Genomic DNA, 42,314 nt, shown 5'->3' on the forward strand with positions numbered 1-42,314 from the left:
GCGCACCTACCAGCTGACGTCGAAGGCGATCCAGACCGCCGACCAGATGATGGAAGTCGCGAACGGGGTCAAGCGATGAGCACGATCGGCTCGTCGATCCCGACGTACTCGCTGCCCGCCGACATCCGCGCGGCCGGCACCGACGCCGTCAAGGACTACAAGGCCGCCGTCGGGTTCGAGCAGATGCTCGCCGGGCAGCTGATGAAGAGCATGGTGAGCGAGAGCTCGCTCGGTGAGGGCCCGTACGCCTCGACCATGCAGGACACGCTGACCACGGCGCTGACCAGCGGTCAGGGTCTGGGCCTCGCACGCCAGATCTACAAGGAGATGCAGTCGTGAGCACGGTTCTCGAGGCCGAGCTGCTCGTCCACCTGGACCAGCAGATCCACTCCGCCCGCCAGCTGCTCAAGCTCGTGCTCGCGCAGGGCTCGGCCATCCGCGAGCGCGACACCGACGCGGTGCTTGCCCGCCTGGCCGACATCCAGGCCGAGATGGTGCGCCGCGGCGTGCTCGAGCAGGAGCGCACCAGCCTGCTGCAGCGCGCCGGTTCGGCGCTCGGCATGCCGGCCACCAACGTCACGCTCGAGCGCCTGTGCAGCCTGATCACCCCGGCGGCCGCGACCGCCGCGATGGAACGCTCCGCCGAGCTGCGCGGCCTGCTCGCCGAGATTGCCCGCGAGCACGGCATCAACCGTGCCCTCATGCGCCAGGAGCTGACGTTTCTGTCGCACCTGACCCGGCTCATCGGCCAGGAGGCCGAGCCGGGCTACAGCCCGCCCAACGGTGCGCGCCCCGCCGCCTCCCCGGCGCCGACCGCCTACCGCGCCCTCGACCTGCAGGCCTGACCCCACCTGAACGCTGATGCCCGTCTCCTCCTTCTTCGGCATGCAGACCTCCCTGAAGGGCCTGTTGGCCCATCAGCGCATGCTCGACACCACCGGCCACAACATCGCGAACGCCTCCACTCAGGGCTACTCGCGCCAGGAAGCGATGCTGCAGGCCTCGCCGGCGCTGCGCCTGACCTTGAGCAACGGCATCAACACCACGGGCGCGCAGCTCGGCTCGGGTGTCGACGTCACCGGCTTCCGGCGCGTGCGCGACCAGTTCCTGGACTCCCAGTACCGCGCGCAGAACACCAACCTCAACGAGTGGTCGGCGAAGGCCGAGGCGCTCGACAGCGCCGAGCTCTCCCTGGCCGAGCCGGGTGAGAACGGCATCAACGCGCAGCTCGCCAAGGTCTGGAACGCCTGGTCGGACTTCTCCAAGCACCCGACGACGCCGTCCGCCAAGCAGGCGCTCGTGCAGACCTCGCAGGGCCTGACCGACTCGATCCACTCCGTGCGCTCCCAGATGGTGGCCGCGCAGGAGATGGCTCAGGGCCAGTACCAGGACATCGTCGGAGAGGGTGGCCAGGTCGACAAGATCGCGACGGAGATCGCCGACCTCAACAAGACGATCGCGCAGTTCATGTCGATCGGGGAGCCCCCCAACGACCTGATGGACCGCCGCGACGTGCTCGTCGACCAGCTCTCCAACTACGGCCAGGTGTCAGTCGAGGCGCTCGAGGGCGGCTCCATGAACGTCTCGTTCGTGGACCGCACCAACGGCACCGCCTACCCGATCGTGACCGATCAGACCGCGACCTGGGACGGCCCGCCGATCGGCGACTGGAACCCCGGCGGCGAGATGGGCGGCCTGCTGGCCGTCGGCAAGTCGCCGGGCGGCACGATCGACGGCTACCTGGCCCAGATCGACACGATCACGCAGTCGCTCGCGAGCGCGGTCAACGGCATCTACGGCGGCGAGTTCTTCACCGTCGGCACGCCGGCCGGCGCCACGATCAAGGTCGCCGACGCGATCGTCGCCGACCCGAACTCCGTCATCGCGGGCTCGGGCACCGGCGCGTCCTCGAACGACATCGCGCTGCAGATCTCCCAGCTGCGTGGCAACGCGTCGATCGACGGCGCCTACAAGTCCTTCGTCGCCAAGGTCGGCGGCGACCTGAGCGAGGCCCAGCGCCTGCAGGGCAACGCGCAGATCCTCACCGACTCCGTCGAGAACCGCCGCCAGAGCGTGCAGGGCGTCTCGATGGACGAGGAGATGTCGAACCTGGTCCGCTTCCAGCGCGCCTATCAGGCCTCGGCGCGCGCCATGTCCACGATGGACGAGATGCTCGACGTCCTGATCAATCGCACCGGAAAGGTTGGCCTCTGATGCGCATCACGACCTCGATGATCCAGCGCAACGTCCTCAGTGATCTGAACCTGCTGTCGGAGAAGATGGCGAGAACGCAGTCCAAGGCCTCCTCCGGCAAGGAGATCACGCGCCCGTCGGACGACCCGTTCAACACGGCCCGCGCGATGGGCCTGCGCCAGACGATGGCGGCCAACGACCAGTACAAGGCCAACATCTCCGACGCCCAGGGCTGGCAGGACGCGACCGAGTCCGCGCTCGACGAGCTCGACACGTTCGTCGACCGGGCCAACGTCCTCGTGCTGCAGGGCTCCACCGACACGGCCGACGCCGAGTCCCGCAAGGCGCTCGCGCAGGAGATCGACCAGATCATCCAGGGCGTCAAGCAGTCCGCCAACACGACCTTCGGCGACAGCTACCTGATGGCCGGCACGGCCACCAACACGCCGCCGTACAAGCTCGGCGACGACGACACCTACCAGGGTGACGACGCCGGCCTGGACCCCAGCCTCCCGGGCGTCGTGCGCGAGATCGGGCCGGGCGTGACGATGTCCATCAACGTCGTCGGCCGCGAGCTCCTCGGCGACGGCGGCAACGACGGCAAGCTGCTGAGCGTCCTGCGCAACATCTCGACGCACCTGAAGAACAACGACAGCGCCGCGTTGCAGGGCACCGACACGACCGCGCTGAAGGCGAACCTGGACTCGATCCTCAACGTGCGCGCGCGCAACGGCGCGATGACGAACCGCCTCGACTCCGCGGCGATCCGCATCGATCAGATCCAGGGCGCCGTCAACGAGCAGCTGACCAACACCGAGGCCGCCGACTTCGCCAAGACGATGATCGAGTTCTCGCAGCAGTCCGCCGCCTACCAGGCCTCGCTGCGCGCCGGCGCGAACATCGTGCAGTCCTCGCTAATGGACTTCCTCCGTTAGGCCGATAGGTCCTTAGATCCGTTCCCTCCCTCCAGGAACCCCCTCTTACACATGTCCGCCATCACCTTTGAGTCCTCCCGCTTCGGCACCGTCGAGATCGCGGCTGAGGACGTCATCGAGTTCCCGACCGGGCTGATCGGCCTGTCGGGTTCCCGCTACGCGCTGATCGCCCCGTCCGAAGACGGCGCCTTCGCCTGGTTGCACTCGATCGACGACGCGGCGCTCGCGCTGCCCGTCGCCAACCCGTGGCACTTCTTCGGCGACTTCGAGGTCGAGCTGTCCGACAAGGCGTCCGAGCCGATCACGGCCGACCCGTCCGACGTCGCCGTCTGGGTGACCGTCCGCGCCGGCACCGAGTTGAGCGACTTCTACGCCAACCTGCGCGCGCCGATCCTCATCGCCGAGGGCAAGGGCCACCAGATCATCAACGAGGCCGCCGACGCTCCCGTCCGCGCCCCGCTGTTCCCGGCAGTAGCCGTCGCCGCGTAGCCACCGTTTATCTACAACCCCCCAGCTGGATCCAAGGAGGAACCATGCTGCTCATCACCCGCCGTGTCGGCGAGAAGATCATGGTCGGCGACGATGTCGTCGTGCACGTGATGGAGATCGTCGGAAACACCGTGCGCGTGGGCATCCAGGCGCCACGCAGCACGCCGGTCTACCGCGAGGAGATCTGGCACGCCGTCCGCGAGGAGAACCGCGCCGCGGCCGACGCCGCGCCGGTCGAGCTCCCCTCGCCCACAAAGGCATAGCCCGCAGCGCGCAACGGGTACGGTCTTGGCATGGACTTTGCCAAGACCGCCCGCAATCTCGCGATTGCCGACATCGTCCTCGCCTTCGCGCGTGACCGCGTGGCGACGATGATCCCGGGCGTCGAGCCGCGCAAGAAGCGGCGTCCGGGCGCCAAGACCCTGTTGCTCGGCGGCGGCGCGGCCGCCGCCGTGGCGGCCCTGTTCTTCAAGCGCGAAGCCGTCAAGGGCCTGATGCCCGGCGGCAGCGACTCCACCCCCGCGCCGGAGCAGCCCGGCGGCTACACGCCGCCGCCCGTGTCGAACTACGACGCGCCCGGTCCGGTGGCGAACACCGCGACCGCCGTGCCCGTCCCGCCCGCCCACGAGTCGCCGGCGATCGACGAGGCCGCCGAGGAGGCCGCCGCCGCGGCCGAGGCCGCCAACATCGGCGGCACCGTCTCCGACTATGCCGGCCCGGAGCTCGGCGAGGTCGCCGACGAGGCCGAGCGTCCGGTCGCCGAGTCCGGCGAGGGCGAGGCCGAGGGCCAGGAGCAGACCGAGGACGAGCTGCGCTCCGCGGCCGAGTCCACCGAGGGCGTGAGCCCGGAGCAGCACCAGATCGAGGACGCCATCGAGGCGGCCTCCAACCCGCCCGAGGAGGTCGAGCCGGTCAAGCCCGCCGACGACTCGGAGTGGAACACGTGGTCCGGGAGGTCCGTGAACCCGTAGACGCCCTGTGCGTCGCCTCGGTTTCGCGGTCAAGGTTCTCGGTGAAGGCGGGCTGCCGAGCCACGACGCGCGGCGCTGGCAGTCCGGCCCTCACCTCAAGCAGTCGCTCGAGTACCTCGCCGAGGTGCTCGAGTACCTGGGGCGCCACGAGATCCGGATGTACCGGATGACGTCCGACCTGGCGCCCTACGCGACGCATCCCGACCTGCCGCAGTTCCACTCGCAGGTCGAGGAGAGCGCGGAGGAGCTCGCACGGGTCGGCGCGCGCGCCCGCGAGCTGGACATCCGGCTCTCCTCGCATCCGGGCCAGTACATCGTCCTGAACTCCGAGAACGAGAAGGTCGTCGCGGGCGCGATCCGCGACCTCGAGGTGCAGGCCGCGCTGCTGGACGCGATGGGCTGCGGGCCCGAAGCGGTCGTCGTGCTGCACGTCGGCAGCGCGCAGGGCGACGGGCTCGGCCGTTTCGAGGCCGGCTTCGCGCGGCTCTCCGAGCGCGCGCAGGCGCGGCTCGTGATCGAGAACGACGACCGCACGTTCGGCCTCAACGACGTGCTGGAGCTGCATCGCCGCACCGGCGCGCGCGTCGTCTGGGACATCCTGCACCACCACTGCAACGACCCGGACGGCATCCCGGACCGCGAGGCGCTCGAGCTCGCGCTCGCGACCTGGCCGGCCGGCGTGACGCCCAAGATCCACTACTCGACGCCGAAGACGTCGATGGAGGAGCGCAAGAAGAAGGTCGGGCGCAGGACGGTGACCGAGTGGGTGCTGCCGCAGCTGCGCGCGCACGCGGACATGATCGACCCGATCGCGTTCGCCCACTTCCTGACCGAGACGGCGGCCGGCCTCGAGTTCGACGTGATGCTCGAGGCCAAGGGCAAGGACCTCGCGCTTTTACGTCTGCGTGAGCAAATCGAGCGGGAGATGCAAAAGCAGCACCGAACTTAACCCGAGCTCTTGCCCGGATCGGCCACAATACGACTCATTCCATGAGCACGCTCGTGGGCATGCAGCTCAGTGGCCGGTACCGGCTCGACGCCCAGATCGGCGCGGGAGGGATGTCGACGGTCTATCGGGCGTTCGACATCAACCTCGAGCGGCGGGTCGCGATCAAGCTCCTGCACCGGGAGATGGCCAGCGACTCCGACCAGCTGGAGCGCTTCCGCCGCGAGGCGCGCGCCGTCGCGCAGCTCTCGCACCCGCACATCGTCGGCGTGATCGACACCGGCGAGGACGAGAACCGGCCCTACATCGTCTTCGAGTACGTCGAGGGCGAGACGCTCAAGGATCGCATCCGGCGGCTCGGCCGCCTGCCCGTGGACGAGTCGCTGGCGTACGCGATCGAGATCGCCCGCGCGCTCGGGTCCGCGCACGCGCACGACATCGTGCACCGCGACGTCAAGCCACAGAACGTGCTGCTCGACGCCGAGGGCTCGGCCAAGGTCACCGACTTCGGGATCGCCCGCTCGTTGCGCGACGACGGCCTCACGGCCGACGGACGCGTGCTCGGCACGACCGACTACGTCTCACCCGAGCAGGCGCTCGGCCACGACGTGGACGGCCAGTCCGACATCTACTCGCTCGGCGTCGTGCTGTTCGAGATGCTCACCGGCGACGTCCCGTTCCACGGCGAGAACCAGATCGCCGTCGCCATGAAGCACGTTCGCGAGGACCTGCCGGACATCCAGGCGCTGCGGCCGGAGGTCTCGGCCACGACGGCCGCGGTCCTGGACCGCATGACCGACAAGGACCTCGCGCACCGCTACCCCGACGTCCCCGCGCTGGTCGCCGACCTCGAGGAGGCGCTGGCGATCGAGGCCGCCCGCTCGGGCACCTCGACGGGCGAGGCCACCGCCGTCATCCGCACGCTGCCCGCCCGCACGCAGCGCCGGCTGCCGTTCCGCATGCGCCACTCGATCCCGCTGCTGGCGGTGATCGCGATGGTCGGCGTGGGCGTGGCGCTGATCGCGATCCTGGCCAAGGAGGGCGTCGAGCGCACCGACTCGGGCACGGGCCCGGGGCGCGTCTCGACCCCGACGCCGCAGGGCGAGCGGATCGTGTCCGTCAAGAGCGGGTCCCCGCGGGACTACGACCCGCTCGGCGACGACGAGGAGCACGCCGAGGAGCGCACCCGCGTCGTGGACCGCGACCCCGGCACGGCCTGGTCGACCGAGAGCTACCAGGCCGGGATCCAAGGCGCGGGCAAGGCGGGCGTCGGCATCTACATCGACGCCCGGCCCAAGGTCGAGGCGGTCTCGCTCCAGCTCGAGACGCCCGACCCGGGCTTCAAGGTGACGATCTACGCCGCGCCGCCCGGCTCCGTGCCCGACACGGTGCCCGACGGCTGGAAGAAGGTCGGGGGCGGCACCGTGAACGCCAAGGACAAGACCTTCAAGCTCGACACCGACGGCACCGCCTACCGCTACTACCTCGTCTGGATCACCGAGCTCGCCGAGGGCGCGTCCGACGCCCAGATCTCCGAGATCCGGCTGTCCCAGAAGGTCCCGGCCTAAGGGAAGTGAGGGGACATCCCCTCCACCCCACCCCGATCATCCGACTTCACTAGAAGGCGACGGAGCGCTCGGCCTCGAAGCGCTCCACGGCCAGCGCGATCAGGCGGTCGCACAGCTGCGGGAACGGCAGCCCGGACGCCTCCCACAGCTTCGGGTACACGCTCGTCTTGGTGAAGCCGGGCATCGTGTTGAGCTCGTTGACCAGCACCCGCTCGCCGTCCTCGACGAAGAAGTCCACGCGGGCCAGCCCGGCGCAGCCGACGCGCACGAACGTCTCCACGGCCAGCCGGCGGACCTCCTCGAGCACGGGCTCGGGCAGCCGCGCGGGGACGACGAGCTCCATGCCGCCGTCGGTGTACTTGGCCTCGTAGTCGTACCAGTCGGCGCCGCTGGTGAGCACGATCTCGCCCGGGACCGACGCCTCGGGCGAGGCGCCGAAGCCGAGCACGGAGCACTCCACCTCCAGCCCGGGCGAGAAGCCCTCGACGATCACGAGGCTGTCGTGGGCGAAGGCGCCGTCGAGCGCGGGGCCGAGCTCGTCGGCGGTGCGCACCTTCGCGATGCCGACGGAGGAACCCAGCCGCGCCGGCTTGACGAACACGGGCAGCCCGAGCGCCGCCAGCTCCTCCAGGACGGCTTCCGGCTCGGCGCGCCAGCGCGGCTCGCGCAGGCCGGCGTACGGGACCTGCGGCACGACGCCCGCCAGCACGTCCTTGAAGACGACCTTGTCCATGCACAGCGAGCTCGCCAGCACCCCCGCGCCGACGTAGGGCACGTCCAGGAGCTCGAGCAGGCCCTGCAACGTGCCGTCCTCCCCGAAGGGGCCGTGAAGGACGGGAAAGACGACGTCGGCGCCGAGCAGCCCGCCGCCGGGCTTGAGCGACAGTGTCTGGCCCTCGTGGATCCAGTCTCCGTCGCGCTCGATCGTGACCGGTACGACCTCGTGACCGGCGGCGGCGATGCCGCCGCGCACGGCCGCGGCGGAGCTCAGGGAAACGTCATGCTCGGAGGACCGGCCGCCGGCGAGGACAGCCACCCTCATGGTGTTGGGGTCGCCGTGGGCGCGGCGTTGGGGTCAGGCACGATGGCAATGGTGACCGTGCCACCGGTCGAACGCCGGGTCCCGGCCTCCGGCGACTGCCCGATCACGCGGCCGACCAGTGTGGGATCGCCCGGCCGCTCGGTCGTCTTGACCCGGTAGCCGGCGTCCTCGAGCGTCTGCGTCGCCTCTTCGATCGTCGGGTTGCCGGTCGTCACGTCGGGGATCTGCGGGCGCTCCTTGGCCACGACCAGCGTCACCGTCGTCCCCGGCGGGACGTTCTCGTTCGCCGCCGGGTTCTGCTCGAGCACGGTGCCGGGCGGCTCCGAGCTCTCGCGCTCCTCGACGTCGGTCCCCAGCCCGACGCCCTGCAACACGGTGTTGGCGCCCTCGGCGGTGTTGCCGACCACGCCCGGGACGATCACGAGCTGCTGCCCACGGCTGACCGTGAGCGTGATCGTGCGCCCCTTGGTCGCCTGGCGGCCCGCGGGCGGCGAGGTGCTGATCACGTCGCCCTCGGCGACACCGTCGGAGTACTCGCGCTCGACCTTGGTCTTGAAGCCCGCGTCGCGCAGCGTCTGCTGCGCGTCGGCCTGCGACTGACCGGCCACGTCCGGCACCGCCGTGGTGCCCGGGCCCGCGGACACGCGCACCTCCACGACCGTGCCCTCGCGCACCTCGTCGCCGGCCTCCGGGTTCTGGGAGATCACCTCGTTGCGGGGGACGTCGTCGTCGACCACGTCCTCGAAGTCGGGCTCGAGCCCGCGCCGCTGCAGGATGTCGGCGACCTCCTCGGCGTCGCGGCCGACGAGGTTGGGCACCGTCACGCGGTTGCCCGCCAGCAACAGGTACGCGCCGACGGCCAGCGCGGCGATCAGGACGAGCGCGCCGAGCGCCCACAGCCAGCCGCGGGAGCGCTCAAGCTCCTCCTCGACGGGCGCCGGCGGGACGTGGTCGACGACCACCTGCCGCGTCGGGGCGCGGCGCGCCTGCTCGAGCGCGGCGACGAACTCCTCCGCGCTCTGGAAGCGCCGGTTCGGGTCCTTCTCCAGCGCGCGCATCACGACGGCCTCGAGCGCCGGCGGGATGCCCGGGCGCAGCTGGCCCGGCGGGACCGGCAGCTCGTTGACGTGTTTGAGCGCGACCGACACCGGCGCCTCGCCGTCGAACGGCACCCGGCCGGTGAGCAGCTCGTAGAGCACGATCCCGGTCGAGTAGAGGTCCGAGCGCCGGTCGACGGGCATGCCGTTGGCCTGCTCGGGCGAGAGGTACTGGACCGTGCCGACGATCGAGCCGGTCTGCGTCATCTCCGAGTTGCCGGCGCGCGCGATCCCGAAGTCGGCGACCTTCGCCTGGCCCTCGGGGTCGAGGATGACGTTCTGGGGCTTGACGTCGCGGTGGACGATCCCGCGCCGGTGCGCGTAGCCGAGCGCCCGCAGCAGCTGCTCGGTCAGCCCGACCGCGATGTGCGGCGGCAGCGGGCCGCGCTGCTGGACGACCTCCTTGAGCGTCTGCCCGTCCACCAACTCCATCGCGATGTAGGGCGTCCCGTCCCACTCGGAGCGGTCGAAGATGCCGACGATGTTCGGGTGCGTGAGCGAGGCGGCGGCCTGCGCCTCGCGCCGGAAGCGCTCCTGGAACTCCGGGTCCTCGGCGAAGCGCGACCCGAGCAGCTTGAGCGCGACCCGCCGCCCGAGCACCTCGTCCTGCGCGCACCAGACCTCGGCCATGCCGCCGGCGCCCAGGCGCTTGAGCACCCGGTAGCGGCCGTCGACGATGGTGTCAGGGGCGACGTGCACGGCTCACTGACCCAGGGCTTGGAGGACCTGCTTGGCGATCGGGGCCGCGACCGTGCCGCCCTGGCCCCGCTCGCGCTCGATGATCACGGCCACGGCGACGTCCTCGGTGAAGCCGATGAACCACAGGTCGTTGATGCCCTGCTCGATGTTGATCTCGGCCGTGCCGGTCTTGCCCGCGACGGTGACGCCTTCCAGCGCCGCGGCCGTGCCGGAGCCCTCGCGCACCACGGAGCGCATCATCGTCGCGACCTTCTCGGCGCTGTCGCGGGACATCACACGCTCGGCCTGCTCGGGCATCGGCTCGTCGACCGTGCGCCCGTCCGGGTCGATGACGCGCTGCACGAGCCGCGGCTCCATCCGCACGCCGCCGTTGCCGATCGTCTGCGCGACGGTCGCCATCTGCAGCGGCGTGACCAGCAGCAGGCCCTGCCCGATCGCGGTGCGCCCGACGTCCACCCGGTCCGAGCGCATCGGCAGGATCTCGTTGCGCTCGGTGTCCCGCGGACCGCTGGAGAACATCTGCGTGTCCGGGTAGTCCATCGGCGGCTTCTCCCCGAAGCCGAAGCGATCCATGTACTCCTGCATGCGCTCGCGCCCGAGCTTGACGCCGACGTCCGCCCACACCGTGTTGACGGAGTTGGTGAGGGCCTCGGTGAGCGTGATGTCGCCATAGCTCTGCTGCTGGAAGTTGTTCAGCGGCGTCCCCGAGATCACCTTCCCGTTGCGACCGTTCACCCGCGACTCGGGCTGGTAGCGGCCGGAGTCGATCGCCGCCGTGGCCGTGACGGTCTTGAACGTCGAGCCGGGCGGATACAGGCCCTGGGTGGCGCGGTTGAACGTGCTCTCGGCCTCCTGCGGCTTGTCCGGGTCGAACGACGGCGTGCCCGCCATGACCTTCACGGACCCGTCGCGGACGCCGAGCGCGACGACCGCGCCCTTGTGCCCCTGCAGCAGGTCGTAGGCCAGCTCCTGCGCGCGCGGGACGAGCGTGGTCTGCAGGTCGTCGCCGATCTGCGGCTCGGTGATCAGCGAGTCCACGAGGCTCGTGAGCTCCTCCTTGCGGCCGACGAGCGCGTCGTTGTAGTACGCCTCCAGGCCCTGGCGGCCGAAGCGCACGTTGTCGAAGCCGATCGGCAGCGCGAACAGGCGTCCCGTGGGGTAGCGGCGACCGTAGCGGTCGCCTGACAGGCGCGTGCTGCCGGCCAGCACGTCCCCGTTGGCCGCGCGGATCACGCCGCGCTTGATGCGCTGCTCCTCGATCCGCACGCGCGCGTTCTTCGGGTTCTCGCGCAGCTGCTGCTCACCGAACACCGCCCAGCGGGACGTGAAGCCGATCAGCACCGCGAACAGCAACAGGAAGACCATGAAGAGGCGGTAGATCGGGACGTTCATGCGGGCCTGCGCGCTCGGTTGGAGATCAGCAGCAGCAGCGCCAGCAGGATGAAGTTCGCGACGATCGAGGATCCGCCGTAGCTCACGAAGGGAAGGGTGACGCCCGTGAGCGGGATCACGCGCGTGACGCCGCCCACGATCACGAACACCTGCAGCGCCATGACGGCCGTCAGGCCAGTCGCCAGCAGCTTGGAGAAGCTGTCGGTCGCGAGCGTGGCGATCTTGAAGCCGCGCTCGGCGATCAGCAGGTAGGTGGCGATCACGCCCGCGCCGCCGAGCAGGCCGAGGTCGTTGACGATGACGGCGAAGATCATGTCCGTCTCCGGCGCCGGGATCAGCGGCCCGCCGTCGGGCACGCGCAGGACGGCGGCGCCGAGGCCGCGGCCGAAGAGCCCGCCGTCCGCCATCGCGAACATGCCGTTGGCGATCTGGTACGAGCCGCCCGGCTGGTCATACAGGCCGGGCGCGAACGGGTTCAGCCAGACGTCGATGCGGTCCTGCACGTGGCCGACCGTCGAGGAGAAGAACCATGCGCCGGCCGCGAACATCAGCAGCCCGATGACCACGAAGCTGAGCCGGTTGGTGGCCACGTACAGCAGCGCCAGGAACGCGCCGAAGTACATCAGCGACGAGCCGAGATCGCGGATGAACACGAGCATGAACATCGCCGCGCCCCAGACCACGAGCAGCGGGCCGAGGTGCTTGAGCGGTGGGATCGTCACGCCCAGGATGCGTCGCGAGCCCTGCACCAGCACGCGCCGCGTGTCCTGCAGGTAGGCGGCGAGGAAGATGACGATCGCGATCTTGCCCAGCTCGGAGGGCTGGAACGAGATCGGGCCGATGCGCACGCCCAGGTACGCCCCGTTGACCTGCTCGCCGATGCCCGGCACGCGCGGGAGCAGCAACAGCAGCAGGCCGGCGAACGCGATCGTGTAGCGGTAGCGCTCCAGCAACCGGAAGTCGCGCAACAGGAAGATCGTGAGCGCGAACGCGATCAGGCCGATCACGAACCACTGCGCCTGGACGCGCGCGAGGTCCTCGTCGATCCGGTAGATGACGACCAGCCCGAAGCACGCAAGGACCGCGACCAGCGGGAACAGGTACGGGTCCGCGTACGGCAGCGTGAAGCGGATCACGAGGTGCGCGACGAAGCACAGCCCGAGGAACATCCCGCCGTACGTCAGCGAGACGTTCGAGAGCAGCTCGTTGCGCTGGATGAAGATCGCGGCGAACCCGGCGGTGAGAAGCAGGGACGCCGGGATCAGCGCCATCAGCTCGCGGTTGCGGGCCGACATCTAGGAGATGCGGCCTTCTTCGAGGGCTCTGACCAACCCCTCGGCGTCGTCCTTGGAGCGCAGCTTGTGGTCGGTGAAGGTGGAACGACGGCGCGCAGGGACGCTCTGGAGGGTCACCCCGGAGTGCTTGACCGGCTGATAGAGCTCGATGCCGAGCGGGAGTTCGTACGGCAGGCCGTGGTAGAGCGTCACCACGTTCCCCCGGGTGTCGTCGACGCCGACGAAGTACACCTGTCGCGTCGCGAGCCAGAAGGCGGCGAGCAGGCCGACCAGGCTTCCGAACGCGATCAGCTTCCCGGGCGAGAAGAGCCGGCGGACGCCTCGGCGGCGCGGCGCTGCGGGCCGGCGAGGCGGCGCGTGGGTGCGTGCCTCCTCGTCTTCGATGAGCTGCGCGCGCGGGCGCACCGCGGACAGCGCGACGGTGCCGGAGGCGCGGTACTCCGCCTCGGCCTCGTCGGAGGCGCGGCCGCGGACGGCGTCGGTGCCGCGCGTGTGGCCGGTCGGCCGGCTCACGCCCTGGCGCGGCTCGACGGCCTCGCCGGCGAACGTCTGGTACTCGCTGGTGTCGCCCTCGCCGTCGTCCTCCGGGATCTCGTACGCCTCGGTCGGCGTGTCCAGCGCCGAGGACACCGGCGCGTCCACTTCTTCGAGCCGGAACAGGATCACCGTGATGTTGTCGCGCCCGCCGTTGGCGTTGGCGGCGGCGATCAGGGAACGGCCGAGGTCGGCGAGCGGACGATCGTCGCCGACCAGCATCGGCTTGAGGTCGGGCTCGCGCACCATCGCCGTCAGCCCGTCCGAGCACAGCAGGAACAGGTCGCCGGCCTGGGCGCGCTCCTCGAACACGTCCACCTGGACGTCGGGCTCCGGGCCGAGCGCGCGCGTGATCACGGAGCGCTGCGGGTGCGTCTCGGCCTGGTCCGGCGTGAGCTTGCCGCGCTTGATGAGTTCCTCGACGAGCGAGTGGTCCTCGGTCAGCCGCGTCAGCTCGCCGTCGCGCGCCACGTAGCAGCGCGAGTCGCCGACGTGGGCGATCGTGACCACGTTCTCGCCCACGTGCGCGGCGGTCACCGTCGTCCCCATCCCGGCCCGCCCGGACTGCGTGCGCGAGCGCTCGTGGATGTGCCGGTTCGCCTCCTCGATGATGTGCCGCAGCCCCGGGCCGGGCGCGGTGCCGTCCGGCAACCCGCCCGTGAAGGACTCGACCGCCATCTCCGACGCGACCTCGCCCGCCTGCGCGCCGCCCATGCCGTCGGCGACGACGAACAGCGGGGCGCGCACGAAGTAGTTGTCCTCGTTGCCCTGCCGTTGCAGGCCGAGGTCGGACCCGTGCCAGTGCTCAGAGATTCTCAGCATCTACCGCTCGAAGGAGAACTCGCTGTCGCCGATCCGGATCATGTCGCCCGGGTGCAGGGGCTGTGCTCCGCGCAGCGGCTCACCGTTGAGATACGTGCCGTTCGTGGAGCCGAGATCCTCCAAGACCATCACATCCCCCTGTGGGACGAGGCGTGCGTGCTGTGAGGACGCGAACCCGTCCTCGAGCCGGATGTCGGCCTGGTCTCCGCGCCCCAGCAAGGCTCCCTCGGTGAGATCATAGGCGGAGCCCGCCGCGAGCCCCGCCGCCGTGCGCACCCGCAGCTTGGGACGCCCGCGCTGCGGCGGTGTCGACGGCGCCGACGCGGAGTGCATGCCGGTCGCGCCCTCGACGTCCGCGCTCGGACCCGTGTACGCCGCCTCCGTCCCGCGCCGCAGGTCCTTGAGCGCGGAGCGCGCGACCCACAGCAGGAACAGGTACAGCACGGCGAGGAAGCCGAACTTGAGCGCGACGGAGACCGGTTCCAGTTCCATCCGCTACTCCAGCTCGAAGCTCACGCGCGAGGTGCCGAGCTCGATCACGTCGCCGTCGCGGATGGACTGCGGGCCGGTCACGCGCCGCCCGTTGACCTTGATGCCGTTCGTGGAGCCCAGGTCGTTGACGATCCACGATCCGCCGGACGGCCGCACCTCCGCGTGCCGCCGCGAGACGTTCGGGTCGTCGAGCACGACGTCGCAGTCGCGGCTGCGGCCCATCACCGCGCCGCGCGAGGACACGGTGTGCGTGCCGGCGCCATCGACGTGCAGGCGCGCCTGGCCGCGCTGCGGGTGCGGCTCGCGCAGCGGCTCGCTGAGCCGCGCCGACGCCGAGTAGACCTGCGTGTGACCCTCGTCACCCTGGCTCGGTGGCTCGTGCTCGCGTCCCGACGGCTTGACGAGCCGCGCCTGGATGCCGAACTCGCCCAGGCGCAGGCGCTCGTCGGTCCGGAAGGAGATCTTCGGGCTCGTCATCAACGCGATCTTCTCGCGGCGCGCGTGTTCGAGCAGGTACCCCGCGAGCTCCTGCGCGAGCTCGTCCTCGTAGCCCTCGAACTGCTTGCGGTCCTCGGTCGACAGCCACACGGCGTACTCATTGGGGGCGTAGACGCGCGAAAGCGACTGGACCTTATGGTCCTCCATCTCCTTGGCGAGCTTGCGCGCGATCTCGACCGGCCGCACCTCGGACTTGAAGGCACGCGAGAACGTGCCCTCGACGAGCCCGGCGAGCTTGGATTCGAGGTTGCGCAGTACGCTCATGCGCCGCTACGCGGATCGGAGGCCATGATTGCCGGTGCACAGTATCCGGCCTTGGGTCATGGCTCCACCACCGGAGCCCGCCGGAGGTGGGGGATTGTCACCGCGAACGCCCCCGCGAAAACGCTCGCGAGCACGGCGTGACGCGGTTCGGCGACGCCGATCGCATCCGCCGCGGCGACCGTCGCGCCGCCGAGCGCGGCGGCCCAGGCGGACGCCGCGACCAGGTCGAGCGCGAGGAAGCGGCCGCGCACGAGCCACGGCAGGACGGCCGCGGCCGCCGCCCAGACGAGTGCGTAGAGCAGCACGCCGCTCTCGGCGAGCGGCCGCAGCACGAGGTCGACGGCCTCGTCGACGTTCGCGCCGCGCACGAGCGCCGGATCGCCCGAGGCGACGGCGAGAGCCGCGGCGGGCTCGTCGGCGCCGGCGACCGCGCGGGCTCCTCCGGTGCCTTCGCCGGCCAGCAGCATCGCGCGGCCCAGCAGCGGCGCGGCCAGCAGCGCCCACCACGCACCCAGCGCCCCCAGCGCCGCGCGCGCGAACCACCCGCGCGCCTGGCCCGCGAGCGCGGGGAACACGCCGGCGAGCGTCGCCAGCCCCAGCAGCGGAGCGAGCGCGGGCACCGACCACAGCGGGCCGTGGCGGCGCAGCAGCAACGGCACCGGGGCGAGCGCGAAGCCGATCAGCAGCGCGGCGCCCGGGTGCTCGACCGAGACCGCGGCGACCGTCGCCACCGCCGTCGCCAGCCAGCCCAGGCGCGGCAGCAGGGCGACCGCGAGCACGGCGGCGAGCGCCGGGAGCGCGGGCTGCTCGGCCCAGGCCAGCGCGGCGGCACACAGCCCGCCGGCGGCCACCGCGGCCAGTGCCCGATCGAGCCCGCGTGGGACGTCGTGGCCGCCCTCCCAGGTCGCGACCGTCCCGCCCTCGTCGGAGACCTCGGGCAGCGCGTCCTCGAGCGCCGCCGCCAGGTCCTCGAGCGTCCCACGCTCGCCCGGCTTGGGGCGGACGGCGCGGTCGATCGCCGCGCACAGCTCCGGCGGCAGGTCCTTGCGATGGCGCTTGAGCGGCGGGAGCACGGTGCCGACGCGCTTGGCCGTCGCAGCCGGCGAGCCCGCGCGCACGGGATGGACGCCCGCCAGCGCCTCGTAGAGCACGAGCGCGAGGCTGTAGAGGTCGCAGCGGTGGTCGATCCGCTTGCCCTCGGCCTGCTCGGGCGCCATGTAGGCCAACGTGCCGACCACGTCGCCCGTGCGGGTCAGCGGCTCGTCACCGGCGAGGTGCGCGACGCCGAAGTCGGCCAGCTTGGCCACGCCCGCGGCCGAGCGCGGCGCTTCGGGGATCAGGACGTTCTGCGGCTTGACGTCGCGGTGCACGACGCCGCGCTCGTGCGCGTGCGCGAGCGCGCCGCACAGCGCCCGGCCGATCGCGAGCACGTCGCGGTCGCTGAGCAGGCCCTCGGCGTTGAGGTCGTCGACGGTGCGCCCGTACACGAGCTCGGAGACCAGATAGCGGGCCTGGTCGTCCTGGCCCGCGTCGAAGATCGCGACGATGCCCGGGTGGTCGAGCCGGCCGGCCGCGAGCGCCTCGCGCTGCGCGCGGGTGGGATCGCCGCCGCCCGACGGGATCACCTTGACCGCGACGGGGCGCTGCAGCCGCTCGTCCGTGGCGGCGTAGACGGTCCCGAACCCGCCCGCGCCGAGCCGCTGGCCGAGCCGGTACCGGTTCAGGACGAGGTCGGCCGCGAGCGGCGTTCCCAGCTCGTCCGTGATCTCCATTTGAAGGCGATTTCGCTGCAACGGCGTAATTCCCTCCGATCCCCCTGTCATCCTGGGAAGACCAGTCGCCGCTGAGGAGACCTCAACTTGTCCTTCTTCGACGAGGACGACGAACCCACTCGCACCACCTCGCGCACCCGTACACAGGCGCGAGTTCGCCCGCGCAGTGGTCGCCCCTCCGGTGGGGCCGCCGCCCCTGACGCGCAAGCCCTGCTCGTCCGCCGCATGGTGGCGGTGGTCGTCGGCGCGCTGGTGCTGTTCGCGCTCTTCTTCCTCGTGCGCTCGTGCAACGACTCGCGCACGGACAACGCGCTCCGGGAGTACAACCGCCAGGTCGCCGGCATCGCCACCACCTCGCGGCAGACCGGCGAGCGGTTGTTCGAGGCGATGGGCCGGGCCGGCGAGGGCTCGCCGAACGACCTGTTCGCGGAGATCAACTCGTTCAAGGCCACGGCGGAGCAGTCGCTGACGCAGGCGCAGGACCTCAGCGTGCCCGGCGAGATGGTGGACGCCCAGCAGGCGCTGTTGATCGCGCTCGAGCTGCGGCGCGACGGGCTGGAGGCGATCTCCCAGGACATCCGGAACGCGCTCGGCGACGAGGGTGAGACGGCGGACGCCGCGATCGAGGCCATCGCCGGCCAGAACCAGGCGTTCAACGCCTCGGACGTCATCTACAAGGCGCGCGTGCAGCCGTTCATCAAAGACGCGCTGGACAAGGCCGAGGTCACGGGGCAGGAGATCCCGCCGTCGCGGTTCATGAACGACATCTCGTGGGTCTCGCCCCCGTTCGTCGCCTCCGAGCTCGATCAGCAGCTCTCCACGGGCGGCGAGGACGGCGACGGCAACACCCGCCAGAGCGCGGAGTGCACCGGCCCGGGCCTGCACGGCTCCGGTCTGAACGCCACCTCGTTCGGGGAGACCACGCTGCAGCCGGGCACGTCGAACCGGCTCACCTACAGCGACGGGCAGCGGTTCCTCGTCTCGTTCGCCAACCAGGGCGAGAACGACGAGTTCAACATCAAGGTGTCGGTGAAGATCTCCCGCTCCAGCGGCGACGGCGAGACGATCACGCTGCAGAAGACCGTCCCGCGCGTCGCGCAGGGTGAGACGGTCCAGGTCGAGCTCCCGCTCACCGAGGAACCGCCGATCGGGACCGCGCTGAACATCGCGGTCACCGTGGCCGCGGCGCCGTGCGAGGAGAAGACCGACAACAACAAGGCGACGTACCCGGCGCTCTTCGACCAGGGGTAGCCTCCCGGCCGTGTCGGAGTTTTCGGACGCGCCGGGGATCGTCGCGCTGGCCGCGGCGGGCGCGGCGCTGGTCGCGCTGATCTGGTTGCTGGTGCTGAGCATCCGCTTCCGCCGCGTGCGCGGCGCGCAGCGGCTGGTGCTCGGCGACCACGGCCAGCGCGACCTGATCGAGCACGCGAGCGAGCTGCAGCGCGCGTTCGCGGCGCTGCACGCCCGCGTCGACGAGGTGTCCGAGCACCTCGCCGAGCGCATGGCCGCCGCCGAGGACCGACTGGACGGCGCGATCGCGTACCGGGCGCTCGTGCGCTATGACGCCTACAACGAGATGTCCGGCCACCAGTCCACGACGATCGCGCTGCTCGACGCCGACCACAACGGCGTGGTCCTGTCGTCGATCGTGCACCGCGACTCCGCACGCCTGTACTGCAAGCAGGTCCATGGCGGCCGCGGCGAGCACCAGCTCTCGCCGGAGGAAGAGGAGGCGGTGCGGCTCGCGCTCGCCGGCGAGGTCGGTTCCGTGATGCTGGAGACGCAGTGAGAGTCGCGTTCCTCGGCCCGCCGGGCACCGTCAGCGACGAAGCGCTCAACGGCGCGGCCCCCGAAGCGGAGGGCGTGCCGCTCGCCTCGCTGCGCGACGTCGTGCTCGCCGTGCAGGAGCAGCGGATCGAGCGCGCGCTGGTGCCGATCGAGAACGCGCTCGAGGGCGGCGTGGACCCGGTGCTCGACTGCCTCGCACTGGAGGCGGACGGGGTGTCGGTCGTCGGCGAGGTCGTGCAGCCCGTCTCCTACTGCCTCGCCGCGGGGCGCGAGCTCGCGCTCGAACAGGTGACGATGGTGCTCTCGCATCCCCAGGCGCTCGGCCAGTGCAAGCGCTGGATCGCCGAGCACCTGCCGCACGCGGCGGTCGTGCCCGCGGCCTCGACGGCCGAGGCGGTACGGATCGTGGCCGAGGACCCCGACGGGACCCGTGCGGCGATCGGGCCGCGGCTGGCCGCCCGCCGCTACGGCGCCGTGATGCTCGCCGAGGACTGCGAGGACGACCCCGGCAACGCGACGCGCTTCGGCTGGGTCGCGCGGACCGAGGCGGCGCCGCCGGCCCCGGACGAAGGGCCCGCGAAGACGATGCTCGTGTTCTGGGGCTCCGGCTCGGGCTCGCCCGGGTGGCTCGTCTCCTGCCTGGCCGTGTTCGCGTTCGCCGGCGTCAACCTGACCCGGATCGAGTCCCGTCCGCTGCGCCGGAAGATGGGCGAGTACATGTTCTTCCTGGACCTGGAGGGGTCCACGGCGCGGCCCGCCGTGGCCGGTGCCGTGGCGGATCTCCATAAGCACGCTCAGGTGGTTCGAGTCCTTGGCTCGTTCGGGAGTGCGTAAAGGGGTCCGAATGGACCGCTACACTCCCGATCCAGATGGCTAGCGCCGTACCCCCAGGCCCACTGGGGTCCGTGCCGTTCGATGACCACCATCGGCACGGACCTGAATCTGACGGCTCCCCGAGTCGTTGGAACGGTGGTCGTGTGCTGGTGCTCAACGCGACGTACGAGCCCATCAACGTGTGCACGGTGCGCCGCGCCACGGTCCTGCTCCTCAAGGACAAGGCCGAGGTCGTGGAGACCGGGACGCACGACCTGCACTGGGCGACGGGCTCGCTCCCGCGCCCGGTCGTGATCCGGCTCGTCACCTACGTCCGCATCCCGCGGGACACGCACAAGCGCAAGATCACCCGTCGCGCCGTGTTCGCGCGCGATGGGTGGATGTGCCAGTACTGCGGCGCGCGCACCTCGCTGACCGTGGATCACGTGATCCCGCGGTCCAAGGGCGGCGGCTCCGGCTGGGACAACATCGTCGCGGCCTGCGCCCCGTGCAATCGCCGCAAGGCCGACCGGCTCCCGCACCAGATCCACATGCACCCGCGCACCAAGCCGCACACGCCGGGCGCGCACATCTTCATCCAGCTCGCGTCGCCGACGATCCCGGCGACGTGGCGCCAGTACCTGCCGCAGGCCGCGTGAAGGCGCGCGAGGTCCGCGCGGCACAGACGGCCAGCACGCTCACCGTCTACCAGGCGTACTCGCCGCACATCGCCGAGCCGGCCCTCGCGGCCGGCCGGTTCGTGCCGCCATTCAAGCGCGAGCGGATGACGTGGATCAAGCCCTCGCTGCTGTGGATGGCGTACCGCTGCGGGTGGGCGCAGAAGGAGGGCCAGGAGCGCGTGCTCGCGGTCGAGATCACGCGCGAGGGCTTCGAGTGGGCGCTCGCGCACGCGTCGCTGAGCCACTTCGAGCCTGGCACGTACGCCGATCACGCCGCCTGGGAGGCCGCCAAACGCGAGTCGCCCGTGCGCGTCCAGTGGGACCCGGAGCGCTCGCTCACGCTCGGGGCACTCAGCCACCGCGCGATCCAGGTCGGGCTCTCCGGCGAGGCCGTGGACCGCTACGTCGACGAGTGGATCGTCGAGCTGCGCGACGCCACCGACCTCATGCGTCGGGTCCACGCGCACGTCCGCGCCGGCGACCAGGAGGCCGCCCGGGCGCTGCTTCCGGTCGAGACGCCGTACCCGCTTTCGCCGGAGCTCGCCGCCCGCGTCGGCGCCACGCCCTGAGCGCGCGACGCGCGACGCGCCTCAGGCCGGCCACATGGAGGTGGACGGACGAGGCCGACCGTCGGAGTTTCCCTTAAACGACGAGGCCCCGGTCGACAAACCGGGGCCTCGCGTACAACTTGCTGGACTTCGTGCCGTCGCTGACTGTCTAAGCGGCCGGAGGGACTACTCCCGGCATCAGTGGCGGCGGGGCACCGGTGTGGATTCCGCTAGAACGCGGGTCCAGCGCCGGCTGGTCTAACGGCCGGGCCCCTCCAGGGTCCCACAAGAACTGTCACTCAACTTCGGACCACCCCCTTTCTCTGGTGATTCGAAGAGTACCGAACGTCGCGGCGGACTTCGAGCGACAACCGTCCAGGGTCGTCGAAATGACGCCCTGAACGGCTTTTGAGCTCGCGATTAGGCCTCGTGCTACGGCTCGAGGTCGTCCTCGTCGGTCTCCGGCTGGTCGAGCAGCGACTCCTGCGTCGGGTCGGCCGGGTTGATCTCCTCGTCGTCCTCGACCGGGCCGGCGTCCACCGACTCGACCGCAGCCTCGACGTCCGTCACAGCGTCGACGTCGAGCTGGATCGGCAGCTCCTCGTCCGGCACCGCAACCGTGGTCGACGACTCGTTCTCGACCACCAGCGCCACGGCGGAGACCGCGTCGCCCTCGCGCAGGTTCATGACCTTCACGCCCTGGGACGCGCGACCGTAGCGGTTGATGCCGCGCACCGACGTGCGCTGGACCATGCCGTTCTGGGAGATGAACACGAGCTCCTCGTGCTCGCGGACGACGAGCGCGCCGGCGAGCAGGCCCTTGGTCTCCGTGAAGGTGATCGTCTTGACGCCCTTGGCGCCGCGGGACGTGAGCCGGTACTCGTCGACCGACGTACGCTTGCCGTAGCCGCCTTCGGTGACGACCAGCAGGTCCTGTCCGGGCCGCGCGACGTCCATAGCGATCACGTAGTTGTCCGGGTCGGACACGTCCATGCCGCGGACGCCGCTGGTGTCGCGGCCCATCGCGCGGGCGTCGGACTCCTTGAAGCGGACCGTGAGGCCGGCGTGCGAGACCATCAGGATCTCGTCCTCCTCGTCCACCCGGCGCACCGCGACGAGCTCGTCGTCCTCGCGGATGTTGATGGCGATGATGCCGTCCGCGCGGATCGGCGTGTTGTACGCCTGGAACGCCGTCTTCTTCACCACGCCGTTGCGGGTGGCGAACATGATGTACGGGGCCTCGGAGAAGTCCCGCGTGGCGAGTACGGACTGGACCCGCTCGCCCTCACGCAGGGGCAGGACGTTGCCGAGGTAGCGACCCTTGGACGTGCGCGACATCTCCGGCAGGTCGTAGACCTTGGACCGGTAGACCTTGCCGCGGTTCGTGAAGAACAGCAGGTAGTCGTGCGTCGAGGACACGAACAGGTGCTCGATGAAGTCCTCGTCCTTCATGTCCATGCCGATGATCCCGACGCCCCCGCGCCGCTGCGCGCGGTAGGTGGCGAGCGGCAGGGACTTGATGTAGCCCGAGTTCGTGATCGAGATGACCATCTGCTGGTCGGCGATCAGGTCCTCGATGTCGATGTCGTCCTCGGACGGCGCGATCTTGGTCCGGCGCTCGTCGCCGTAGCGCTCAGAGACCTCGTTGAGCTCGGTCTTGATCAGCTCCAGGACCATGTCCTCGTTCCCGAGCAGATCCTTGAGCTCGCGAATGCGCTCCATCTTGTCCTCGTGCTCCTGGCGCAGCGTGTCGGCCTCCAGGCCGGTCAGCTGCTGCAGGCGCAGCTCGAGGATCGCCTGAGCCTGCACGTAGGTGAGCTCGAAGCGCTCCATCAGCCCGGTGCGGGCCGTCTCGCGATCGCGCGAGGAGCGGATCATGGCGATGATCTCGTCGATGTGATCGAGGGCGATCAGCAAGCCCTCGAGCACGTGCACCCGGCGCTCGAGGCCGCGCAGCTCGTGCTTGGAGCGGCGGACGATGACCTCGCGCTGGTGGCGGACGTAGTACTTGATGACGTCGCGCAGGCCCAGCAGGCGCGGCACGTTCTCGACCAGCGCAACCATGTTCACGCCGAACGTGGTCTGCATCGGCGTGTGCTTGTAGAGCTTGTTGAGGACGACCTTCGGGTTCTCGTCGCGCTTGAGCTCGATCACGAGCCGCATGCCGTTGCCGTCCGAGTAGTCCTGGACGTCGGCGATCTCCGTGACCTTCTTGTCGCGGACGAGATCCACGATCTTGTTGATGACGCCGCCGTCGCCGCCCTTCTTGACCATGAACGGCAGCTCGGTGACGACGATCGCCTCGCGGTTCTTGCCGATCTGCTCGATGTGGGCGGTAGCGCGCACGCGCACGCGGCCGCGGCCGGTCTCATACGCGTCGCGGATGCCGCTGAGGCCGAGGATGACGCCGCCGGTCGGGAAGTCCGGGCCCTTCATGTGCTGCATCAGGCCGGCCGTGTCGATGTCCGGGTTCTCGATGTAGGCGATCGTCGCCGCGATCGTCTCCCGCAGGTTGTGCGGCGGGATGTTCGTCGCCATGCCGACGGCGATGCCGCTGGACCCGTTGACGAGCAGGTTCGGGAAGCGCGACGGCAGGACCAGCGGCTCCTGTTCGGAGCCGTCGTAGTTCGGGCCGAAGTCGACCGTGTCCGAGTCCAGGTCGCGCAGCAGCTCGCGCGCGATCGGCGCCAGCCGCGCCTCCGTGTACCGCATGGCGGCCGCGGGGTCGTCGTCGATCGAGCCGAAGTTGCCCTGGCCGTCGACGAGCGGGTAGCGCAGGGAGAAGTCCTGCGCCATGCGGACGATCGTGTCGTAGATCGCCGAGTCGCCGTGCGGGTGGTACTTGCCCATGACGTCGCCGACGATGCGTGCGGCCTTGACGTACGGGCGGTTCGGCTGCAGGCCGTTCTCGTTCATCGAGAACAGCGCGCGGCGGTGGACGGGCTTCAGGCCGTCGCGCACGTCGGGCAGCGCGCGCCCGACGATGACGGACATCGCGTAGTCCAGGTAGGAGGAGCGCATCTCCTCCTCGAGCCCGCGCGGCTCGACGTTGCCGGAGTGGATGGTGGTCGACATGGCTTAGATGTCCAGGGTCGCGACGCGGGCGTTCTCTTCGATGAACTCGCGGCGCGGCTCGACCTTGTCGCCCATCAGCATCGTGAAGAGCCGGTCGGCGGCGGCCGCGTCGTCCATCGTCACCTGGGCCAGCGTGCGGGAGTTCGGGTTCATGGTCGTGGTGGCGAGCTGGTCGGCGTTCATCTCGCCGAGGCCCTTGAAGCGCTGAAGCTTCACGCCCTTGCCGGCGACGGTCATGACGGCGCGGCGCAGCTCCTCGAACGACGCGGCCTCCTCGGCCTCGTTGCCGAGCTTGACGCTGAACGGCGGCGTGCCGGCCAGCCGGATCAGGTCCGCGTGCACGCGCGCGAGCTGGCGGTACTCGTTCGCCTGGAACATCGTCCGGCGCAGGCGGTGCGTGCGGGCGAGGTTGGACCGGCGCTCGGTCGCCTTGACGCGGATGAGGTTCTCGTCCTCGGAGATCAGCTCCGTCATGAACGGATCGGTCTCCACCGGCTCGCGGCGGACGAGCTCCAGCAGCTCCTCGGCGGTCTTGATCTCATTGTCGAGGATCTGGGACTCCTCGAGGAACTGGACGACCTCGTGGCCGTGCTCGGCGCGCAGCGCGGCCGACCAGCCCTCGTACTGCTTGAGCAGGCGCGTGTAGCGCTGCCAGCGCGTCTCGGTCAGCTTGAAGGCGCGACCCTCGTTGTCGAGGACCTCGAAGCGCTCGAGCTTGTCCTGGAGCAGCCGGTCCTCGAGCTCGGACTCCTTCTCGATGTAGATGTCCTGCTTGCCCTGGACGACCTTGTACAGCGGCGGCTTGGCGATGTAGATGTAGCCGGCTTCGACGAGGTCCTGCATCTCGCGGAAGAGCAACGTGAGGATAAGCGTGCGGATGTGCGCGCCGTCCACGTCGGCGTCCGTCATCAGGATGATCTTGTGGTAGCGCAGCTTCGAGATGTCGAACTCGTCGCGCACGCCCGTCCCGAGCGCCGTGATCAGCGCCTGGATCTCCTGGTTCTGGAGCACCTTGTCGATGCGCGCCTTCTCGACGTTGAGGATCTTGCCGCGCAGCGGGAGGACGGCCTGGGTCGCGCGGTCGCGCCCCTGCTTGGCCGAGCCGCCGGCGGAGTCGCCCTCGACGATGAACAGCTCGGCGATCTCCGGCTCCTTGACCATGCAGTCGGCGAGCTTGCCCGGCAGGCCCATGCCGCCCATGGCCGACTTGCGCGCGGTGTCGCGCGCCTTGCGGGCGGCGGCGCGGGCGCGTGAGGCGTCGATCGCCTTGCGGACGATCCGCTCGGCCTCCTTCGGGTTCTCCTCGAAGAACTCGGCGAGCTTGGCGTTCACGACGGAGGCGACGAAGCCCTGCATGCCCGGGTTGCCGAGCTTGGTCTTGGTCTGGCCTTCGAACTGCGGGTCGGTCAGCTTGGCGCTGATCACGGCGGTCAGGCCCTCGCGGATGTCCTCGCCCTCGAGCGGCTTGTCCTTGCCCTCCTTGAGCATGCCGCTGTTGCGCGCGTAGCGGTTCAGCGTGCCCGTGAGCGCGGAGCGGAAGCCCGAGAGGTGCGAGCCGCCCTCGTGCGTGTTGATGTTGTTCGCGAACGAGAAGACGGACTCGTTGTAGGTCCCGTTCCACTGCAGGGCGACCTCGACCGAGCCGTTCTGCTCGTCCTCGCCCTCGAAGTAGATGATCTTGCCCGTCGCGTCCTTGTTCTCGTTCAGGTACGCGACGAAGTCCCGGATGCCGCCCTCGGCGTAGAACTCGCGCGTCTTCTTCTCCTCGCCGCGCTCGTCCGTGATCGTGATCCGGAGGCCCTTGGTGAGGAAGGCCGTGTCGCGCAGGCGCTGCTCGAGGATGCCGAAGTCCATCGTCAGCGTCTCGAAGATCTCCGCGTCCGGGCGGAAGCTGATCGACGTGCCGGTCTCTTCGGTCGGCTCGCCCTTCTGGAGCTCGCCGCTCGGGACCCCGCGGACGTAGGACTGCGTCCACGTGAAACCGTCGCGCCGGATGGTGGCCGTCAGCTCGTCCGAGAGCGCGTTGACGACCGACGCGCCCACGCCGTGCAGACCGCCGGAGACCTTGTAGCCGCCGCCCTCGCCGAACTTGCCGCCGGCGTGCAGGACGGTGAAGACGACCTCGAGGGCGGACTTGTCCTCCTTCTCCATCTTGGCGACCGGGATCCCGCGCCCGTTGTCGGTCACCGTCACGGAGTTGTCCGGATGGATCGTGACCGTCACGGTGTCGCAGAAGCCCGCCAGCGCCTCGTCCACCGAGTTGTCCACGATCTCATACACGAGGTGATGCAGACCACGGACGCCCGTCGAGCCGATGTACATGCCGGGACGCTTGCGGACGGCCTCGAGCCCTTCGAGGACCGTGATGTCCTGGGCGTCGTAGCCGCGCTGCGGGTTGCCGTTCTGGGGGTCGCCGGTGCTCAAGGGTCTCCTTCGTCCACACACAAGCGACGCCCCGGCGGGACGGGTGTCCGGGCCGGGGCGTGGCCAATCGTTGCGTGGGATATTAGCAGTCGCGCGGGTTCGAAATAACGACGCGCGCGCGTAGCACACGTTCGTCGTTTGTCAAGGATCAGGCGTGGGTAGCGCGTGGCCGCAAGCGCTTCACCGCGGGCTGCCCGAGCGCCTCGTTCAGGCGCGCGACGACGAGCTCGGACATCAGGTCCAGCTCCTGCGCCTGCACGGCGCTGCCGCAGTTCACCGTCAGTTCCCCGTCGCGCTCGAACGCGGGCTGGCAGCTCGCGAACGACCCCGCGACGTCCGGCCAGCGACGCTGGATGCGCGCGATCAAGGTGGCGGGCTCGAGGCCGTCCGCCAGCGTCTCGATCGCGAACGCAACGGGTCTAGGCGTGCGTCGGCGTTTCAATGCGTCCGTCCACGATCTCGATCCGGGTCACGTCTTCCTCCTCGCCGCCGGGCACGTGGTCGAGCTCGGTGGTGGTGATCACAGCCTGCCCGTCGCGGCGCAGGAGGTCCACCAGACGGCCGCGGCGGGTCGCGTCCAGCTCCGACATCACGTCGTCGAGGAGCAGCAGCGGAGCGGCCCCGTGCGCGGCGGCCAGCTCCTCGCGCTCGGCGAGCAGCAGCGCGAGCAGGCCGAGGCGCTGCTGGCCACGCGAGCCGTAGGACCGCAGCTCGCGTCCTTCTCGGCGGAAACCGAGGTCGTCGCGGTGCGGGCCGTGGCCGGTGAACCCGCGCTCCAGGTCGGACTCCAGGCGCTCCGCGAGCTCCGCGGCCAGCTCGTCCGCGCTCGTCGCCTCCGAGCGCGGCTTGTAGCGCAGCTCCACCTTGCCCTCGAGGCCGAGGCCCTGTGCATGGTGTGCATAGCGTGGGCGCAAGTTGTCGACGGTGGCGGCCCGGTCGGCCATCAGCGCCACCCCGTGGCGGGCCAGCTCGGCGTCCCAGGCGGGCAGCGAGGCGCGTGAGGCGCGGCCGGCGCGGATGCTCGCCAGCAGCGCGTTGCGTTGCGCGAGCGCGGCGCTGTAGGCGCGCCGGGTGCCGGAGCGACCCGGCCACAGGGCGGCGATCACCTGGTCCAGGTGGGCGCGCCGGAGCGCCGGAGCGCCGAGCACGAGCTCGAGTCGGTCGGGCAGGAACACCGACACGAGCGGCCGGGCACCCGTGCCGACCAAATTCTCGACCACGGCCCCGTCCGCCCTCAGCCGCTTCGTCTCGCCCGGCTTGAAGCCGACCGTCACCTCGTGCCGGCCGAGGGCGTCCTCACACACGAGCTCGGTGCGGGTCAGCTCGGCCCCGAAGCGCACCACCTCGCGCTCGTTCGACGTCCGACACGAGCGCGCGGTGCAGGCGAAGTAGATCCCCTCCAGCAGGTTCGTCTTGCCGGCGCCGTTGCGGCCGGTGATGACGGTGAGGCCCGGACCCAGCCGGACTTCCGCACTCGAGTACGTGCGGAAGTCGCGAAGGCTAAGCCGGGTGGCGATCACACATTCAGTCTGATGGGCATCAGGAGGTACTGGAACCCGGAGCCGTCGCCGGCCTCCAGCAGGCCCGGCCGCAGCGGCGAGATCAGCTTGATGATCACGTCACCGTCGACCGCCTCCAGGCCGTCGCGCAGGAACTCGGGGTTGAAGCCGATCTCCAGCGGGTCGCCGGCGAACGGGACGGGGATCGTCTCGCGCGCCTCGCCGACGTCCGGCGTGCGGGCCGACACCGTCAGCTCGCCCTCGGTGAACGCGAGCCGCAGCGGCGCGTTCTTCTGCGCCAGCAGCGAGATGCGGCGCACGACCTCCGTGACCTCGCCGCCCTCCAGGCGCAGCTCGTGCTCGTAGGTGTCCGGCAGCAGCTGGCGGTAGTTCGGGAACTGCCCGTCGATCAGCCGCGAGGAGAGCACGACGCCGCCGGCCGAGAACACGACCTGGTTCGCGCGCACGGACACGGAGAGGATGTCCGCGCTCTCGTGCTGGACGATGCGGGTGAGCTCCTGCAGCGCACGCGCCGGCACGTTGGCCTCGAAGGCGCCGGCGAGCGGCTCGCTGAGCTTGGTCTCCTTCACCGAGAGCCGGTAGGAGTCGGTCGCGACCATCCGCAGCTCGTCGGCCGTGGCCGAGACGAGGATGCCGGTCAGCACGGGGCGCGTCTCATCGCGCGAGGCCGAGCGCGCGACCTTGTTGACGGTCTGCACGAACGCGTCGCCGGGGACCTCGACGACGTCGCCCTCGACCTCCGGGAACGGCGGGAAGTCCTCCAGGCGCAGCGTGCGGATGTAGAAGGAGGCGGAGCCGCCGAGGATCTCGACGTCCTGCTCCACGGGCCGCAGCTCGAGCGAGACCTCCTTGCCCGGCAGCGCGCGGATGACGTCCACGGCCAGGCGCGCCGGCAGCACGATCGAGCCCTCGCGGACGACCTCGCCCTCGAGCGGGACGCGCAGCCCGATCTCCATGTCCGTGGCCCGCAGCTCGATCCCGTCCTTGGACGCGAGCAGCTGCACGCCGGACAGCGCCTGAACGGCGCTGCGCGTGGATGCGGCACGCGTGACCGTCTGCAGCTGGGCGAAGAGCGCGTCGCGCGCAGTTGTGATCTTCATGCGGCTGTCGCCTCTCGCGTCGAGATCGGGTGATGAGTCTGTTCAGTGGTCATCAGGGCTGTTCAGTCTGTGCACAAGCCTGACGAACGTCGCGCCAGAGCGGACATGGCCTGTGCATGAACTGTCGAAGTCTGTCATCAAGTGCGGACCGCTTCAGTGACCACCGAGTGACCGGAGCAGGCTGTGCACAGCCTCGTAGGCCTCACGGTCGGAGGCCATGCGCTCGGTCGTGCGCCGGCAGGCGTGCAGAACGGTCGTGTGGTTGCGGTTGCCGAACGCGCGGCCGATCGTGGGCAGGGTGGCGCCGGTCAGCTCGCGTGCGAGGTACATCGCGACCTGGCGGGCGAACGCCGCGGGCTGCGTCCGGCTGGCCGACAGCAGGGCGTCCATCGAGACGCCGAACGCCTCGCAGGTCCCCTCCTGGATCTCCGTGATCGTCGGAGGGGCCTTCTTCTTGGAGAGCTCGGGATAGAGGCCGGCGAGGACCTCCGCGGCCAGCTCGGCGGTGACGGGGCGGCCCGTGAGGGAGCCGAAGGCGATCACGCGGATGAGGGCGCCCTCGAGCGCGCGGATGTTCGCGTCGACGCGGTCGGCGATCAGCTCCAGCGCCTGCGGATCGACCTCGCCCACGTCGTCCTGGGCCACGCGCTTGCGCAGGATCGTCAGCCGGGTGGCGCGGTCCGCCGGGCGCACGTCGCACACCAGGCCGGCCTCGAAGCGCTCACGCAGCCGGTCCTCGAGCGCGTCCATGTCGCGCGGAAGCCGATCGGAGGTCAGCACGAGCTGGGCGCCCGCCTGGTGCAGGACGTTGAAGGTGTGGAAGAACTCCTGCTCGGTCTTGGCGCGCCGGGCCAGGAACTGGACGTCGTCGACCAGCAGCACGTCCACACCCCGGTAGGCGGCCTTGAAGGCGTCCATGTCGCCGTTCTGGAGCGCGGCCACGAAGTGGTCGGTGAACGTCTCGGCGGTCGTGTAGCGAGCGGTCATCCCGCCGCCGTGCTCGTGGACGTAGTTCGCGATCGAGTGCAGCAGGTGCGTCTTGCCGAGTCCGGGCGGACCGCAGATGAACAGCGGGTTGTAGGCGAGCCCGGGCGTCTCGGCCACGGCCAGCGCCGCGGCGTGCGCCAGGCGGTTGCTCTCGCCGATCACGAACTGGTCGAAGGTCAGTCGCGGGTTGAGCGCCGGCGCCGGTGCGGTGGCGCGCGGCGCCGGCTCGCGCCGTACGGCGGGAGCCGGGACCTCGTCGGGTGCGGCGAAGCGGACCGTCGCGCCGGGCCCGACGACGGTCTCCGCGCACGCGTTCAGGACGCGAGCGAAGCGGCTCTGCGCCCAACCGCGCACGTCGTCGGGCGCGTCGAGGACGATCGTCGTCCCGTCGAGCTCGCGGAAGCCGATCCGCTCGAGCCAGATGTGCCACGTCGACTCGTTGACCGCTTTGCGCAGCTCGCCACGGAAGCGGTGCCAGACGGTGGCGGGATCAGGCTCTGACACGGGCGCGCAGGAAATCCTCCTCGGGGGGACCGAGGGCTGGGAGACGACTGGAAGAGAACGCCGCCGAGGCGGGCGGGGCGCAAACCTAGCAAAGGCCAGAGGGCCCGATCCACGGGTCTCTCGCGGGGCTCCGCAAATCGCGAACGAATGTGAATCGGGTCCGTCCGCAGGGTGTGCATGGACGCGGGGTTGTATGCTTGATCGCCGCCGCGCAGCGAGCCCGGCTCGGTGCTGCTCCGAGCCAACCGCACCATCCCGGCCCGCGGCCAAGGAGTCCACGAAACGTGAAGCGCACCTACCAGCCCAAGAAGCGAAAGCGCGCCCGCACCCACGGGTTCCGTCAGCGCATGAGCACCAAAGCGGGACGTCTCGTCCTCAAGCGGCGCCGCGACAAGGGCCGCAAGCGGCTGAGCGTCAGCGACAAGTAGCCCGTCGCCCGTGCGCGATCGCGCTCCCCGCCGCCGCAGGTTGTCCCGCAGCGCGGAGTTCGAGCGCGTCTATCGCCAGGGGCGGTCCAAAGGCAATCGCTTTCTCGTCCTTTACGCGTTCCCGCGCGAAGAGGACGCGCCTCGTGAGGAGGACTGTCCGCGCCTCGGGCTCTCCGTCTCGCGCAAGGTCGGCGGCGCCGTGGATCGCAACCGCGTCAAGCGCGTGCTGCGCGAGGCGTTCTGGCAGGAGGCCGAGCGGCTTCCGTCCGGCTCGGACTACGTCGTCGTCGCGCGGCCTGACGCGCGGGACCTGGCCGAGCGCGAGGGCACCGAAGGCATGCGGGTCGCCCTGGCCGAGCTCGTCGACGGGCTCGGGGGGTCGCCGGCATGAGGGTCCTGCTCCTGGGTCCGATCCGCTTCTACCAGCGGTTCATCTCGCCGGCGTTCCCGCGCCGCTGCAAGTACCACCCCACGTGTTCGGAGTACGCCGTCCAGGCGATCGGCCGACATGGCATCCTCAAAGGCACGGCGCTGGCGGCGTGGCGCATCCTGCGTTGCAATCCCTTCAGTCACGGCGGCTATGACCCCGTGCCCGCCGCCAAGACTCCGCACCCAACCTCATGATCGAACTCCTCGCCGACGCCCACGGGGGCACCTGGGGCATTCAGCCCCTGATCGACTTCTTCCACTGGATCCTGCTGCGCATCCACGACCTGTTCGGGGATATGGCCGGGTCCTGGGGCTGGTCGATCATCGCGCTCACGATCCTCGTGCGCGCGTGCCTGCTCCCGCTCACGTTCAAGCAGTTCCACTCCATGCAGCGGCTCGCGCATCTCCAGCCGGAGATGAAGAAGCTGCAGGACAAGTACCGGAACGACAAAGAGCGCATGAACCAGGAGATGATGCGCTTCTACCGGGAGAACAAGGTGAACCCGTTCGCCTCGTGCCTCCCGATGGTCGCGCAGTTCCCGGTCTTCATCGCGCTCTACTACATGCTGCGCGTCGACCTCCGGTACGACATCTGCCCGAGCATCAACACGGGCCGGCCGGAGCCGATCCCCTGCGGCTCCACCGACGCGTCGCAGTTCTTGTTCATCAGCGACCTGACGGACAAGGCGACGGGTGGGACGCTCGCGATCCTGATCGTCCTCTACGTCGGCTCGCAGCTGCTCTCGACGCTGCTGATGTCGACGACGACGGACCGCACGCAGCGGATGATCTTCCTCGCGCTGCCGTTCATCTTCGTCCTGTTCGTCATCCAGTTCCCGGCGGGCCTGCTCGTCTACTGGATCACGACGAACCTGTGGACGATCGTCCAGCAGGCGATCATCAAGAAGCGGCTCGGCCCGATCCGCCCGCCCCTCGCGGAGGGCGAGAAGCCGCCGGGGTTGTTCGACGCCTTCAAGCAGGCGAGCCAGAACACGTCGGCCGCGCCGGAGAAGAAGCCGAAGACGCGGACCGCGGAGCCGAAGGGCAAGCCTTCGGGCCCGCCGCCGGCGTCGCCGCGTAAGAAGAAGAAACGATCCGGGAGACGTCGATGAGCGATTCCGCCGACCGCGTGCGGGACCTGCTGGAACACGTGAGCGAAGCGCTCGCGCTGGATGCGGACGTCGTCATCGAGGAGGAGGGCCGGATCATCAAGGCCACGCTCGAAGGCGACGACCTCGGCTTGTTCATCGGCCGCCACGGGCAGACGATCGACGCCGTCCAGCACCTGGCGTTCAAGACCGCGACGCGGGACCAGCCGCCGTCGGCGGGCGTGCGCGTGGTCGTCGACGCGGCCGGTTACCGCGACCGCCGCGAGCAGGCGCTGCAGCGCCAGGCCGACGAGGCCGCCGAGAAGGCGGCGAGCACCGGCCGTCCCGTCGCGCTCGACGCGATGAGCGCCACGGAGCGCAAGGTCGTGCACGAGTACCTGAAGGATCGCGAGGACGTCGAGACCTACTCCGAAGGCACGGAGCCGGACCGGCACCTCGTCGTCGCACCGCTCGACTGACGTTTCACGTGAAACACCTCGAGGACGTCGCGCCCGCGCACGCGGTCGAACCGCTGGCGCGCATCCTCGAGCTGCAGGCCACCGATCCGACCGCGTCCACGACGGTTCGCGATCCCGGGGAGGCGGTCGGCCGGCACGTCGCCGACTCGCTGACCGCCCTCGCGCTGCCCGTCGTGGCGAGCGCCCGCCGCATCGCCGATCTCGGCTCGGGGGCCGGTTGGCCCGGCCTGGCGCTCGCGGCGGCGCTGCCAGACGCGCACGTGTGGCTCATCGAGAGCGCGATCCGTCACTGCCGATACCTCGAGCGCGCGGTCGAGGTCGGAGAGCTCGCAAACGTGACGGTCGTCCATGCCCGGGTCGAGGAGTGGTCCGGGGAGCACGACCTCGTGACCGCACGGGCGCTCGCGGCGCTGCCGGTGCTGGTGGAGTACGCGGCGCCGTTGCTGCCGATCGGCGGCCACTTCGTCGGCTGGAAGGGCGCTGTGTCCCCGGAGGAGGCCGCGGCCGGCGCGAAGGCCGCGGCGATCGTGGGGCTGGAGTCGACCGCGGTCGTTCCTGTGGTCCCGTACGCGGGCGCGCGCGACCACACGCTGCACGTGTTCCGGAAGGTCGCCGAGACGCCCGAGCGCTTCCCGCGCCGTGCCGGCATGGCGACCAAGCGGCCGCTAGCTTGAGAGCCGTTCGCGCGGCCGGCGGTAGTGGCGCCACCAGTACGCGAGCATGACCGGCGGGCCGAACACGCCCATGAGGACGCCCCACATGGCCTTCTGCTCCTGATCGAGCCCGCGTCGCAGGACGTCCCGGATGTAGACCGCGCCGAGCGCCACGGTCGTCGCGAACGCGAACAGGTGCGTTCCGATCACCCAGGGCGAGAAGAGCCGGTCGTCTTGGCTGATCCACGCAAGCACGAACAGAACGGCGAAGACGGCCATGGAGAGCAGCACGAAGACCGTTGCGAGCAGGACGAGCCAGCGCATCGGCATGCGGATACCCCGTTTCACGTGAAACATCGCTGTCGATCCGACCGACCCCGTCGCTAGCGTCGAAGTCCGAATGGGCACCATCTACGCGATCGCCAACCAGAAGGGCGGGGTCGGCAAGACGACCACCGCGGTCAACGTGGCCGCGTGCATCGCCGCTGCCGGCTACGAGACGCTCGTCGTGGACGTCGATCCCCAGGGCAACGCGACCGTCGGCCTGGGCGTCGCGCGCGAGGGTGCCGGGGTCTACGACGTCCTCGCGGGGGACGTTTCCGCCCGGGAGGCCGTCCGCACGACGGACATCGAGCGCCTCTCGATCCTCGTGTCCACCCCGGATCTCGCCGGCGCGACCATGGAGCTGCCACGCCTCGCCGGCTCCGAGCGGCGCCTGCGCGAGGCGCTGGACCCGCTGCGCGAGGACTTCGCGTTCATCCTGCTCGACTGCCCGCCGTCGCTCGGGCCGCTGACCGTCAATGCGCTCGTCGCCGCCGAGCGCGTGATTGTCCCGGTCCAGACCGAGTACTTCGCGCTCGAGGGCCTCGCCGGCCTGCTGGACACGCTCTCGCTGATCCAGCGCGAGCTCAACCCCCGGCTCACGGTCGCGGGCATGCTGCTGACGATGCACGACGCGCGCACGAAGCTCGCCCAGGATGTTGAGCGCGAGGTCCGTGCCCACTTCCCGGCGCTCGTGTTCGACACCGTGATCCCGCGCAACGTTCGGCTCGGCGAGGCGCCGAGCTACGGCATCCCCGTCATCCATCACGATCCGCACTGCTCGGGGGCGGAGGCCTACTTCGAGCTCGCCAAGGAGGTGGCCGCACGTGGCTGATCGTCCTCGCGGGATGGGGCGCGGGCTCGCGGCCATCCTCACCCCGACGGAAGGCACCGGCGCCGCGCCCGAGCTGCGCAAGCTGCCGATCGAGCTGATTTCGCCGAACCCACGCCAGCCACGCCAGCTGTTCGACGAGGAGTCCCTGCTCGCGCTGTCGGAGTCCGTCAAGGAACGCGGCGTGCTGCAGCCGGTGCTGGTCCGTCCGTGCGCCGGCGGCTCGTATGAGCTGATCGCGGGCGAGCGGCGTTGGCGCGCGGCCCAGCTCGCCGGCCTGGACGTGCTGCCGGCGGTCATCGCTCCCCACGAAGACCTCGAGTCGCTCGAGATCGCGCTGATCGAGAACATGGCCCGCGAGGACCTGAACCCGATCGAAGAGGCCCGCGCCTGCTCGCTGCTGGTCGACGAGCTCGGCCTCACGCGCGAGGAGGTCGGCCGTCGCGTCGGGCGCTCCCGCGTTGCCGTCTCCAACCTCCTGCGCCTGCTCGACCTCCCGGACGAGGTCCTGGACCTGTTGATCGACGGCGCCCTCACCGAGGGCCACGGCCGCGCGCTGCTGATGGCGCCCGACCACTCCGACCGGCGGCGCCTCGCCCGGACCGCCGTCGAGGAGGACTGGACCGTGCGCGAGACCGAGGCCCAGGCCCGCGCGACGGCCCGCCCACCGGAGGCCGCACCGAAGGTCACGCGGATGATCCACCCGGACCAGGAAGAGGCCGCGACCCGCCTCGGCGACGCCTTCCTGAGGGCCTTCGGAGCCGACGTGAAGGTCAAGCCGCGCGGCACCGGGTACACCGTCGCGCTCTCGTTCTCGTCCCTGGACGAGGCGCTGGAGCTGGTTGAGAAAGTCGGTGCGCGCCCGCGCCTCTAGGGTCGCTATCATGCGCCGTCGCGGGCGATTAGCTCAGTCGGTTAGAGCGCTTCTCTGATAAGGAAGAGGTCGGTGGTTCGAATCCACCATCGCCCACTCGCGAGCCCCGCCCCGGCGGGGCTTTGTCGTTCTCGGTTGCACGCGCACCGTCAACCGGAATACGGTCGGTCGCATGACCGTCCTCCGCGCCGCCCTCGCCTCCGTCCTTCTGCTGTTGTTGCCGGCCTCGGCGATGGCCGGAGGGGTTCGCGTCGACGCGAACGGCGTGATCGTCGTCACCGGCGACGTCAGCGGCGAGAGCATCGTGGTCGGCTGGGACGGCGAGGACCACTACGTGGAGTCCGATCGCGGCCTCACGGTCGGTGGTGGCGACTGCACGCCCGACGGGTCGAACCACGTCGACTGCACGGGCACGGCGTTCAACGTGTCGTTCATCGGCGCCGGCAGCTTCTTGGACGCCTCGCAGGTGAGCTCGTCCGCGCGGCTCACCGCGACCGGCAGCCCGGGCGCGGACGAGCTCGTCGGCACGCCCAACGACGACACCATCAGCGGCATCGAGGGCGACGACTCACTCTGGGGCGGTGGCGGCAACGATGCGCTCAACGGCGGAGCGGGAGCCAACACGTTCAACGACGGTGACGGCACCGACGTGTCGGCCGGTGGTCCGCACAACGACACCTTCAACGTCGGCCAAGGCCGGGACACCCTGCAGCCGGGCGACGGCTACGACGTCATCAGCTACTCCACCCGCCTCGTCGGTGTGACGATCACGCTCAGCGGCGGGGCCGACGACGGCGAGCCGGGGGAGGGCGACGACGTGGGCGCCGTCGCCGAGCAGGCCGACGGCGGCAGCGGCAACGACGTGCTCGCCGCCAACAACCTCGGCAACACGCTCAACGGCGGCGCCGGCAACGACGCGCTGATCGGCGGCACGGCGGAGGACCGGCTGGTCGGCAATGAGGGGGACGACTCGATCGACGCGCGCGACGGCCGCTTCGACTCGGTCGACTGCGGGCCGGGCAACGACGTCGTGTTCGCCGACCCCGCGGACCTGACCCAGAACTGCGAGGTCGCGCCTGACGCGGACGGCGACGGCTACCTCGCCAACGTCGACTGCGCGCCGACCGACCCGGCGATCCACCCCGGCGCCGGCGAGGTCATCGGCAACCCAGTGGACGAGGACTGCAAGGACGGCCCGCTCTACGCGCGCGTCGTCTCACCCGTCGGCTACAGCATCAAGCGCGAGGGCAGCCGCAACCGGATGCGGTTCACGAAGCTCACCGTCGGCGAGATCAAGCCCGGCGACACGATCGAGATCCGCTGCTCGACCAAGGCGCGCGGGTGCCCGTTCACGCGCAAGACGGTCACCGGCAAGAGCAAGCGCACCGTGAGCGTGCTCACGCACTTCAAGAAGCGCTACCTGCGCCGCGGCGCGGTGGTCGAGATCCGGACGCTGCGGCCGAACGAGATCGGGTCGGTGCGGCGGCTCACGGTCGGCCGGCGCGGCGCGGTCAAGTCCGAGACGCTGTGCCTGAACGTGGGCGCCAGCGCACCGACCCGCTGCGCCTAGGCCTCCTGCGCCGTCGGGCGCACGAGGATCTCGTTGACATCGACGCGGGCGGGCTGTGAGACGGCGTACAGCACGGCCCGCGCGATGTCGTCGGCCTCGAGCCGGCCCTCGGACGGGTTGTCGAAGAACGGGGTCTCGGTGCCGCCGGGCGAGATCAGCGTCGTGCGGATGCCGGTGCCGTTGAGGTCGATGCGCACGGCCTCGGCCATCGCCGTCACCGCCCACTTGGTCGCGGAGTACAGGCTGCCCGGCATCACGCGCCGCCCGGCGACCGAGCCCGTCAGCAGCACGTGCCCGCGCGACTCCTTCAGCGCCGGGATCGCGGCCCGGACGGTGTAGGCGGCGCCAAGGACGTTCGTCAGCACCATCGCGCGCCAGTGCTCGGGCGTCTCGTTGAGCCACCCGCGCGCGGCGCCGAAGCCGGCGTTCGCGAACACGACGTCCACCTGTCCGAACGCGTCCAGCGCCGTCGCGATCAGCGCCTCGTTGGCGTCCCACTCGGTGACGTCGGTCTCGACGGCCAGCGCGCCGTCCCCGAGGTCGGACACGAGCGCGTCGAGCTTGTCCTTCGAGCGCGCGGCCAGCACGACGCGGTAGCCGGCCTCGACGGCGCGGCAAGCGGTGGCGGCGCCGATGCCGGAGCTGGCGCCGGTGATGACGAAGACGGGGGAGTCGGCCATGGCCGGGACGCTACCCACGCGTCCCGGCCAGGCGCACCGGGATCAGACGCCGGCGACCTTGAACGTGCGGATGTTGGTGAACTCGTGCATCCCGACGCTGGCGAGCTCGCGGCCGTAGCCCGAGCGCTTGATGCCGCCGAACGGCAGCCGCGGGTCAGACGCGACGAGCGCGTTGACCGACACCAGGCCGGACTCGATCCGCCGCGCGACCGTTTCCGCGCGCTCGGTGTCGGTGCTCCAGACCGTGGCGCCGAGCCCGTAGCGGGTGTCGTTGGCCAGCTCGACCGCCTCGTCCTCAGTTTCGAACGGCGTGATCGCGACCACCGGGCCGAACGTCTCCTCGGTGAAGGCGGTCATGCCGGGCTTGACGCCGGCGAGCACGGTCGGGGCGAAGAAGAAGCCCGGGCGATCCAGTCGCTGCCCGCCCGTCTTGAGCTCGGCGCCCTCGGCGACGGTCGCCTCCACCTGGCGCTCCAGGTTCTCGAGGATGTCGAGCCGGGCGAGCGGGCCGAGCTGCGTGCCGTCCTCGGTCGGGTCGCCGATCTTGACCGCCTCCAGCGCCGCGACGAGCTTGGTCTGGAACGTGTCGACGACGGACGCGTCGACCAGGAAGCGCTTCGGCGCGATGCACGTCTGGCCCGCCGTCATCAGCCGCCCGGTGACGGCGTGCTGGACGGCGAGGTCGAGGTCGGCGTCGGCGAGCACGACGAACGGGTCCGAGCCGCCCAGCTCGAGGACGCTCTTCTTGAGCGCCTTGCCGGCCTCCGCGGCCACGAACGCGCCGGCGCGCTCGGAGCCCGTCAGGGTCACGGCGGCGACGCGCGGGTCGGCGATCAGCTGCGCCGACACCTCCGGCACGCGCTCCGACCCGACGATCAGGCTCGTGAACAGGCCCGCGGGCGCGCCGGCCGCCGTGAACGCGTCCTCGAGGGCGAGCGCCGTACCCGAGACGTTCGGGGCGTGCTTGAGCAGCGCCGCGTTGCCCGCCAGCAGTGCCGGGCCGGCGAAGCGGATGACCTGCCAGAACGGGAAGTTCCACGGCATCACCGCGAAGATCACGCCGATCGGCTCGTAGGTGACGACGTGGCGACCGGCCCCGGCGTCCACCTCGGTGTCGGCCAGCATCGCGGGGCCGGCCTCCGCGAAGTACTCCAGCGCCGACGCGCTCTTCTCGATCTCGAAGCGGGCCTCGGCGAGCGGCTTGCCCATCTCGGAGACGACGAGCCGCGCCAGTTCCTCGGCGCGCTCGCGCAGGACCGCGGCTACGGCCACCAGCAACTCGGCGCGCTCGGCGACGGGCCGGCGCCGCCAGTCGCGATACGCCGCATCGGCGGCGGTCAGCGCGGCCTCGATCTGCTCCGGCCCGTGCTCCGGATAGGTCGCGACTTCCTGCTCGGTCGTGGGATCGACGACAGTGACAGCGGACATTTGGCTCCTCACCTGCGCGGCAAACGATTACCGCCAAGGCTATCGCGCCGCGTGAGAAGTCTCTCATGGCCTCCTCACGGTCGGCTTACGGCCCGCGGGGATTCTCCTTCCCACACCGCAAACGACCCAAGGGAGAACCCCATGGCTCACCGGTCCTTCAAGGCCATCACCGCCGCGTCGCGCATCACCGCCAGCGCCGCGTCGAACTCCAACGACAGCAACTCCGGGCGTCGCCGCCGTCGCCGTCGGCGTCGCCGCCGCGCCCGCAACCGCTCCAACACCTAGCCGGAGCGGCATGGGCCTGCTCGACCGCCTCAGCGCCGCGCTCGCGCCGGCCGCGGACGACGACCAACTGGTCGCCGCCGCGCCGGCGCAGCGGGTGCGCACGATCCTCCGCCGCTTCTGGCCGTTCGCTCGCCCCTTCCGCAGGCGTTGGCTGCTGGGGCTGCTGCTGGCCGCTGCGTTGCCGGCGGTCGAGGCGGTCGAGATCTGGCTGTTCAAGTCGGTCGTGGACGACGTGCTCGTTCCCGCCGACCTCGCCGCGCTGTGGCCGCTGGCCGCCGCGATGGCGTCGCTCGCGCTGGCCGGCGCGCTGCTCTCCTTCGGTGACGAGTACATCGCCACGTGGGTCGGGGAGCGGTTCACCGTCGCGGTCCGGGCCGCGGTCTTCGACCACCTGCAGCGGCTCGAGCCCGACGCGCTCGACCGCCGCCGTCACGGAGACGTCCTCTCCCGGCTCTCCGGCGACCTGCACGCCATAGAGACCCTGCTGCTGTCCGCGCTGGCCGAGGCCGTCCAGGCCGCCGCGCGGCTGCTGTTCTTCGTCGCCGCGTTGTTCGTGCTCTCGTGGAAGCTCGCGCTCGTCTCGCTGATCGTCGTCCCACCGCTGTGGTTCGCGGCACGCCACTTCGGGCGCCTGGCGCGCCGTGCCGCGCGCGAGCGCCGCCGTCGCAGCGGCACGGTCAACACCGTGCTCGAGGAGGCGCTGGCCAACAGCGCGCTGGTGCAGGCCGCCAACGCGCAGGCCCACGAGCAGGCGCGCCTGCGCCGGGAGGCCGAGGGCGCGTCCGAGGCCGAGCTCGCCGGCACACGCATCGCGGGCCTGTTCGCGCCCGTCATCAACCTGATCGAGCTGCTCGGCGCGATCGTCATCATCGCGCTCGGCACGTGGGCGCTCAGCTCGGGCGACCTCACGCTCGGCGGGCTGCTCGCGTTCCTCGCCTACCTGTCCCAGTTGTACCGGCCGCTGCGGGACCTCACGCGCCTGTACACGAGCGTGTTCGAGGCCACGGCCGGCGCCGAGCGTGTGATGGAGCTGCTGGACACGCAGCCGCGCGTGGTCGAGCGCCCCGGTGCCCACGACCTCGTTCGCGCCGCCGGTCGGCTGGAGCTGCGCGGCGTGCACTTCGCCTACGACCGTCTGGCGCTCGCGGACGCTTCACTGGTCGTCCCGCCGGGCCGGTTCGTCGCGCTCACGGGCGCGAGCGGCGCGGGGAAGTCGACCGTGGCCAAGCTCGCCGTGCGCTTCCTGGACCCCGATGCGGGCACGGTCCACCTCGACGGCCACGACGTGCGCGACCTCACGCTGCAGTCGCTGCGCCGCAACGTCGCGCTCCTGCTGCAGGACGCGCCGCTGCTCGACGGCACGATCGCCGACAACGTCGCCTACGGCCATTCGGACGCCACCGACGCCGACGTCCGCCGGGCGCTGGCGGTCACGGGCCTCGACCTCGATCCCGCCACGCCCGTCGGCCAGAAGGGCCGCGCGCTCTCCGGCGGCCAGCGCCGGCGCGTCGCGATGGCGCGCGCGCTGCTGCAGGACGCGCCCGTGCTGATCCTCGACGAGCCCACCGCCGGGCTCGACCCCGACGCGGCGCGCGAGTTGATCGCCCCCCTGCGGGCCATCGCGCGCGACCGCGCGACGCTCCTGATCACCCACGACCCCGTCCTGGCCGAAGCGGCCGACGAGGTCATCGTCCTCGACGGAGGCCGCGTGCAGTGCATGGCTACGCGATGATCGCCCACCTCAACCGCTCCAACCGGTACGACACGTACGAGGTCTGGAGCGAGGAGCGGCTGTGCTCGTGCGTGGCCAAGCGGCCGCGGCCCGACGCCCCGCGCAAGACGGCGGCCGACCTGCGGCTGGAGGGCGAGCGCCTGATCGCGCTCGCCCACCCGCACATCGTCCGCGGCTACGAGCTGCTCGAGACCGACGACGGCCCGACGCTGATCATGGAGACGCTCGACGGCGAGACCGTCGCGCACCTGCTCGCGGGCAGGCGGCTGGACACCGACGAGGTCGCGTGGCTGGGCCTGCAGGTCGCCAGCGCGCTGCGATACCTGCACGGCCGCGGGCTCCTGCACGTCGACGTCAAGCCGGGGAACCTGATCGCGACCGGCGGCCGCGCCGTGCTGATCGACCTCTCGATGGCCCGCCCGCCCGGGCGCTATCGGCGTGGGCTCGGCACCTGGTGCAACCTCTCGCCCGAGCAGGCCCGCGGCGACGAGCTCACCGCCGCGGCCGACGTCTGGGGCCTCGGCACCGTCCTGCTCGAAGCCGCACACGGCGCGCCCGCGTTCCCGCAGCAGGAGCCGGAGTTCCCGCAGCTCGTCTTCCCGCCGCCGCTTGTGGACGGCCCGCTCGGCGACGTCATCGCCGCGTGCCTGGCCTTTGACCCCTTCGACCGCCCGACCCTGCCCGAACTCGCCGCCGCGCTGCTCCCCCACGCGCCCGGCGCCCGACCCTGGAGTGACCCGTGCGCCGCTACATCCTGACGATCGCCGGCTGTCTGATCGTGCTCGGAGGCGTCTGGGCCCTGATCGACCGCGCGAGCGGCTCCAGCACACCCGCGCCGATCCAGCTCAACGTCGCCGACGAGACCGTCACCGCGACGCCGACGCCGACCCCCACGGTCACACGGACCCCGACGCCCACGCCGCGCGGCGAGCGCCGCGCGAGCCGGGACCGCGACCGTGAGCGTCCGCGCCGCACCCCGACCCCCGCGGCGACCCGGTCCGCGCCCAGCCGCGCGGCGACCGCTCCGACGGCCGAGCCCCGTCCCCAGCGCACGGCCACGCCGCGCC

44 protein-coding genes, 1 tRNA gene and 1 pseudogene (1 of these 46 only partly in view) are annotated in these 42,314 nt (G+C 70.9%); 29 read left to right on the top strand and 17 right to left on the bottom strand.

All coding sequences use genetic code 11. The annotated features are described in order from the left end of the window. The 10 genes in view from OJ962_RS19880 to OJ962_RS19925 are tightly spaced (at most 51 nt apart) and all read left to right on the top strand, a layout consistent with a single transcriptional unit that may run on beyond the window. On the top strand, positions 1-79 hold the final stretch of the coding sequence (locus OJ962_RS19880; RefSeq protein WP_202954566.1) for a flagellar hook-basal body protein. Its footprint begins 662 nt before the window's first position; 79 of the gene's 741 nt are visible here — the last part of the coding sequence; its start codon lies off the left edge, out of view; the stop codon is at positions 77-79. Then, complete coding sequence (locus tag OJ962_RS19885) at positions 76-339, top strand: hypothetical protein (protein WP_202954567.1); 264 nt, start codon at positions 76-78, stop codon at positions 337-339. The genes OJ962_RS19880 and OJ962_RS19885 overlap by 4 nt, the downstream gene beginning before the upstream one ends. Then, positions 336-845 carry a flagellar export chaperone FlgN gene (gene flgN, locus OJ962_RS19890; RefSeq protein ID WP_202954568.1) on the top strand — a complete coding sequence of 170 codons (510 nt, stop codon included), beginning with the start codon at positions 336-338 and terminating at the stop codon, positions 843-845. The genes OJ962_RS19885 and flgN overlap by 4 nt, the downstream gene beginning before the upstream one ends. A gap of 16 nt (positions 846-861) precedes the next feature. Further along, complete coding sequence (gene flgK / locus OJ962_RS19895; RefSeq protein ID WP_202954569.1) at positions 862-2,214, top strand: flagellar hook-associated protein FlgK; 1,353 nt, start codon at positions 862-864, stop codon at positions 2,212-2,214. Continuing rightward, complete coding sequence (flgL, locus tag OJ962_RS19900; RefSeq protein ID WP_202954570.1) at positions 2,214-3,128, top strand: flagellar hook-associated protein FlgL; 915 nt, start codon at positions 2,214-2,216, stop codon at positions 3,126-3,128. Before flgK ends, flgL begins: the two co-directional genes overlap by 1 nt. A gap of 51 nt (positions 3,129-3,179) precedes the next feature. After that, on the top strand, positions 3,180-3,617 hold the full coding sequence (gene fliW / locus OJ962_RS19905) for a flagellar assembly protein FliW (protein ID WP_202954571.1): 438 nt from the start codon (positions 3,180-3,182) through the stop codon (positions 3,615-3,617). Between the two features lie 44 nt (positions 3,618-3,661). Continuing rightward, positions 3,662-3,880, top strand: a complete 219-nt coding sequence (csrA, locus tag OJ962_RS19910) for a carbon storage regulator CsrA (protein ID WP_202954572.1) — start codon at positions 3,662-3,664, stop codon at positions 3,878-3,880. Between the two features lie 30 nt (positions 3,881-3,910). Next, complete coding sequence (locus OJ962_RS19915) at positions 3,911-4,588, top strand: prolipoprotein diacylglyceryl transferase (RefSeq protein ID WP_202954573.1); 678 nt, start codon at positions 3,911-3,913, stop codon at positions 4,586-4,588. A gap of 7 nt (positions 4,589-4,595) precedes the next feature. Further along, positions 4,596-5,537, top strand: coding sequence for a UV DNA damage repair endonuclease UvsE (gene uvsE, locus OJ962_RS19920; RefSeq protein ID WP_202954574.1), 942 nt, complete (start codon positions 4,596-4,598; stop codon positions 5,535-5,537). Between the two features lie 41 nt (positions 5,538-5,578). Beyond that, positions 5,579-7,102, top strand: a complete 1,524-nt coding sequence (locus tag OJ962_RS19925) for a protein kinase domain-containing protein (RefSeq protein ID WP_202954575.1) — start codon at positions 5,579-5,581, stop codon at positions 7,100-7,102. Positions 7,103-7,151: 49 nt separating this feature from the next. Here OJ962_RS19925 and OJ962_RS19930 read toward each other — a convergent pair whose 3' ends face one another. Genes OJ962_RS19930 through OJ962_RS19965 form a run of 8 tightly spaced genes read right to left on the bottom strand, consistent with a single transcriptional unit; the run spans position 7,152 to position 17,009 of the window. Beyond that, positions 7,152-8,144 carry a D-alanine--D-alanine ligase family protein gene (locus tag OJ962_RS19930; RefSeq protein WP_202954576.1) on the bottom strand — a complete coding sequence of 331 codons (993 nt, stop codon included), beginning with the start codon at positions 8,142-8,144 and terminating at the stop codon, positions 7,152-7,154. Beyond that, positions 8,141-9,940, bottom strand: coding sequence for a Stk1 family PASTA domain-containing Ser/Thr kinase (locus tag OJ962_RS19935; RefSeq protein WP_202954577.1), 1,800 nt, complete (start codon positions 9,938-9,940; stop codon positions 8,141-8,143). The genes OJ962_RS19930 and OJ962_RS19935 overlap by 4 nt, the downstream gene beginning before the upstream one ends. A 3-nt stretch (positions 9,941-9,943) precedes the next feature. Continuing rightward, complete coding sequence (locus OJ962_RS19940) at positions 9,944-11,332, bottom strand: peptidoglycan D,D-transpeptidase FtsI family protein (RefSeq protein WP_202954578.1); 1,389 nt, start codon at positions 11,330-11,332, stop codon at positions 9,944-9,946. Beyond that, positions 11,329-12,627 carry an FtsW/RodA/SpoVE family cell cycle protein gene (locus tag OJ962_RS19945; RefSeq protein WP_202954579.1) on the bottom strand — a complete coding sequence of 433 codons (1,299 nt, stop codon included), beginning with the start codon at positions 12,625-12,627 and terminating at the stop codon, positions 11,329-11,331. The genes OJ962_RS19940 and OJ962_RS19945 overlap by 4 nt, the downstream gene beginning before the upstream one ends. After that, positions 12,628-13,983, bottom strand: a complete 1,356-nt coding sequence (locus tag OJ962_RS19950) for a Stp1/IreP family PP2C-type Ser/Thr phosphatase (RefSeq protein ID WP_202954580.1) — start codon at positions 13,981-13,983, stop codon at positions 12,628-12,630. It abuts the gene before it with no gap. Then, entirely contained in the window at positions 13,984-14,475 is a 492-nt protein-coding gene (locus tag OJ962_RS19955) for an FHA domain-containing protein (RefSeq protein ID WP_202954581.1), read from the bottom strand. A 3-nt stretch (positions 14,476-14,478) separates the two neighbouring features. Further along, positions 14,479-15,237, bottom strand: a complete 759-nt coding sequence (locus OJ962_RS19960) for an FhaA domain-containing protein (protein ID WP_202954582.1) — start codon at positions 15,235-15,237, stop codon at positions 14,479-14,481. A 56-nt stretch (positions 15,238-15,293) separates the two neighbouring features. Next, positions 15,294-17,009, bottom strand: a complete 1,716-nt coding sequence (locus OJ962_RS19965) for a serine/threonine-protein kinase (protein WP_202954583.1) — start codon at positions 17,007-17,009, stop codon at positions 15,294-15,296. Positions 17,010-17,234: 225 nt separating this feature from the next. Here OJ962_RS19965 and OJ962_RS19970 point away from each other — a divergent pair, with 225 nt between their 5' ends. The 5 genes from OJ962_RS19970 to OJ962_RS19990 all read left to right on the top strand — a co-directional run bounded on the left by OJ962_RS19970 (position 17,235) and on the right by OJ962_RS19990 (position 20,859). Next, entirely contained in the window at positions 17,235-18,260 is a 1,026-nt protein-coding gene (locus OJ962_RS19970) for a hypothetical protein (RefSeq protein ID WP_270006552.1), read from the top strand. Between the two features lie 10 nt (positions 18,261-18,270). Then, the gene (locus OJ962_RS19975; RefSeq protein WP_202954585.1) at positions 18,271-18,798 is read left to right on the top strand and encodes a DUF4446 family protein; all 528 of its coding nucleotides are present in this window, start codon (positions 18,271-18,273) and stop codon (positions 18,796-18,798) included. After that, on the top strand, positions 18,795-19,631 hold the full coding sequence (gene pheA, locus OJ962_RS19980) for a prephenate dehydratase (RefSeq protein ID WP_202954586.1): 837 nt from the start codon (positions 18,795-18,797) through the stop codon (positions 19,629-19,631). The genes OJ962_RS19975 and pheA overlap by 4 nt, the downstream gene beginning before the upstream one ends. A gap of 143 nt (positions 19,632-19,774) precedes the next feature. Next, positions 19,775-20,269, top strand: coding sequence for an HNH endonuclease (locus tag OJ962_RS19985; RefSeq protein ID WP_202954587.1), 495 nt, complete (start codon positions 19,775-19,777; stop codon positions 20,267-20,269). Further along, entirely contained in the window at positions 20,239-20,859 is a 621-nt protein-coding gene (locus tag OJ962_RS19990) for a DUF4291 domain-containing protein (protein ID WP_202954588.1), read from the top strand. The genes OJ962_RS19985 and OJ962_RS19990 overlap by 31 nt, the downstream gene beginning before the upstream one ends. A 411-nt stretch (positions 20,860-21,270) precedes the next feature. Here OJ962_RS19990 and gyrA read toward each other — a convergent pair whose 3' ends face one another. The 6 genes from gyrA to dnaA form a co-directional block, all read right to left on the bottom strand. After that, positions 21,271-23,913, bottom strand: a complete 2,643-nt coding sequence (gyrA, locus tag OJ962_RS19995) for a DNA gyrase subunit A (RefSeq protein WP_202954589.1) — start codon at positions 23,911-23,913, stop codon at positions 21,271-21,273. A 3-nt stretch (positions 23,914-23,916) separates the two neighbouring features. Further along, complete coding sequence (gyrB, locus tag OJ962_RS20000) at positions 23,917-26,337, bottom strand: DNA topoisomerase (ATP-hydrolyzing) subunit B (RefSeq protein WP_202954590.1); 2,421 nt, start codon at positions 26,335-26,337, stop codon at positions 23,917-23,919. A 148-nt stretch (positions 26,338-26,485) separates the two neighbouring features. Beyond that, positions 26,486-26,779, bottom strand: coding sequence for a DUF721 domain-containing protein (locus OJ962_RS20005; RefSeq protein ID WP_202954591.1), 294 nt, complete (start codon positions 26,777-26,779; stop codon positions 26,486-26,488). Further along, positions 26,757-27,857, bottom strand: a complete 1,101-nt coding sequence (gene recF / locus OJ962_RS20010) for a DNA replication/repair protein RecF (protein WP_202954592.1) — start codon at positions 27,855-27,857, stop codon at positions 26,757-26,759. The genes OJ962_RS20005 and recF overlap by 23 nt, the downstream gene beginning before the upstream one ends. Further along, positions 27,854-28,957 carry a DNA polymerase III subunit beta gene (gene dnaN / locus OJ962_RS20015; protein WP_202954593.1) on the bottom strand — a complete coding sequence of 368 codons (1,104 nt, stop codon included), beginning with the start codon at positions 28,955-28,957 and terminating at the stop codon, positions 27,854-27,856. Before dnaN ends, recF begins: the two co-directional genes overlap by 4 nt. A gap of 153 nt (positions 28,958-29,110) precedes the next feature. Then, positions 29,111-30,448 carry a chromosomal replication initiator protein DnaA gene (dnaA, locus tag OJ962_RS20020; RefSeq protein WP_202954594.1) on the bottom strand — a complete coding sequence of 446 codons (1,338 nt, stop codon included), beginning with the start codon at positions 30,446-30,448 and terminating at the stop codon, positions 29,111-29,113. 284 nt (positions 30,449-30,732) lie between these two features. Here dnaA and rpmH point away from each other — a divergent pair, with 284 nt between their 5' ends. From rpmH to rsmG, 6 genes are read left to right on the top strand one after another with little or no spacing between them, the layout of a single operon-like run. Then, positions 30,733-30,876 (top strand): 50S ribosomal protein L34, encoded by a 144-nt coding sequence (gene rpmH, locus OJ962_RS20025; protein ID WP_121250135.1) that lies wholly within the window; start codon positions 30,733-30,735, stop codon positions 30,874-30,876. A gap of 10 nt (positions 30,877-30,886) precedes the next feature. After that, positions 30,887-31,267, top strand: a complete 381-nt coding sequence (rnpA, locus tag OJ962_RS20030; RefSeq protein ID WP_202954595.1) for a ribonuclease P protein component — start codon at positions 30,887-30,889, stop codon at positions 31,265-31,267. Beyond that, positions 31,264-31,500, top strand: a complete 237-nt coding sequence (gene yidD / locus OJ962_RS20035) for a membrane protein insertion efficiency factor YidD (protein WP_202954596.1) — start codon at positions 31,264-31,266, stop codon at positions 31,498-31,500. Before rnpA ends, yidD begins: the two co-directional genes overlap by 4 nt. Further along, on the top strand, positions 31,497-32,417 hold the full coding sequence (locus OJ962_RS20040; protein ID WP_202954597.1) for a YidC/Oxa1 family membrane protein insertase: 921 nt from the start codon (positions 31,497-31,499) through the stop codon (positions 32,415-32,417). Before yidD ends, OJ962_RS20040 begins: the two co-directional genes overlap by 4 nt. Beyond that, positions 32,414-32,872 (top strand): Jag family protein, encoded by a 459-nt coding sequence (locus tag OJ962_RS20045; RefSeq protein WP_202954598.1) that lies wholly within the window; start codon positions 32,414-32,416, stop codon positions 32,870-32,872. The genes OJ962_RS20040 and OJ962_RS20045 overlap by 4 nt, the downstream gene beginning before the upstream one ends. Positions 32,873-32,880: 8 nt before the next feature. Then, the gene (rsmG, locus tag OJ962_RS20050) at positions 32,881-33,546 is read left to right on the top strand and encodes a 16S rRNA (guanine(527)-N(7))-methyltransferase RsmG (protein WP_202954599.1); all 666 of its coding nucleotides are present in this window, start codon (positions 32,881-32,883) and stop codon (positions 33,544-33,546) included. Here the strand turns inward: rsmG and OJ962_RS20055 are convergent. After that, positions 33,538-33,849: a hypothetical protein gene (locus tag OJ962_RS20055; protein WP_202954600.1), complete on the bottom strand. Its 312-nt coding sequence runs from the start codon at positions 33,847-33,849 to the stop codon at positions 33,538-33,540. The genes rsmG and OJ962_RS20055 overlap by 9 nt on opposite strands. Positions 33,850-33,925: 76 nt before the next feature. Here OJ962_RS20055 and OJ962_RS20060 point away from each other — a divergent pair, with 76 nt between their 5' ends. The 4 genes from OJ962_RS20060 (at position 33,926) to OJ962_RS20075 (ending at position 37,122) form a co-directional block, all read left to right on the top strand. Then, the gene (locus tag OJ962_RS20060; RefSeq protein WP_202954601.1) at positions 33,926-34,681 is read left to right on the top strand and encodes a ParA family protein; all 756 of its coding nucleotides are present in this window, start codon (positions 33,926-33,928) and stop codon (positions 34,679-34,681) included. Continuing rightward, on the top strand, positions 34,674-35,552 hold the full coding sequence (locus tag OJ962_RS20065; protein WP_202954602.1) for a ParB/RepB/Spo0J family partition protein: 879 nt from the start codon (positions 34,674-34,676) through the stop codon (positions 35,550-35,552). Before OJ962_RS20060 ends, OJ962_RS20065 begins: the two co-directional genes overlap by 8 nt. A gap of 22 nt (positions 35,553-35,574) precedes the next feature. Further along, positions 35,575-35,648 (top strand) — tRNA-Ile (locus OJ962_RS20070). A gap of 76 nt (positions 35,649-35,724) precedes the next feature. Further along, positions 35,725-37,122, top strand: a complete 1,398-nt coding sequence (locus tag OJ962_RS20075; RefSeq protein WP_202954603.1) for a calcium-binding protein — start codon at positions 35,725-35,727, stop codon at positions 37,120-37,122. Here OJ962_RS20075 and OJ962_RS20080 read toward each other — a convergent pair. Together OJ962_RS20080 and OJ962_RS20085 are read right to left on the bottom strand one after the other, a co-directional pair. Beyond that, the gene (locus OJ962_RS20080) at positions 37,119-37,802 is read right to left on the bottom strand and encodes an SDR family oxidoreductase (protein WP_202954604.1); all 684 of its coding nucleotides are present in this window, start codon (positions 37,800-37,802) and stop codon (positions 37,119-37,121) included. The genes OJ962_RS20075 and OJ962_RS20080 overlap by 4 nt on opposite strands. Before the next feature lie 42 nt (positions 37,803-37,844). Further along, entirely contained in the window at positions 37,845-39,230 is a 1,386-nt protein-coding gene (locus tag OJ962_RS20085; RefSeq protein ID WP_202954605.1) for an NAD-dependent succinate-semialdehyde dehydrogenase, read from the bottom strand. Between the two features lie 141 nt (positions 39,231-39,371). Here OJ962_RS20085 and OJ962_RS20090 point away from each other — a divergent pair, with 141 nt between their 5' ends. From OJ962_RS20090 to OJ962_RS20105, 4 genes and pseudogenes are all read left to right on the top strand, one after another. Beyond that, positions 39,372-39,515, top strand: a complete 144-nt coding sequence (locus OJ962_RS20090) for a hypothetical protein (protein ID WP_202954606.1) — start codon at positions 39,372-39,374, stop codon at positions 39,513-39,515. Positions 39,516-39,525: 10 nt separating this feature from the next. Then, positions 39,526-41,247: an ABC transporter ATP-binding protein gene (locus tag OJ962_RS20095; RefSeq protein WP_202954607.1), complete on the top strand. Its 1,722-nt coding sequence runs from the start codon at positions 39,526-39,528 to the stop codon at positions 41,245-41,247. Next, entirely contained in the window at positions 41,244-42,005 is a 762-nt protein-coding gene (locus OJ962_RS20100; protein WP_238931676.1) for a serine/threonine-protein kinase, read from the top strand. The genes OJ962_RS20095 and OJ962_RS20100 overlap by 4 nt, the downstream gene beginning before the upstream one ends. Next, positions 41,987-42,314, top strand: a pseudogene (locus tag OJ962_RS20105) (hypothetical protein); the annotation flags it as partial. The gene OJ962_RS20100 and the pseudogene OJ962_RS20105, both read left to right, overlap by 19 nt.

This window comes from Solirubrobacter deserti, from assembly GCF_027587175.1.
GTDB lineage: Bacteria > Actinomycetota > Thermoleophilia > Solirubrobacterales > Solirubrobacteraceae > Solirubrobacter > Solirubrobacter deserti.

Coding starts and splice junctions, on each gene's coding strand:
- OJ962_RS19885 (WP_202954567.1), top strand. CDS start 76: ATGAGCACGATCGGCTCGTCGATCCCGACGTACTCGCTGCCCGCCGAC.
- flgK (WP_202954569.1), top strand. CDS start 862: ATGCCCGTCTCCTCCTTCTTCGGCATGCAGACCTCCCTGAAGGGCCTG.
- flgL (WP_202954570.1), top strand. CDS start 2,214: ATGCGCATCACGACCTCGATGATCCAGCGCAACGTCCTCAGTGATCTG.
- fliW (WP_202954571.1), top strand. CDS start 3,180: ATGTCCGCCATCACCTTTGAGTCCTCCCGCTTCGGCACCGTCGAGATC.
- csrA (WP_202954572.1), top strand. CDS start 3,662: ATGCTGCTCATCACCCGCCGTGTCGGCGAGAAGATCATGGTCGGCGAC.
- OJ962_RS19915 (WP_202954573.1), top strand. CDS start 3,911: ATGGACTTTGCCAAGACCGCCCGCAATCTCGCGATTGCCGACATCGTC.
- OJ962_RS19925 (WP_202954575.1), top strand. CDS start 5,579: ATGAGCACGCTCGTGGGCATGCAGCTCAGTGGCCGGTACCGGCTCGAC.
- OJ962_RS19930 (WP_202954576.1), bottom strand. CDS start 8,144: ATGAGGGTGGCTGTCCTCGCCGGCGGCCGGTCCTCCGAGCATGACGTT.
- OJ962_RS19940 (WP_202954578.1), bottom strand. CDS start 11,332: ATGAACGTCCCGATCTACCGCCTCTTCATGGTCTTCCTGTTGCTGTTC.
- OJ962_RS19945 (WP_202954579.1), bottom strand. CDS start 12,627: ATGTCGGCCCGCAACCGCGAGCTGATGGCGCTGATCCCGGCGTCCCTG.
- OJ962_RS19950 (WP_202954580.1), bottom strand. CDS start 13,983: ATGCTGAGAATCTCTGAGCACTGGCACGGGTCCGACCTCGGCCTGCAA.
- OJ962_RS19955 (WP_202954581.1), bottom strand. CDS start 14,475: ATGGAACTGGAACCGGTCTCCGTCGCGCTCAAGTTCGGCTTCCTCGCC.
- OJ962_RS19960 (WP_202954582.1), bottom strand. CDS start 15,237: ATGAGCGTACTGCGCAACCTCGAATCCAAGCTCGCCGGGCTCGTCGAG.
- OJ962_RS19965 (WP_202954583.1), bottom strand. CDS start 17,009: ATGGAGATCACGGACGAGCTGGGAACGCCGCTCGCGGCCGACCTCGTC.
- OJ962_RS19970 (WP_270006552.1), top strand. CDS start 17,235: ATGGTGGCGGTGGTCGTCGGCGCGCTGGTGCTGTTCGCGCTCTTCTTC.
- gyrA (WP_202954589.1), bottom strand. CDS start 23,913: ATGTCGACCACCATCCACTCCGGCAACGTCGAGCCGCGCGGGCTCGAG.
- dnaN (WP_202954593.1), bottom strand. CDS start 28,957: ATGAAGATCACAACTGCGCGCGACGCGCTCTTCGCCCAGCTGCAGACG.
- yidD (WP_202954596.1), top strand. CDS start 31,264: ATGAGGGTCCTGCTCCTGGGTCCGATCCGCTTCTACCAGCGGTTCATC.
- OJ962_RS20040 (WP_202954597.1), top strand. CDS start 31,497: ATGATCGAACTCCTCGCCGACGCCCACGGGGGCACCTGGGGCATTCAG.
- OJ962_RS20045 (WP_202954598.1), top strand. CDS start 32,414: ATGAGCGATTCCGCCGACCGCGTGCGGGACCTGCTGGAACACGTGAGC.
- OJ962_RS20055 (WP_202954600.1), bottom strand. CDS start 33,849: ATGCGCTGGCTCGTCCTGCTCGCAACGGTCTTCGTGCTGCTCTCCATG.
- OJ962_RS20060 (WP_202954601.1), top strand. CDS start 33,926: ATGGGCACCATCTACGCGATCGCCAACCAGAAGGGCGGGGTCGGCAAG.
- OJ962_RS20075 (WP_202954603.1), top strand. CDS start 35,725: ATGACCGTCCTCCGCGCCGCCCTCGCCTCCGTCCTTCTGCTGTTGTTG.
- OJ962_RS20080 (WP_202954604.1), bottom strand. CDS start 37,802: ATGGCCGACTCCCCCGTCTTCGTCATCACCGGCGCCAGCTCCGGCATC.
- OJ962_RS20085 (WP_202954605.1), bottom strand. CDS start 39,230: ATGTCCGCTGTCACTGTCGTCGATCCCACGACCGAGCAGGAAGTCGCG.
- OJ962_RS20090 (WP_202954606.1), top strand. CDS start 39,372: ATGGCTCACCGGTCCTTCAAGGCCATCACCGCCGCGTCGCGCATCACC.
- OJ962_RS20095 (WP_202954607.1), top strand. CDS start 39,526: ATGGGCCTGCTCGACCGCCTCAGCGCCGCGCTCGCGCCGGCCGCGGAC.
- OJ962_RS20100 (WP_238931676.1), top strand. CDS start 41,244: ATGATCGCCCACCTCAACCGCTCCAACCGGTACGACACGTACGAGGTC.